Raw genomic sequence first — 57,671 nt, forward strand, 5'->3', positions numbered from 1 at the left:
TCCACCGAGCTGCTGTGGGCCCGGATGGTGGTGTTCGCCGCCGACAGCTCGCCCAGCGCCGAGCGCGTCTCGGTCAGCAGCCGGGCGGTGTCGATCGCCACCGCGGCGTGCGCGGCGAGCGAGACCAGCAGCGCCACCTCCTCCCGGACGAACGGCCGGGCCGAACGGTTGGCCGCGTAGAGCACGCCGATCGAGGTGGAGCCGAGCCGCAGCGGCACCCCGAGGATCGCCACCAGCCCCTCCTCCCCGACCCCGGCGTCGATCTCACCGGTGTGGTGGAAGCGCGCGTCCTCCCCGTAGTTCGCTGTGACGTACGGGGCCCCGGACTGGGCCACCAACCCGCCGAGGCCGGCACCCATCGGCAGGCGCAGCCGCTGGAAACGGGCCGAAACCGACCCGTCGGTCACCCGCATGTAGGTGTCGCCGCGCTCGTCGTCGTTGAGCGTCATGTAGGCCACGTCCGCGCCGAGCAGGTTGCGGGCCCGGTGCACGATCGCCCGCAACACGTCGTCCAGGTCGCGCAGCCCGGCCAGGTCACTGACCGTGTCGTACAGGCCGGACAGCTCGGTCTCGCGCCGGCGTCGGCGCTCCAGCAGCGCGCGGACCCGCAACGCCACCGACTTGGCCTGCTCCAGCTCGGCCAGCTTGTCGGGCGGCAGCCCGGCAGCGCGCGCGGCCACCAACGGTCCCTCGAACTCGACAGCGGCGGCCTCCCGCGCGAGCAGTTCCAGGAACTCCACCGGCGAAGACATGGTCGACATTGTGCTCGGGCCCACTAGTTGGCCGTCCAGCCCCCGTCGAGGGCGATCGACGCGCCGGTGATGAAGGCCGCCGGCGGCGAGCAGAGGTACGCCAGCAGTTCGGCCACCTCCTCCGGTTCGATCAGTCGCTTGATCGCGGCCCGGGCCAGCATGATCTTTTCGATCACCTCGGTCTCGTCGATGCCGTGGCTCGCCGCCTGGTCGGCGATCTGGCTTTCCACCAGCGCCGTGCGGACGTACGCCGGGTTGATGCAGTTGGCGGTCACCCCGTGCGCGGCGCCCTCCAGCGCGACCACCTTCGACAGCCCCTCCAGGGCGTGCTTGGCCGAGACGTAGGCCGCCTTGTACGGCGACGCGCGCAGCCCGTGCACGGAGGAGATGTTGACGATGCGACCCCAGCCCCGGGCGTACATGTGCGGCAGCGCCCGGCGGATCAGCAGGAACGGCGCCTCCACCATCACCCGCTGGATGTACTCGAAGCGCTCGACGGGAAAGTCCTGCACCGGCGCGACGTGCTGGAGCCCGGCGTTGTTGACCACGATGTCCACGTCCACGTCGAGGCGGTCCACCGCCGCGGCGTCGGACAGGTCCACGCCCTCGGCCCGGCCGCCAGCCTCGGCCGCGACCGCCTTGGCCGCCTCCAGGTTGCGGTCCACCACGAGCACCTTGGCACCGGCCGCGCCCAGCCGCAGGGCGCACGCCCGCCCGATGCCGCTGCCGCCCCCGGTGACCAGGGCGGTCCGACCAGCGAGGTCGACCTGTACGACGTGGGGGACCGCCACGGGTTCTGCCGTCATGGCGCAAGAAGTTACGAGCTGTGTGCTCCCCGGCACATGGGCCAGCGACACATACTCCGGCGCAAAGCTGTGTGGCCCCACCCGCCCCTGCCACCCGCTCCCGCCCCGTCCCGCCGCGCCGTGGGCACGGTGTTCGTCGTCAAGATCCGCGCAACATCAGGGATATTGCTCCCGTGCTCAGCCGGTGGAAGCAATCTGGCTGGTCAGCAGCTCGGCGAAGACTTCTTTGGGTTTCTTGTAGCCGAGGATACGGCGGGGTCGGTTGTTGAGTCGGTCGGCGATGGCGTTGAGGTGGTCGTGGTCGTTGGGGATGACGGTGCCGCGGGGTAGGTATTCGCGAATCCACCGGTTGGTGCTCTCGTTGGTGCCGCGTTGCCAGGGACTGTGGGGGTGGGCGAAGTAGACGTCGATACCGGCGGCGATGCTCAGGGCGGCGTGTTCGGCCATTTCGGTGCCGCAGTCCCAGGTCAGGGTGCGGCGCAGGGCGTCGGGCAGACCGGCGATGCCGGTGGCCACGGCGCTGGTGACGGTGGGGCTGTCTCTTCCTGATAGCGGGATCAGGATCAGGAACCGGGAGGTGCGTTCCACCAGCGTGGCGGTGGCGCTGGCGCCGTTCTTGCCGATGACCAGGTCGCCTTCCCAGTGCCCAGGTACCCGCCGGTCCTCGGCCTGGACGGGCCGCTGATCGATGAACGTCGGGTTCGGGATCTTCGGCGCCCGCGACGCCGGCGAACGCGCCGGGCGACGGTTCCTGCGGCCACTGCGCAACCGCAGGTGCTGCCGTGCCAACTCCCCGACCGGCAACGCATACATCCACGTGTAAATCGCCTCGTGCGACACCCGCATCGCCTCGTCCTCGGGATAGTCCACCCGCAACCGCCCAGCGACCTGATCCGGCGACCAACCCTCACCCAACAACGCCACCACCACCTCCCGCAGCCGCGCGTCCAACTCCAGCTTGCACGGCTTCGGCCGGCGCCGCGCCCGCTGCGCCTGCCGCTGCGAACGCCACGCCCGATAGAACCCCCGCCCACCACCCCGACAAATCTCCCGCGACACCACACTCGGATCCCGACCAATCCGCGCCGCAATCTGCTGACCCGAGAGCCCTTCAGCGATCCCCCGCGTGATCTCTTCCCGGTCCACCACCGTCAACGGCCTACGACCCGCCACGCCCCACCAGCCTCTCAGCGATCACCCCGCCGAAGAGACCAACGAACGACAAGATCGATTGCTACGACCACCTGAGCACGGGAACAACATCCGGGAAGTTGCGTAGATCTCGGCGAGGGGCGAGGGGCGAGGGGCGTGGGGCATGGGGCGTGGGGCGTGTCCCGTGGGGCCGCTGGGAGGGCGGGCAGTAGGGTGTCGAACACACGTACTGGTCACGGTTTTGGGGGAGGGGTCGCGTGCGGGTGCTGGGTGTGGACCCGGGGTTGACCCGGTGTGGGGTGGGCGTGGTCGAGGGTGTGCCGGGCCGGCCCTGCACTCTCATCGCCTACTACGTGGTCTACACCGACCCGGCCGACGACCTGTCGCTGCGCCTGCTGCACCTGGATCAGTCGCTGACCAAGCTGGTCGCCGAGCACCAGCCGGAGAGCGTCGCCGTCGAGCGGGTGTTCAGCCAGCACAACGTGCGCACGGTGATGGGCACCGCGCAGGCCAGCGGCATCGCCGTGCTGGCGGGGGCGCGTGCCGGGCTGCCGGTGCAGACGTACACGCCGAGCGAGGTGAAGGCGGCCGTGACCGGGTCCGGTCAGGCCGACAAGGCGCAGATGACCGCCATGGTGACCCGGCTGTTGCGGCTGGCCGAGCCACCGAAGCCGGCCGACGCCGCCGACGCGCTGGCCCTGGCCATCTGCCACGTGTGGCGCGGCGGCACCCGTTCCAAGCTGGCCGCGGCGGCCGACCGGGTACGACGAGGAGGAGCACGATGATCGCCAGCGTGCGCGGCACGGTGACCGCGACGGGTCCGGACCAGGCCGTGATCGAGGTCGGCGGTGTCGGTCTCGCCGTGCACTGCGCTCCCGGCACGCTCGCCGAGCTGCGGGTCGGTCAGGTCGCCCGCCTCGCGACCAGCCTGATCGTGCGGGAAGACTCGCTGACCCTCTACGGCTTCGCCGACGACGACGCCAAGTCGCTGTTCGAGCTGCTCCAGACCGCCAGCGGGGTGGGTCCGCGACTGGCCCAGGCGGTCCTGGCCGTGCACACCCCGGACGCGGTGCGTAAGGCGATCGCCAACGCCGACACGGCGGCGCTGACCCGGGTGCCCGGGATCGGCAAGAAGGGCGCCGAGCGCCTGGTGCTGGAGCTGCGCGACCGGATCGGCCCGGTGCCGATCGGCGCCGACGGCGTGGGCGGGGTGACCGCTGGTGCCTGGCCCGACCAGGTCCGGCAGGCGCTCGTCGGGCTGGGCTGGTCCGCCGGTCAGGCCGATCAGGCGGTGGCCGCCGTGGCGGAGACCATCGACGGCCCGACGCCGCCGGTGCCGGTCCTGCTCAAGCAGGCCATCCGCCTGCTGGGCCGCACCCGATGAGCGAGATCGACGGGCTTGTCTCGGCGTACGTGAGCGACGCGGAACGGGACGCGGAGGCCACGGTACGGCCGAAGCGGCTGGCCGAGTTCATCGCCCAGGACCGGGTGCGCGATCAGCTCGACCTGTTGTTGCAGGGCGCGATGCGGCGGGGGTCACCACCGGACCACATCCTGCTCTCCGGCCCACCGGGGCTGGGCAAGACGAGTCTGGCCAACATCGTCGCCGCCGAGCTGGGCGCGGGCATCCGGGTGACCAGCGGCCCGGCGATCGAGCGTTCCGGTGATCTGGCGGCCATCCTGACCAGCCTCGCCGAGGGCGATGTGCTCTTCATCGACGAGATCCACCGCATCGCGCGGCCGGCGGAGGAACTGCTCTACAGCGCGATGGAGGACTTCCGGGTCGACGTGGTGGTCGGCAAGGGTCCGGGGGCGACGGCGATCCCGCTGGACGTCGAGCCGTTCACCCTGGTGGGGGCGACGACGCGTTCGGGCCTGTTGACCGGGCCGATGCGGGACCGGTTCGGTTTCGTCGCGCACCTCGACTTCTACGCCCCGGCGGATCTGGAGACGCTGCTGCACCGCTCGGCGCGGATTCTCGGTGTGCCGATCACCCCCGAGGGCGCGACCGAGATCGCCGGTCGGTCCCGGGGCACGCCCCGGATCGCCAACCGGCTGCTGCGCCGGGTCCGCGACTACGCGGAGGTGCGGGCCGACGGGGTGGTCGATCTCGACACCGCCCGGGCGGCCCTGATCGTGTACGACGTGGACGCGCTCGGCCTGGACCGGCTGGACCGGGCGGTGCTGACCGCGCTGGTCGACTCGTTCCGGGGCGGCCCTGTGGGTCTGTCCACCCTCGCTGTGGCGGTGGGGGAGCAGCCGGACACTGTCGAGGAGGTCTGCGAGCCGTTCCTGGTCCGTGCCGGCCTGTTGGCCCGTACGCCCCGGGGCCGGGTGGCGACTGAGGGAGCTTGGCGGCATCTGGGACGTACCCCGCCGAATGGTACATTTGGTATGGATAGTCCGCCCGCGCCCGATCTGTTCTCCTTGGACACCGATCAGCCGTGATGTGAACGTGATCTGTGCCGCATTCGGCGTTCTCAGGTGCAGGGTTTAGACTTCGCCGCGGTCTGTACAGGACGTGAGAATCCGCCTCCGCTCCGGCACCCCGGTGCCGGGCAGGTGGCCAATGGGAAGGTCAGTAACCGTGTATTTGGCAGCAGCGGGTGGCGGGGCCGGCGGTTTGACGCCGATCCTGATGATCGCCCTGCTCTTCGGTGTCATGTACTTCATGATGATCCGGCCCCAGCAGAAGCGCCGCAAAGAGGCAGAGGCGATGCAGTCCAACCTCGGCGCCGGCGACGAGGTCGTGACCATCGGTGGGCTCTACGGCACGGTCACCGGCATCGAGGACGACACCGTCCTGATCGAGGTCGCTCCGGGCGTGCAGACCCGCTACGCCCGCCCGGCCATCGCCCGGGTGGTCACCCGCGCGGAGCTGCCGAGCGAGCCGGTCACCGAGGACGCGGACGTCGTCAAGGAGTGACCCTCGCTCCGGGGGTGGCGAGTCCGGCGTACGGCCGGTCGACCGGCTTCCGGGCCGCCGCGCCCGACGGGGCAGCGGACGAGACGTGAAAACTGGATAGTTGGGTCGACGCCGGGCGTCGGCACGTTCCCGTGACCGTCGGCGTCCCCACGCCGGCGTGACCGGTCCTCGTGTCGGCACCTCGTCGGCCCAGGGCCGACCCGTCGGCCGGGACCCCCGGCCCGACACCCGCCGCCGCTGCGCGCAGCGGCGCGACCGTACAGGGAGACAGGACAGCCGTGGCACCACCTCAGGGACAGATGCGCCCCGGGCGGCAGCTCGCCGTGCTCGGGTTCATCTTCGTCGTCCTCTACCTTTTGGTGTTCTTCTCGGGTGCCAGCGGCAGCCTGAAGGACCGGCTCGAGCCCCGGCTCGGTCTGGACCTCATCGGCGGGACCCGGGTGACGCTGGAGGCGACGAACAGCGTCGACGGCAAGCCTCCGACGGCGGAGAACCTCGAGGAGGCCCGCCAGATCATCGAGAGCCGCGTCAACGCGTTCGGCGTGGCCGAGGCCGAGGTGGTCACCGAGGGCAACCGCAACATCGTCATCTCCCTGCCCGGTGAGAACCGCAACCTCGACGACGTCGGCGAAGCGGCCGAGCTGCGCTTCCGCAAGGTCCTCAAGGCCGCCGACGGCAGCGGGACGGCCGCCGTGCCGCCGCCGGCCGCCACGCCGGCCCCGTCCGGCAGCGCCGTGCCGACCCCGTCCGGCAGCGCGATCCCGACCCCGTCGGGCAGTGGCGCGCCGAAGGCGACCTCCTCGCCCAGCGGCGGTCAGGGCGGGATGGCCCCGGCGTCGCCGAGCGTCGCCCCAACCCCGTCCTCGTCCGCCTCGCCGAGTGCCGCCGCCCCCACGGCGAGCGCCAGCACCGAGCCGGTGCCGGCCAGCATCGAGCAGCAGCGCAAGGCCGTCGAGCAGAAGGTCGGTGCGGCGTCCTGGCAGGCCGCCAACGGTCTGCAGGCCCCCGCCGACCTCGCATCCGACCCGTCGCTGGCCGACAAGCTCAAGCCGTTCGGCACCCTGTCGCCGCAAGAGGTCGCCGTGCTGCCGGCGCAGATGCAGTTCAACGTGCCGACGATCGGCTGCGCGCAGCTCGACGCGCGCCCGCCGGCGTCGATCTCCGATGAGAAGCAGCAGGTCGTCTCCTGCGAGGACGGCGCCTCGAAGTACCTGCTCGACCAGGCCAAGGTGCTGGGCACCGACGTGTCAGACGCCGACGCCGTGCTCGACCAGACCAACGCCTGGGTGGTCAGCCTCGACTTCACCGGCAACGGCCAGGGCAAGTGGACGGCGCTGACCCGTGAGGCGTTCAACAACGAGGGTCAGGCCTGCGACGCGACCGCGCTGGGTCAGGACGGCAAGTGCCGGGTGGCCGTCGTGCTGGACAACGAGATCGTCTCCTCCCCGGAGATCCAGGGCGTGCTGACCGGCAACTCCCAGATCACCGGCAACTTCAACCAGAAGGACGCCAGCACGCTGGCCGGTCAGCTGCGCTACGGCGCGCTGCCGGTGACCTTCGAGCAGCAGGAGGCGCAGAACGTCACCGCCACGCTGGGTGCCAGCCACCTGCGCGCCGGTCTGCTGGCGGCCGGCATCGGCATGCTGCTGGTCATCATCTACGCGTTCTTCTACTACCGGCTGCTCGGCTCGGTGATCTTCCTGAGCCTGATCCTCTCCGCGCTGCTCGTCTTCGGCGCGCTGGTGGTGCTCGGCCGGCAGATCGGCTTCACGCTCACCCTCGCCGGCATCGCCGGCATGATCGTGTCGTTGGGTGTGGCGGCGGACTCGTTCGTCATCTACTTCGAACGGTTGAAGGACGAGATCCGGGAGGGGCGCAGCCCGCGTAGCGCGGTGCCCCGTGCCTGGATCCGCGCCCGCCGGACGATCATCTCGGCCAACGCGATCACCCTGCTCTCCGCGGTGGTGCTCTACGTGGTCTCGGTCGGCACGGTCAAGGGCTTCGCGTTCGCCCTCGGCCTGGCCACGGTCCTGGACCTGGTCGTGGTCTTCCTCTTCCGCCACCCGATCATGACCATGTTCGCCCGGACCCGGGCGTTCCTGTCCCCGCGGGTCAGCGGTCTCGGCCGGGCGCTTCCGGCCCGCAACCAGCCGACTCAGCCCCGCAACCCGCGCGCCAAGGAGGCCTGAGATGGCTCAAAACGGTCTGGCGAGCCGCCTCTACAACGGCGAAGCCGGTCTCAACGTCGTCGGCAAGCGCAAGGTCTGGTTCGGCGTCGCCGGGGTCCTGATCCTGATCGCGCTCCTCAGCTTCGGGCTGCGTGGCTTCAGCCTCGGCATCGAGTTCGCCGGCGGCAACTCGTTCCAGGTGCCGGCCAGCGTCGGCACCCTGGAGGACGCCGAGCGGGAGGTCAACTCGGCCCTCGCCACGGAGAACACCGGCGTCACGGTGGCCACCGCACAGAAGGTCGGCGGCACCGGCGGCGACACCTATGAGCTGCGTACGGCACAGCTCGACGCCGACCAGACCACTGCGGTCAAGGCCCAGATCGCCGAGGACCTCGGCATCGACCCGGCTCAGATCAGCAGCAACCAGGTCAGCGAGGCGTGGGGCAGCCAGGTGACCGAGCGGGCCGTGCTCGGTCTGGTCATCTTCATCGCACTGGTCATGGTCTACCTGATCCTGCGCTTCGAGTGGCGGATGGCGGTCGCCGCGGTCGCCTCGCTGATCACGAACCTGATCCTCACCGCCGGCATCTACTCGCTGGTCGGCTTCGAGGTCACTCCGTCGACGATCATCGGCTTCCTCACGATCCTGGGCTTCGCGCTCTACGACGTGGTGGTGGTCTTCGACAAGGTGCAGGAGAACACGCGGGGCATCACCGCCAACAACAACCAGACGTACGGCGAGGCGGCCAACCTGGCCGTCAACCAGAGCCTGATGCGGTCGCTGAACACCTCGGTGGTCGCCCTGCTGCCGGTCGGTGGTCTGCTCTTCATCGGTGCCGGCCTGCTCGGCGCCGGCACGCTGAAGGACCTCGGCCTGGTGCTGTTCGTCGGTATGGCGGTGGCGTTCCTGACCTCCATCCTGGTGGCCACCCCGCTGCTGGCGCTGCTGAAGAACTACGACCCGCGGATCCAGGCGCACAACAAGCGCGTCCTGACCCGGCGGGGCGCCCTGGCCCGCGGCGAGGTCACCCCGAAGGGGGCCGCGAGCCCCGCCCTGGCCGACGCGACCGATGAGCCGCTCGACCCGGACGCCGCCGCGCTGGCGGGTGCCGCCCCCAAGGTGGGCGCCCGGCCGGCGGGCAAGCGGCCGACCGGTGCCCGGGGCGGTCGCCCGGGTGGCGGCGGCAACCGGCCGGGTGGCGCCAAGCGGCGCTGACCCGAACGGAAACACCCGAACGGCGTCCGGCATGCTGTGTGAGCAGCACTGCCGGACGCCGTCGTCGTTGAAGGAGAGCGGAACAGCCGTGACGGAGACCCACAGCACCGAGGCGCGCGGGGACAGCGGCCCGGAGGCCGCCCGACTGGTCGCCAGCCGGGTGCTGGACGTGCCCGACTTCCCCAAGCCCGGCGTCCTGTTCAAGGACCTGATGCCGTTGTTCGCCGACGGGAAGGTCTTCCGTGAGGTGATCGACGGGATCGTCGCGTACCACGGGCGGGACGCTTTCGACGTGGTGGTCGGCATCGAGGCGCGCGGCTTCGTCGTCGCGGCGGCCGTCGCCTACGCGGCCGGGGTGGGCGTGGTGCCGGTGCGCAAGGCCGGCAAGCTGCCCCGCCCGGCGCACTCGGTGTCCTACGCCCTGGAGTACGGCGAGGCCACCCTGGAGGTGCACGAGGATGCCTTCACCGCCGGGCACCGGGTCCTGGTCGTCGACGACGTGCTGGCCACGGGCGGCACCGCCGAGGCGACGCTGGACCTGGTCGAGCGGGCCGGCGGCACCGTCACCGGCTTCACGGTGCTGCTGGAGCTCGGGTTCCTGGGCGGGCGCGAGCGGTTGGCGCAGCGTCCGGTGCACGCCCTGCTGACCGTTTGAGCAGTTCGACACGCGGCTGACCGTTTGATCCCAGATCCGGCGGACACTGCCGGCGTCGACCGTCCGGCGGAGCGGCAGGGGGCCTTCGGTGCGGGTAGCATTGCCCTTTGCTGACGCCGGCCGCACACGTCCGGCGAGGCGAGACCAGGCCGGCCGATGTTCGGTCGGTGTGTTTCCGGCGAGCGGTGAGGAGGCCGGTGTCCCACGATGTCGTCCCTCCGGCGGAGGGCACGGTGCACCCGACAGGCGACGCTGACGGCTCGGTGACTGACCGGACAGGCGACGCGCCGGCCCGGGTGGCGGGCACCGGCAACGGCTCCGGCAAGGCTGCGGGCGAGACCACTGTCCGCCCGATCAGCGGCCCGCCGAGCGTCGAGGCCGCGCCCGGCGCCGACGGGGTTGTGGTGCCGTTCCCGACCGACGCGGGCATCGACCCGTCGCCGAGCGGTGGCTTCGGGCTGTCCAACGCGCCCACCGGCCGGCGGGTCCGGGCCCGGCTGGCCCGGTTCAACGCGCCCTGGCAGACCTCGCAGGTCAGCGAGGTGCTGGAGCCGCTCATTGCGAGCCACCGGGACAACCACCCCAAGGCCGACGCCCGGCTGCTCCAGCGCGCCTTCGACACGGCCGCGCGGTGGCACTCCGGGCAGTACCGCAAGTCCGGCGACCCGTACATCACCCACCCGCTCGCGGTGGCGACCATCCTCGGCAACCTGGGGATGGACACCACCACGCTGGTCGCCGCGCTGCTGCACGACACCATCGAGGACACTGAATACACCCTCGACCAGATGCGCGCCGACTTCGGTGGCGAGGTCGCCCTCCTGGTCGATGGCGTCACGAAGCTCGACAAGGTCAAGCTGGGTGACGCGGCCAAGGCCGAGACGATCCGCAAGATGGTCGTGGCGATGGCCAAGGACCCCCGGGTGCTGGTGATCAAGCTGGCCGACCGGCTGCACAACATGCGCACCCTGACCTTCCTGCCCCGCCCCAAGCAGGAGCAGAAGGCCAAGGAGACGCTGGAGATCCTGGCGCCTCTCGCGCACCGGCTCGGTATGAACACGATCAAGTGGGAGCTGGAGGACCTGTCCTTCGGCACGTTGTTCCCGAAGCGCTACGAGGAGATCAACCGGCTGATCGGGGAGCACCAGCCGCAGCGCGAGACGCTGCTGCGGCAGGTCACCCAGAAGGTCGGCACCGACCTGAAGGCCGCCAAGATCAAGGCGGAGACCACCGGGCGGCCGAAGCACCTCTACTCGATCTACCAGAAGATGATCGTGCGGGGTCGGGACTTCAACGACATCTACGACCTGGTCGGGGTGCGGATCCTGGTCGACACGGTTCGGGACTGCTACGCGGCGCTGGGTGTCATCCACGCCAACTGGCAGCCGGTGCCGGGCCGCTTCAAGGACTACATCGCGATGCCCAAGTTCAACATGTACCAGTCGCTGCACACGACTGTCATCGGGCCCACCGGCAAGCCGGTGGAGATGCAGATCCGCACGTACGCGATGCACCGCACCGCGGAGTTCGGCATCGCCGCGCACTGGAAGTACAAGGAGCACAAGGGCACCCAGATCGTCGGCCCGCCCGCGCACATCGACGAGATGACCTGGCTGCGGCAGCTGCTCGACTGGCAGCGTGAGGCGGCCGACCCGAGCGAGTTCCTGGACGCGCTGCGCTTCGACCTGTCCAGCCAGGAGGTGTACGTCTTCACCCCGAAGGGTGACGTCATCCCGCTGCCGACCGGGTCGACGCCTGTGGACTTCGCGTACGCGGTGCACACCGAGGTCGGGCACAAGTGCATCGGGGCGCGGGTCAACGGCAAGCTGGTGCCGTTGGAGTCGACGCTGTCCAACGGCGACGTGATCGAGATCTTCACGTCGAAGTCCGAGACGGCCGGCCCCACCCAGGACTGGCTGGGCTTCGTCAAGAGCCCTCGCGCCCGGACGAAGATCCGGCAGTACTTCAACAAGGAACGGCGCGAGGAGGCGATCGAGGCCGGCAAGGACGCGATCGTCAAGGCGATGCGCAAGCAGGGCATGCCGTTGCAGCGGATGCTCACCTCCGACGCGCTGATGTCGATCGCCCGGGACCTGCACCTCGCCGACGTGGCCTCGCTCTACGCGGCGGTCGGCGACAGCCAGGTCTCCGCGCAGTCGGTGGTGCAGAAGCTGATGGCCGCGTACGGCGGCGAGGAGGGCGCGGCGGAGGACATCGCCGAGACCGCCGTCGCCACCCGGCCCCCGCGCAGCCGGCAGAGCAGCAGCGACCCCGGTGTGGTGGTGCGGGGTGTCAGCGACGTCTGGATCAAGCTGGCCCGCTGCTGCACCCCGGTCCCACCGGACTCGGTGTTCGGCTTCGTCACCCGCTCCGGCGGGGTGAGCGTGCACCGCGACGACTGCGCCAACGCCGAGGACCTGCGGGCGCAGAGCGAGCGCGTGGTCGAGGTGAGTTGGAAGCTCACCTCCGCCTCGACGTTCCTGGTCGCGATCCAGGTCGAGGCACTGGACCGGCACAAGCTGCTGGCCGACGTCACCCGGGTGCTCTCCGACGAGCGGGTCAACATCCTCTCCGCGACCGTCACCACGACCCGCGACCGGGTGGCGGTGAGCCGGTTCAGCTTCGAGATGGCCGACCCGAAGCACCTGGGCCACCTGTTGGCCACGGTCCGCAAGGTCGATGGCGTCTTCGACGCGTACCGGGTCACCTCCGGCGCCTGACGCGTACCCCGGACACGACAGCGCCCGCCGGCTCAGCCGGCGGGCGCTTCGTCATGCGCGCGGGGGTCAGCCCTGCGGGTTGCTCATGGCGAGGTCCTTGATGACGACCTCCTTCTTCGGGTGGCCACCGCCGGCCTGCTGGGCGAAAGCCCCGTCGTCGCCGGCCTTGGCCACGTCCTTGACGATGTCCAGGCCACCGGTGATGGTGCCCAGCACCGTGTACGCCGGGTCCAGCGGCGAGTCGCCGTAGACGATGAAGAACTGGCTGCCGGTGCTGCCCGGCTGGCCGGAGTTGGCCATCGCGATGACACCCTCCGGGTACGGCGGGCGCTTGTCGGTGGGCAGGTTCTCCTCGGGCAGGCGGTAGCTCGGGCCACCCTGACCGTCGGTCTCCCGCCAGCCGTTGCCGGTGGCGCTGGGGTCACCGCACTGCAGCACCTTGATGCCCTCGGTCACCAGGCGGTGGCACTTGGTGTTGTCGAAGAAGTTCTTCTCCGCCAGGTAGGTGAAGCTGCCCGCCGTGCACGGCACCAGCGACCGGTCGACCTTGGCCGTGATCGGGCCGAGGTTGGTGTCGATCGTCATGGTCTGCACGCCCTTGGCGTACTGCTCGTTGCTCGGCACCCCGACGTCCTTGATCTGCGGGGGCCGCTGCTCGGCCGGCAGCGCGTTGAACACGCACTCGGACGCCCCGGCCGCGGGCGCGGCGGTGTCGTTCTTGTCGTCGTCGTCGCCGCCGAGGCTCATCGCCAGCCAGACGGTGCCGGCGACCACGAGCACCAGCGCGGCAGCCGCGCTGACGATCGCCTGCGTCTGCCGGCGCTTGCGGGCCTTGGCCGACCGCTCGGCCATCTCCTTCTCGAGCCGGGCGCGTGCCGCCGCGCGCTGCCGCTCTCTGGTGGACGTCACGCCTGGATCCTCCTGGGCTGTCTGCTGCTGAGTGCCGCTTGGGGTGGGTGGTGGCGCCCGGTCAGCCGGCGCTCGGGCTGCTGGCCGGGGCGCCGGAGGCCGAGGGTGCGGCGCCGGTGACCGGCTCACCGACCGTGAGGCTCTGGATCGTCACGTCGGTGCTGGGCTTGACCTTGGCCCCGGTCCCATTGTCCACGGTCGGGAGGGCGCCGATCTTCTCCACCACGTCCAGCCCGCCGGTCACCCTGCCGATCACCGGGTACTTCGGGTCGGCGGTGGTGAAGTCCTTGAAGAAGATCAGGAACTGGCTGCCGTTGCTGCCCGGCGGGTTGGAGACCATCGCCACGGTGCCCTTCGGGTACGTCGGCGGCTGGCCGGGGGCCGGGCTGGCCGACGGGGACGCCGACGGCACGGTCGGCACCTCCTCGTCGTAGAACGAGTAGGTGGGCCCACCGAGGCCGGTGCCACTGGGATCGCCGCAGTGCAGCGCGCCCTCGGTGGTGATCTCGTGGCACTTGGTGTTGTCGTAGAACGACCGGCTCGCGAGGTGGGCGATGCTCGCCGCCGCGCACGGGGAGTTGGTCAGGCTCAGCTCCGCGGTGATCGGCGCGCCCTGGTTGGTCGTCACCGTCATCGCCCGGGTGCCGTCGGTGGGCAGATCCTTGGTCGCCGGTGTGCCGACGTCCTTCAGGTTGGTGTTGGCCGTGGCGTCCTGCGGCGTCCAGAGGCAGGTGTCCTCCGCGGCCGTGTTCTGCTTCGAGTCGGAGTCGAACGCCCCGAGCGCCCAGGCCGAGCCGGCCACCACCAACACGAGGATCAGGGCGGCACCGACACCGGCCTGGATCTGCCGACGGCGCCGCGTCGCGGCAGCCCGGCGAGCCAACTGCCGGTCGAGCTTTTCCCGCGCCAGTTTGCGCTGCCGGTCCCTGCTGGAAGCCACCCGTGCTCCCCTTTCCTCTACCTGGTCGTCGCCGGCGACCGGGCGTCCCGGCCCGTCCGGGCGTCACGTGTGTCGCGCCACACGCCCGCCAGAGTGTACGGCTAGCGACTGGGAATGTGGTGTACGAGGTTCCACCCCATCCCGAGCAGCGCTTATCGGGCGTTGTCACTGTGCCGTACGGGGCGCGAGGGGCGGACGCGGCAAAGTCGCTCGGCACGCCCGTTAGGCTGCTGGCAGGACGACAGCTGCTCGACGGAAAGGACAGCGCCTGTGCTCGTGGCCGGCTTTCCCGCGGACGCCTTCGGCACCAACTGCTACGTGGTTGCCACCGCGCCGGGGGAGCAGTGCGTGGTGGTCGACCCCGGGATCGGGGTGCTCGACCAGCTCGACGCGCTGCTCGCCGAGCACCGCCTGCATCCGGCCGCCGTGCTGCTCACCCACGGCCACCTCGACCACACCTTCTCGGTCGCGCCGGTCTGTGGTGCGCGCGGCGTCACCGCGTACGTGCACCCGGGCGACCGGGAGATGCTGGCCGACCCGTCCAAGGGCCTCTCGGCCGACCTGACGTCGCTCTTCGGCGGTCGGTTGAGCTACACCGAGCCGGAGGACGTGGCGGAGCTGACCGACGGCGCCACCCTCACGCTCGCCGGCCTGGAGATCGCCGTCGACCATGCCCCGGGCCATACCGGCGGGTCGGTGCTGTTCCGGCTGCCCGGCGCGGGGTCGGACTGGGAGGCCGACGAGCTGTGCCTCTCCGGTGACGTCCTCTTCGCCGGGTCGATCGGCCGCACCGACCTGCCGGGCGGGAGCATGCCGGCCATGCTCACCAGCCTGCGCGACAAGATCCTTCCGCTGGCCGACGACACCGTCGTGCTGCCCGGCCACGGCCCCGCCACCACCATCGGCCGCGAGCGCGCCAGCAACCCGTACCTCATCGAGGTGGCGCAGGTCGGCGGCGGCCGACCGGCGCCCACCCGGGGCCTCTAGACCTTCTCCGCGCCGCGCGCGGACCCACGACACCACCGCGCCGCGGGCGCGGCACCGCAAGGAGTACGCCGATGAGCAAGCCCACGCCCATCTCCGGTTTCCCGGAGTGGACCCCCGGTCAGCGGATGATCGAGCAGTTCGTGCTCGACCGGATCCGGGCCACCTTCGAGCTGTACGGCTTCGCGCCGCTGGAGACCCGCGCGGTGGAGCCGTTGGACCAGCTGCTGCGCAAGGGCGAGACCTCGAAGGAGGTCTACGTGATCCGGCGGCTGCACGCCGACGCGGAGGGTTCCGGTGGTGACGACCAGCTCGGCCTGCACTTCGACCTGACCGTGCCGTTCGCCCGTTACGTGCTGGAGAACGCCGGCAAGCTGGCGTTCCCGTTCCGCCGCTACCAGATCCAGAAGGTGTGGCGGGGTGAGCGGCCGCAGGAGGGCCGTTACCGGGAGTTCGTGCAGGCCGACATCGACATCGTCGACCGGGACACCCTGGCCCCGCACCACGAGGCGGAGATGCCCCTCGTCATCGGCGACGCGCTGCGCTCGTTGCCGATCCCGCCGGTGACGATCCAGGTCAACAACCGCAAGATCTGCGAGGGCTTCTACCGGGGCATCGGGCTGACCGACCCGGAGGCGGCGCTGCGCGCGGTGGACAAGCTCGACAAGATCGGCCCGGCGAAGGTGGCCGACCTGCTGGCCCAGACCGCCGGGGCGAGCGAGGCGCAGGCCAAGGCGTGCCTGGCGCTGGCCGAGATCTCCGCCCCGGACGCCTCGTTCGCCGACGCCGTCCGCGCGCTCGGGGTGAGCGATCCGCTGCTCGACGAGGGCATCGACGAACTGGTCCGGGTGGTGGAGACCGCCGCCGAGCACTCGCCCGGCCTCTGCGTGGCGGACCTGCGCATCGCCCGTGGCCTGGATTACTACACCGGCACCGTCTACGAGACCCAGCTGCGCGGCTACGAGCGGTTCGGCTCGATCTGCTCCGGCGGCCGGTACGACAACCTGGCCACCGCCGGCGCCGTCTCGTACCCCGGGGTGGGGATCTCGATCGGGGTGACCCGGCTGCTCGGGTTGCTCTTCGGCGCGGGGGAGCTGTCGGTGTCCCGGGAGGTGCCGACCGCCGTGCTCGTCGCGGTGACCAGCGAGGAGCAGCGGACGGCCAGCAACCGGGTGGCCGAGGCGCTGCGGCGGCGCGCGGTGCCGACCGAGGTGTCGCCGAGCGCGGCGAAGTTCGGCAAGCAGATCCGCTACGCCGAGCGGCGCGGCATCCCGTACGTCTGGTTCCCCGGTGTCGACGGAGCGCCGGACGAGGTGAAGGACATCCGCTCGGGTGAGCAGGTCACGGCCGGTGCGCAGGAGTGGATGCCCCCTCTGGAGGACCTCAAGCCGTCTGTTGGGTGAGTCTCTCCACTGGCGCTGACGGCCGCAGGGACCTACGGTAGCGTAAGTTACGCCACCGTAGGGAGTTTCTTGTGACCGTCAGCACCACACTCAGTCAGACCGCTCTCCTCGTCGAGTTGGAGCCGGTGGTCGCACGCAACCTCGACCGCCACCTCACGCTCGCCAAGGAGTGGTTCCCGCACGAGTACGTGCCGTGGAGCGAAGGGCGGACCTTCGACGGGCCGCTCGGCGGCGAGGCGTGGTCGCCGACCGACTCGACCATCCCGGACGTGGCTCGCACCGCGCTGATCGTGAACCTGCTGACCGAGGACAACCTGCCCTCGTACCACCACGAGATCGCCACCCTGTTCGGCCGCGACGGCGCGTGGGGCACCTGGGTGCACCGGTGGACCGCCGAGGAGGGCCGGCACGGCGTCGCGATCCGCGACTACCTGACCGTCACCCGGGCCGTGGACCCGGTGGCGTTGGAGCGGGCCCGGATGACGCACATGTCCGAGGGCTACACCAACGCCCACGGCGACGAGGTGCTGCACTCGCTGGCGTACGTCTCGTTCCAGGAGCTGGCCACCCGGATCTCGCACCGCAACACCGGCAAGGCCACCGGCGACCCCGCCTGCGAGGCGCTGCTGGCCCGGGTGGCGGCCGACGAGAACCTGCACATGGTCTTCTACCGCAACCTGCTCGCCGCCGCGTTCGAGCTGGCCCCGAGTCAGGCCATGCGGGCCGTCGCCGACGTGGTGGCCGACTTCCAGATGCCGGGCAGCGGCATCGACGGTTTCGCCCGCAAGTCGGTGGCGATCGCCCTGGCCGGCATCTACGACCTGCGCCAGCACCGCGACGATGTGCTGCAGCCGGTGCTGCGCCAGTGGGACGTCTTCAACGTGACCGGCCTCAACGCCGACGGCGAAGCCGCCCGCGAGCAGCTCGCCGGCCAGCTGGACAACCTGGAGCGCGCCGCGAGCCGCTTCGAGGAGAAGCGCGACGCCCGAGCCGCCCGCCTGGCCCTCCGCTAAACCCCCACCCCGGCCCCCTGCCCCCACCCCACCGGGTTGATCAAGAGCTTTCGGTCACCGTGAGCCCGTTTCCTGACCGAAATCTCTTGATCAACTCAAGGGCAGGTGGGGCAGTTAGGGGAGGGGGAGGATCAGGCAGGTGCTGGTGGCGTGGGCTATCAGGCGGGCGTCCGCGTCGGTGATGCGGGCCTCTGCCAGGGCCGTACGCCGGCCACGTTGCAGCACAGTGCCCTCGCAGCGCAGCGTGCCGCTGTCGACAGTGACCGGGCGGAGGAACTTCACGTTCAGGTCCAGCGAGGTGTAGCCGACGCCAGCGGGCAGGGTGGTGTGCACTGCGCACCCGGCGGCGGTGTCCAGCAGCGTCGAGAGAACGCCACCGTGGACGGTGCCGAGCGGGTTGTAGTGGAACTCCTGCGGGGTCAACTCGACGCTGACCCGGCCCTCGTCGGCCTCCATCCGGCTCATGTCGAGTAGGTGCATCACCGGCGGCGCGGCCAGCTCGCCGGCGATCATCGCCCGCAGCATGTCGATGCCGCTGCGTCGGCCGATCTGGGCGGCGTTGGCCGCCGGGTCCGCCCAGCTGAAGGTCCGGCTGCGCGCCGGTTCCTGCGTCTGCGTCATGGACGCAGCCTGGCAGCAGGTTGCTGAGTCTGTCAATGAGACCTAGCCTGGTCGGATGCGACCCGCGGCACTGGACTGGTCGGTGGACAACTGCACCATCGCCCGCGCGATGGAGATCCTCGGTGAGCGGTGGACCCTGGTGGTGCTCCGCGAGGTGTTCACCGGCGTCCGCCGCTTCGACGACATGCGGGTGCGCACCGGCATCCCGCGTCAGGTGCTGACCAACCGGCTGGCCACTCTGGTCGAACAGGGCGTGCTGAGCCGTGAGCCGTACCGGGAGCCGGGCAGTCGGTCGCGCCACGAGTACCGGCTGACGGAGAAGGGCCTGGACCTGTGGCCGGTGCTGGTCGCCGTGCTCGGCTGGGGCGACCGGTACCTCGCCGGCCCGGAGGGTCCGCCGCTCAGCGTCGCTCACCGTGACTGTGGCGCTCCGGTTCGTGTGGACCTGCGCTGCGCCGAGGGGCACGACGTGGACCAGCCGCGCGATGTGGTGCCGCGCCCGGGCCCCGGCGCCCGCCGCCGTACGCCCTGACGCGCGGCGCCCCCACCCACCCGGCATCCGGTGCCCGGGAAGGCATCGACGATCGTGCGCGCGAAAAACCATGCGGGTGTGACGGTCGTTGTTCACCAGCGTGTCAGGGGTGTTGCGGCATTGTGGCCCGCCAAGATCGGCAAATCCGGGCGAAACCAGGCCTTGTCAATGATCTTAAGTATGTGAATACTTCAGTTCACTCGACCGGTTTTCGCAGATCGGCCGGGTTGCCCTCGGGTCAGCCGTTCCCCCCGGCGTGACCCGTCCCCCCGCCCAGGAGGTTTGTTACATGCGACCCACGAGGTCCTCGTTCCGCGTCGCGGCCACCGTCGCCGTGTCCGGATCCCTGGTCGTCGGCGCGCTCATCGGCGCACCCGCCCAGGCCGCTCCCGCCGCCTCGCCCGATGCCGCCGCGGCGCTCTCCGCGGCACTCGGTGACCGCTCCGCCGGCTCGTACATCGACGCCAGCGGCAAGTCCGTCGTCACGGTGACCGACGCCGCCGCCGCCAGCAAGGCGAGCAAGGCCGGCGCCGTCGTCCGCTACGTCACCCGTGGTGCCGGCGAGCTCAACCGGGCCACCGCGGACCTGGAGCGGTCCGCCAAGATCCCGGGCACCGCCTGGTGGAGTGACCCGGTCACCAACCAGGTCGTCGTCTCCGTGGACAGCACCGTCACCGGTGCCAAGCTGGAGCGGGTCAAGGCCGCCGCCGCGCGGGCCAACGGCGCGGTCCGGGTCGAGGCCGAGGCCGGCGTGCTGAGCACCCGGATCTCCGGCGGTCAGGCCATCTACGCCGGCGGAGGCGGGCGTTGCTCGCTCGGCTTCAACGTGCGCAGTGGCAGCACCTACTCGTTCGTGACGGCCGGGCACTGCACCAACATCGCGTCCAGCTGGTACTCGAACTCCTCCCAGAGCTCGCTGATCGGCACCCGTACCGGCACCAGCTTCCCGGGTAACGACTACGGCATCGTGCGGCACAGCAACTCGGCCAACGCGGCCGGCAACGTGTCGCTCTACAACGGCAGCTTCCGCGACATCACCGGCTCCGGCAACGCGTCGGTCGGCCAGTCGGTGCAGCGTTCCGGCAGCACCACCGGCCTGCGCAGCGGCTCGGTGAACGCGACCAACGCCACGGTGAACTACGCCGAGGGCTCGGTCTCCGGCCTGATCCGCACCAACGTCTGCGCCGAGCCGGGCGACAGCGGCGGCTCGCTGTTCGCCGGTGGCACCGCCCTGGGCATGACCTCCGGCGGCAGTGGCAACTGCCGCACCGGCGGCACGACCTACTTCCAGCCGGTCACCGAGGCGCTCAGCCGTTACGGCGTCAGCGTCTTCTGATCCAGTCACCGCCAGCGGGCCGCCGGATTTCTCCGGCGGCCCGTTCGCTGTCCTGGCTGCCCGCCGTCCACGGTGCGCTCGGCGTACCTCAGAAAAGAGCGGTGCCGAGCGGTCAGCCTGGCCGCCGCCCAAAGGCCAGCGCGGCGAGCACGGCGGCCAGCGGTACGACCGCCTCGGCGGCCGCCACCAGCCGCTCCGTCAACCCGATCCACGCGCCGTCGGTGAAGAACTCGACGGCGAACCAGCCGAGCAGTCCGAGGAGCGCCGCCGTCACCGCGAGCGCTGTCCAGCGGACGCGCGGTGCCGACCCGCCCGGTGGATCGCGCCGGGCTCGGCCGAGGGACGGCGCCGCTCGACGGGGCACCGCCAGGGCGGGCCAGACGGCCAACGCCACGAACGCCACGCCAGCGGCGACGACGTGCGTCGTCGAGCCGCCTCCCGGGTGTTGCGGGAACGCGACCAGCACCAGTGTGGCAAGGCCGCCCAGGGCGAGCAGCCCACGACCCGCCGGTGCCGCGACGACCAGGCCGAGTGCGGTTGCCAGGTGACAGATGCCCAGGCCAGCCAGCCCCACCGTCATGATCCAGCGTTGGTCGGCGTCGGCGGCGGCGAGCGCGCTGATGGTCTGCCGGACGGGGTCGAACTCGTCGGATTGGGCGGCCTGCGCCAGCGTCCAGCCCCCGATCAGAAACAACGGTGCACCAGCGGCCGACAGCAGGGCCCAGCGGGGAACGGCGGACATCGGGTGAGCGTAGCGGTGCGAACGGCCCCACTCCCGGGTCCGAGGCCTGGCATTCGGGCCGATACACCGTGACCTACGGCAGCCGATCAGGCCCTCGAGGAGCGGGCCCGATTGTGGGCCCGAGCGGATCCGGGGGTACGACGCCGCCGGTCGGCAACGTCGGACCGATGGCTGTCGCACCGCCGACGGCCCAGGCCAGGTGCGCCCGCCGGGCGGAGAGGATGGCCAGCAGTGGCCAGAGTGAGACCGCCACCGCCGTCACCCGTTCGGCCAGCCCGGTGCGGGACCCGCTGGTCACCTCGTACGCGCACCACCCGAAGAGCGCGAGCAGCACCACCGTGGTGCTCAGCCCCACCGCCCGACGGAACGCCCAGGGCGGGTCCGGCCTGCTCGGGTGCTCGGTGTCGTGCCCGCGCGGAAGCCACAGCGCCGAGCCGGCCGGCCAGAGCGCCAGGGCGAGCACCGCCACTGTCGCCGCGATGCCGTGGCTGAGCGAACCGCCGACAGTGGGGCGGGGGAACGCGACCAGCGCGATGGTCGCCACCCCGCCGACGGCGAGCAGGAACCGGCTGGGCAATCCGGCCGCGTGCAGCACGGCGGCGACGGCCAGGTAGCAGCACCCGAGCAGCACCAGCGCGGTGATCATGATCCAGGCGTCGACGGCCTCCTGCCCGGCCAACTCACTGATGGTGTCCCGGATCGGGTCGTAACCGGCGGGCTGCCGCGCCTCCGCGACCGTCCAGCCGGCCACCAGCAGTAGGGGTGCGGCAGCCGCCGTGGCGACGGCCCAGTTCGGTACGGCGCGCATTTCGCCACGTTAACCGGCATGGCCGCTGCCTGAGTCGGGTTCGCCGGGCTGCCCCACCTGCGAATCGCGTCGGCCTGCCGGGTGCCCCGGAGGCAGGGCGGCCACCCCTGACAGAATGCCGGTGAGGACTGTTCCACGATGAGGAGTTGCCAGCCGTGATCCGTACCCACAATGCCGGAAGCCTGCGCGCCGCGGACGCCGGCTCGACGGTGACGCTCGCCGGCTGGGTGGCCCGCCGGCGCGACCACGGCGGGGTCATCTTCGTCGACCTGCGCGACGGTTCCGGTGTTGTCCAGGTGGTGTTCCGTGAGGAAGATGCGCACGCGTTGCGCAACGAGTTCTGCGTGAAGGTCGTCGGTGAGGTGACCCGCCGACCGGCCGGCAACGAGAACCCGGAGCTGCCCACCGGTGAGGTCGAGGTGACCGTCACCGACCTGGAGGTGCTCTCCGAGGCGGCGCCGTTGCCGCTGCCGGTGGACGACCAGATCGAGGCTGGCGACGACATCCGGCTCAGGTACCGCTACCTGGACCTGCGCCGCAGCGGCCCGGCGAACGCGCTGCGGCTGCGCTCGCGTGCCAGCCACCTGGCCCGGGGCGTGCTGCACGAGCGTGACTTCCTGGAGATCGAGACGCCGACGCTGACCCGCTCGACGCCCGAGGGCGCCCGTGACTTCCTGGTCCCGGTGCGACTTCAGCCCGGCAGCTGGTACGCGCTGCCCCAGTCGCCGCAGCTGTTCAAGCAGCTGCTGATGGTCGGCGGCATGGAGCGGTACTACCAGATCGCCCGCTGCTACCGCGACGAGGACTTCCGCGCCGACCGGCAGCCCGAGTTCACCCAGCTCGACATCGAGATGTCGTTCGTCACCGAGGACGACGTGATCGACCTCGGCGAGGCGATCGTGTCGGCGCTCTGGAAGGACCTGGCCGGGCACGAGATCAGCCAGCCGATCCCGCGGATCACCTGGCACGACGCGATGGCCCGGTACGGCTCCGACAAGCCGGACCTGCGCTACGGGGTCGAGCTGACCGAGCTGACCGACTACCTGCGTGGCACCGAGTTCCGGGTCTTCGCCGGGGCGATCGACGCGGGCGGCTACGTCGGCGCGGTCGTGATGCCGGGTGGTGCGGCGCAGAGCCGCAAGGAGCTGGACGGCTGGCAGGACTGGGCCAAGGCGCGCGGCGCGCGCGGCCTGGCGTACGTGGTGCTGGACGCCGAGACCGGCGAGGCGCGTGGCCCGGTGGCGAAGAACCTCTCCGCCGAGCACCTGGGCGGGCTCGCCGACACGGTCGGCGCCAAGCCGGGCGACGCGATCTTCTTCGCCGCCAGCGCCACCACCCGGGAGGCGCAGGAGCTGCTGGGCGCGGCCCGCGTCGAGATCGCCAAGCGGACCGGGCTGATCGACGAGAGCGCCTGGGCGTTCTGCTGGGTGGTCGACGCGCCGATGTTCGAGCGCACGGACGAGGGCGGCTGGACGGCCGTGCACCACCCGTTCACGTCGCCGAACTCGGAGTGGGTCGACCGGTTCGAGGAGGCTCCGGACCGGGCCCTCGCCTACGCGTACGACATCGTCTGCAACGGCAACGAGATCGGCGGCGGGTCGATCCGTATCCACCGTGGTGACGTGCAGAAGCGGGTCTTCGACCTGCTCGGCATCACCCCCGAGGAGGCGCAGGACAAGTTCGGCTTCCTGTTGGAGGCGTTCAAGTACGGCGCCCCTCCGCACGGCGGCATCGCCTTCGGCTGGGACCGGGTGTGCATGCTGCTCGCCGGCGCCGACTCGATCCGCGAGGTCATCGCCTTCCCGAAGACCCGGGGTGGCTTCGACCCGCTGACCAGCGCTCCCACCCCGATCACCGCCCAGCAGCGTGCCGAGGCCGGCATCGACGCCAAGCCCAAGCCGCCCGCAACGGCCCACACGGGAACGGCCGGCCCCGCAGCCCCGGTAGCAGACCCGGTCTGACCCCCGCTCCTGCCTCTCGCCTCGTTGATCATGGGGTTGGCGGGCCCACGCGTCGGCGTGTCGCTCGTTAACCTCATGATCGACCTAGGTGGGGGAGTGGGCTGGGATGCGGGTGCTTGTTGTCGGGGGTAGTGGGTTACTCGGGCGGTCGGTTTGTCGACAGGGCGTCGGCGCCGGGTGGTCGGTTGTTGGGACATTTCACTCCGGTGAGATCGCCGTGCCGGGAGTTGCGGAGCGTCGGCTGGACGTAACCGACCGGGCCGCCGTGCGCGCGCTGGTCGCCGAGGTGCGGCCGGACGCCGTGGTCGGGACCCCCTATCGGTACGACGACTGGGCGGTCACCGCCGACGGTGCCGCGCACGTGGCGGTCGCCGCCGCCGAGGCGGGCGCCCGACTGGTGCACGTGTCCAGTGACGCGCTGCACGCCGGCCGACCCACGCCGTACGCCGACGACGACCCGCCCACGCCGGTGCACGCGTACGGCGCCGCGAAGGCCGCCGCCGAGACCGCCGTACGGGCGATCGACCCCGGCGCGGCCCTGGTGCGTACCTCGCTGATCCTGGGGGAGGGCAGCAAGCAGATCCAGCTCTGCCGGGAGGCGCTCGCCGGCCGGGCCGTCCTGTTCAGCGACGAGCTGCGCTGCCCGATCGACGTCACCGACCTCGCGGACGCCGTACTGGAACTGGTCGCCTCGACGTACGCCGGGGTGCTCAACGTGGCCGGCCCCGACGCGGTCAGCCGGGCCGAGCTGGGTCTGCTGGTCGCCGAGCGGTTCGGCCTCGACCCGGCCGGGCTCAAGACCACCACCGGGGCCGCCGTCGGCCTGTCCCGCCCCCTCGACGTACGCCTCGACTCCGCTCGCGCCGTCGGCCTGCTGCGCACGCGACTGCGTGGGGTACGCGAACTCCTGGCACCCTGATCGCCATTGCACACTTCCTATGCACAACTCTTGTGCATAGGAAGTGTGCAGAGATAGTGTGCAGTCATGGCGAACGACGAAGCGACCCCGCGGCCGGCGCCGCGTGAGGTACGGATCGACAAACGGCAGGTCCGGGTGCTGGCGCATCCGCTGCGAATGCGGCTGGTCGGGGCTCTGCGGGTGAAGGGCCCCGCCACCGCCACCACCCTGGCGGAGCTGCTCGGCACCAACACCGGCGCGACCAGCTACCACCTGCGCCAACTCGCCGAGGTCGGGCTGGTCGTCGAGGACCCCGACCGGGGCGGCGGGCGGCAGCGCTGGTGGCAGGCCGCACACGACGTCACCAGCTGGGATCCGAGCGACTTCGACGACGACCCCGACGCCCGGGCCGCGATCGAGTGGATCCAGGGTGACCAGGTGCGTCTGCTCGCCGACACCGCCGACCACTGGTTTGCCACCCAGCACGAGTGGTCGCCCGCGTGGCGGGACGGCTTCGGCATGAGCGACATCGTCATGACCATCCCGCCGGCCCGGCTGGAGGAACTCAAGACGGAGATGTGGCGGCTGCTGGAGCGCTACCACCGCGACGCCGAGGCGGTCGACCCCACCGACCCGGATGCTCAGCCGGTGCAGGTCTTCCTGGCCGCCTACCCGCTGCGCGAGGGGCTGTGATGAGCGCGCTGACCGTACGCCAGGTCCGGCGTCGCTACCTCACGCTCTACGGCCTGCGCTGGCTGCCCACGGGTCTGATGATCCCGGTCATGATCCTGCTGATGCAGGAGCGTGGCCTGTCGCTGCCGCAGATCGGCCTGGTCGGCACCGCGCAGGGCCTGCTGGTGCTGGCGCTGGAGTTGCCCACCGGCGGGCTCGCCGACGCCCTCGGTCGCCGGCCGGTGCTGCTCGCCGCCGGAGCGATCAACCTCGCCTCGTTGGCGCTGTTCGCGGTGGCCGACTCGTTCGTGCTGTTCTTCGTGGTCTGGGCCCTGCAGGGGGTCTACCGGGCGTTGGACAGCGGCCCGCTGGAGTCCTGGTACGTCGACGCCACCCTGGCCGCGGACCCGGAGGCCGAGTACGAGCGCGGCCTCGGGTACGCCGGCACCGTCATCGGCGGTGCGATCGGTGGTGGCGCGCTGCTCAGCGGCGGACTCATCGCGCTCGGCCCGATCGGGCCAGTCAGCGCGCTCACGGTGCCCGTGTTGGCCGCCATCGTCGCGCAGGCGGCGGCGCTCGTCGCGCTGGTCGTGCTGCTTGTCGAAGAGCGGCCGGCCACCGGGTTCGCAGCGCTGCGGGCCTCGGTGGTCCAGGCGCCCCGGATGATCGGCCAGGCCGTCGGGCTCTTGCGTCGCTCCCGGGTGCTGCTGGCGTTGGTGGCCGTCGAGCTGTTCTGGGGCTTCGGCATGGTCACCTTCGAGTCGCTGCTGCCGGTCCGGCTCGCCGAGGTGATCGGTGATCCGGAACGCGCGGCGGCGTTGCTCGGGCCGGCGAACTCGGCCGCCTGGCTCGCCTCGGCGGCCGGTGCGGCACTGACCCCACTGCTGCTGCGCTGGTTCGGCGCCGCGCCGGGTGCGGCCCTGCTGCGCATCCTCCAGGGCGTGACGGTGGTCGGGATGGGCTTGTTCGCCGGGCCGGTCGGCGTGCTGGTGGCGTACCTGGCCTGCTACGCCGTGCACGGCGCGTCCAACCCGCTGCACAGTGGGCTGCTGCACCGGCAGGTCGACGGCCCGTACCGGACCAGCGTGCTCTCGCTGAACTCGATGATGGCGCAGCCGGCCGCCGCCCTCGGTGGGGTGGTGCTCACCGCGCTCGCCGCCGCCACCAGCGTCGGCACCGCGATGGTGGTCGGCGCGGTGGTGCTCGCCGTCGCCGCCCCGCTCTACCTGCCCGCCTGGCTGGCCGGGCGCCGCGCCCCCGCCGCCGAGCCGACGGCGGTTCCCGTACCGGCCGACCGGTGAGGACGAGGTGCCCCCTGTCACGGCAAGGGGCACCTCGCGTCTCACCCGAGGCGGACCGAGCTGAGCGGGAGGGTGTTGGTGAAGCCCAGTCGACGGTAGAGACGTGCGGCCCCGACGTTGTCCGTGTAGACGCCCAGCGCAACGGTGTCGTGGCGGGCCAGCAACGCCCGGGTCATGCCGGCGGTCAGGGCGGCACCCAGGCCCCGACCCCGTTGGTCCGGGGCAACGGTCAGGCCGGCGAGGAAGCCCACGTCGCTCTGACTGCGGTCCGCGCCGCAGGCCACCAGACGGTCGCCGGCCCGGACGCCGTACCAGGCCACCACCCGTGGGTCGCCGGGGCGGGAGGTGCTGCTCGGGAACGCCTCGTCGATCAGCGCCTCCAGCGCGGGACGGTCCGCCTCGGCGAGTCGCACCACCCGGTGCTCGTCGGCCTGTGCCGGCGGTGCCGTGTCGGTCCAGTGGAAGTCCCAGTCGCGGTGCTCGGTCACCGTCAGCCGGTCGGCCAGCAGACCGCGATCGTGGCGGGGCAGGTGTAGCCGCTGCCCCGGTTGCAGCAGCCCGTCGGCCGCCAGCGCGGCACAGGTCTCGATCGCCGCACCGGCCGGGCCGATCCCGCAGCTGGCCGGCCCGTGCTCGGGCGACACCTTCCACACCACGGCGCCGTTGCGCCGGTAACCGCGAGCCGGTGTGCCCGGTCCGAGCGCGTGCCGGGCGAACGGGTGGTGGCCGACGGCGGCCAGGATGGCACGGGTGTCCTGGAGCACCGGGTCGTCGATGATCATGCTCACCAGCCTAGGAGCCGGCGGTGCGACGCCCGCGCCGGGCAGCGGCGACGCAACCAGATCCACGGTGGAGATTGACGAGTGGACCGATTGGGTACATCACGCGCCGACCTACTGGGAACCCCCACCGGAGGACCGACATGCTCGCCATTCTCGCGGCCATCGTCTTTGGCTTTGCCCTGCTGCTCGATCTGCTCAACACCGACTTCGGCGCACCTGACCTGTTCAACTGGAACACCCTCGTGCTCATCGGGCTGCTCCTGCTCTCGCTCTACCTGGCCGGCGTGGGCAGCGGCCCGCGCAGCGGTGGCGGCGGTGGCGGCGGCCGCTGGTACCGGGGCCGTCGCCCCGGTCGCGGCTGACCGGAACCGATCACCGGTGGCGGGCCCACGGCGCGATTCCGGCGTCGTGGGCCCGGCCCGGTACTGTCTTCGTGATGGAGTCCGACGCCCTCTTCTCCCTCGGTGAACCCGCCGGGTCGCGCAGCGCGCCCGACGGCCCCGCCGGTGTCGACGGCTTCACCGCGGTGGCCGACGACTCGCCCCTGCCCGTCCGGATGCGCCCGGTGACCCTCGATGAGCTGATCGGTCAGGACCACCTGCTCGCCCCCGGCGCCCCACTACGGCAGCTGGTCTCCGGCGGCGCCCCGCTGTCGGTGATCCTCTGGGGCCCGCCGGGCAGCGGCAAGACCACCATCGCCCACCTGGTGGCCGGGGCGACCGACCGCCGATTCGTCGCCATGTCGGCGCTCTCCGCCGGCGTCAAGGACGTGCGGGCGGTGATCGAGGCGGCCCGCCGCCAGCGCCGCTCGGGCGGCCCGCAGACCGTGCTCTTCATCGACGAGGTGCACCGGTTCAGCAAGACCCAGCAGGATTCGCTGCTCGCCGCCGTCGAGGACCGTACTGTCACGTTGCTGGCTGCGACCACCGAAAACCCGTACTTCTCAGTCATCTCGCCGCTGCTGTCGCGGTGCGTGCTGCTCACCCTGCAACCGTTGGACGACGCGGCGGTGCGGGGCCTGCTGCGCCGCGCTGTCACCGACAAGCGCGGGCTGGACGGCGCCCTGACCCTGACCTCGGAGGCCGAGGACCACCTGGTCCGGCTGGCCGCCGGTGACGTCCGCAAGGCACTCACCGCACTGGAAGCGGCGGCGGCCTCCGCCACGGCGCTCGGTGCCGGGCGGATCGACCTCGCCACCGCCGAGCAGGCCGTCGACGTGGCGGCGGTGCGCTACGACCGCGACGGCGACGCCCACTACGACGTGGTCAGCGCCTTCATCAAGAGCATGCGCGGTTCGGACGTGGACGCCGCGGTGCACTGGCTGGCCCGCATGCTGGTCGCCGGCGAGGACGCCCGGTTCATCGCCCGCCGCCTGGTCATCTTCGCCAGCGAGGACGTGGGCATGGCCGACCCTGGTGCCCTGAGCGTGGCCACCGCCGCCGCGCACGCCGTCGAGTACGTCGGGCTGCCCGAAGCGCAGCTCAACCTGGCCCAGGCGGTGATCCACCTGGCGACGGCACCCAAGTCGAACTCCGCCACCACCGCCATCGGTGCCGCGATCGCCGACGTGCGGGCCGGTCGCGGCGGTCCGGTGCCGCGAGGGCTGCGTGACGCGCACTACGCCGGAGCCCGGGGGTTGGGCCACGGCACCGGCTACCGCTACCCGCACGACGACCAACGCGGTGTGGTCACCCAGCAGTACGTCCCGGACGACCTGGTGGGCACCGACTACTACCAGCCCAGCCCGCACGGCGCCGAACGGTCGGTGGCCACCCGGCTGCCGCTGCTGCGCCGGATCGTGCGGGGTCTGCCGGCCCCGCCCGCCCGTCCGGACACTCCGACGGCCGAGCCACCTGTAACGGCACAGGCCGCGTCGGCGCTACCTGGCGAGACCGGTCGCCCGGCGACCGGCACGGGCGCACCCGGCACGATGCAGGACAGCGGCACTGACGCCGCAGGAGAGGGTCAACAGTGAGATCGCGTGGTGGGGACCGCCCGGACGAGGGCCCGGACGAGGGGCGCGATCCCCGCGCCAAGACGCGTCGCTGGGGTCGGGGGCGGGCCGCCGAGCCCGAGCCCGAGGAGCCGGTCGCCGGCGAGGAGTTCGGCTGGATCGACGACCTGCGCTCTGCCAAGCAGCAACGCACCGAGTTGGGCCCGGACGGCGCCCCGGCGGAGCCGGGCCGTCCCGCTGTGGGTGCGCCGGCCGCACCGGCGGGGCCGCGTACGAGTGCGCCGGCAGCGCCGGCCGGTGGACGCGGCGGTGCTCCGGTGCCGCCGGAGGCCCCGGCTCCACCCGCGCCGCGCCAGACCGACCTGAGTGCCGGCCCGCGTCGACCGGTCGACGGTCCCTGGCCGGGGGAGGCGCCGCCCGCCGGCCGCCGCCCGGATGAGCGGCCACCCGCGGCCAGCCCCGGTGCACCCGCCCCGGGCCAGCCGGCGCGCCGAGGAGTGCAGCCGGCACCCGCTGCGCGTGCCGCCGTACCACCAGCGCCACCCACCGCCCGACCAGTTGGCGGCGACCCGGCCGGCCCACCGGGGCCTCGCCCCGACGCGCCCGGCGGCCCGGTCCGCTCCCGCCCCGCGGCGGTTCCGCCCGGCCCACCCGTGGGCCCTCCGACCTCCGGCGCCCCGACCGGTCGCCGTCCGGATGCCGCCGGTCCGACCGGTCGCCGTCCGGACACCGCCACGCCCGGGGGTAACCCGGACGCCATGCCACCGTTGCGCCGACCGGACGCCGGAGCGCCCGGCCGCCGACCGGGCCCCGAGCCCGTCGAGCCCGGCCGCGCGGTGCCGCCTGCCGACGGCACGCCCGCCGGCCGCCGGTCCGCCGGTCCAGCACCCGATCCAGCGCGGGGCACCGGGCCGTCCCCCGCCGCAGCGCGGTACGACGGCACGCCGGCCGGCGCCGTCCCGCCGATCGCGGATGGCCTGCGACCCGACCCCGCCATCGACCGTGACCCGCGTACCGCCCGGCGCCGGCCAGGCCCGGTCGACCCCGGCGCGCCGGAGCCCACCGGCCCCCGTGCCGCCGAGCGCTCCCGCCCGGCAGCCGGCGGCCACCGCCGCGCCGCCGGACCCGACGAGCCGATGGTGCCCCGCTCGGGCAACGCGCCGCCGGTGCCCGCAGCGTCCGGCGGTCACAGCGGCGCGACGCCCACCATCGCCCCCACCGACGGCACAGGTCGCCGCCGGGCCACCTCCGACGAGCCGGAGCGGCGTACGCCGGCCGGCGGCGAACCTCGACCGGACCGCCCGGAGCGGCCCGCCGACTGGCTGCGCCAGGCCGGTCGCCTGCCGCACACCGACCCGGGCCTGCCGGTGGTCAACCGCCGAGGTGGGCCCCCGCCGGCCGAGGGCCGGCGTCCCGTACCGCCCGCCAGCGCCGGTGACATCGTCGACCCGACGGCCGGTCGGCTCGGCGTACCCGATCCGGCCGCGGAGCGCTCCGCTGGCCGCCGGCCCGCCGGGCCGCCGACCGACCCGGGCTCGGAGGGACCCACCGGTCGTCGTGCCGTACGCCCCGACGCGTCGGGTTCCACCGGAGAACAGGCGACCCCCTATCCGCCGGCGACCGGCGACCGTCCCGGCCGGGGCCGGGGCGCCGCAGCGCCTGCTCCGGATCCCACAATGCGGCGTGGTCGTGGGGCTGCTGGTGCTGGCCCGGACGGGATGCCCGCTCCGGATCCGGCCGGTCGGCGACGTCCGCCCGTCGAGGGTGGCCCGGGTCGACAGGGCCCGGCGAGCGACCGTGGCGACGACCCTTATGCCGCTGGGCGACCCGCGCCCGGTGCCGGCCCCGCCGCACCGGCTCGGGGTGCCGCCCGTTCCACTCCGCCCGGTCGGGCCCGGCCCGTTGCGGGTGAGGCACCGGGTGCCGGCCCCCGCGACGCCGTCCGTTCGGAGGGCCCGGCTCGTGCCGCAGTGCCTCCGGGTGGAGACGGGCCGCCACGTCCGCGTCCGGATGGTCCGGCCCGCGCCGCCGTCCGCCCACCCGGTGGCATGCAACCGCCCGCCGCCGACGAACGGGCGAGCGGCGCGCCGGGCGGCGGACCGGGTTCTCCCGCGCCGGCCCGTGGTGGTGCGCAGGTCGGTCGACCTGTGCCACCTGACCGTGCCGCCGGCCGTGCCCTGCCTCCGAATCGGGAGCCCGGCCGAGCCGAGCCGAGCGGTGTCGCGCCGGTGCCGCCACCCGGCCGCCCCGGCGATCCCGTCGGTGTGGCCCGCGCCGCCGCCGTGGTGCCGTCCCCGTCCGGCCCGGTGGACCGCCCGGCACCGGATCCGTCCGGCGGGCCGGCCCTGCGCCCGGCAGATCAGGACTCGCCGGACGACGGCGCCGCAGCGGGTGCCCGGGCCGAGGCGCACCGCGAGTCGCGTGAACGACGCCGGCTGCGTGCGGCGGTGCTGGCGCTGGTCAGCATCGTGCTGCTCGGTGCGGTGCCGCTCTTCTTCGGCATCCGGACGTTGAGCCGTGACCCGGTCTTCGACAACCTGGACAAGCTCGACGTGCCTGGCTGGGCTGCCGCGAAGACCGTCGACGACGTCAGCGGCAGCCGGTGGTGTCTGCTCGACTGCCGGCTGCGTGAGCGCACCGTCACCTCGGAGAAGACGCCGGACGAGACGGCGAAGGCCTACGAGAACGCGTTGCGTCAGGACGGTTGGCAGCCGTGGAAGGTGAGCCGCTGCCCGGAGCAGGAGACCAAGGGCAGCTACACCTGTTGGCGGCGCGACGAGTTGACGCTCGACCTGTGGGTCCGCGAGCCGACCTGTGTGCCGCCGCCGGTCGACGGCGAGCCGGCCGTCGTGCCGTCGACCGATCCGTCGGCCGCTGCGACAGGGTGCACCGGCTCGTTGGTGTCGGTGAAGGTACGCAACGCGATCGACGACGAGCGGACCAGGCCGCAGCCGACCACCGACCCGTCACTGACCGGAGAGGATCCGTTCCCGACGGTCAGCGGTGATCCGCTGGGGGAGCTGACACCCTCACCGTCCTGAGCCGGCCTCCATCACGGACGGTAGGGTCTGGGGCTGGCGGGCATGCCCGCTACCGGTGAGCGTCGACGACTCGACGACCGGTACGGGTGCCATCGTTGTGCGTTCCGAGGACGTCGGGTCCTGCGGAACTCTGCTTGAGGAGGACAGGCGTGGGCGACATTGGAGCCATCGCGGCGCTGATCGCGGCGTGCGCGTTCGCGGTGCTGGTGCTCATTCTGACGCTGCCCATCCTGCGGCTGCGGCACACGGTTGACGCCACCACCCGCATGATCAACGACCTCAACGACCGGACAGCGCCGCTGCTCGGTGACGTGAACACCACGGTGAAGAACGTCAACACGGCGCTGGAGCAGGTGCAGACCTCGCTCGACGGCGTCAACCTGCAGCTGGCGAAGGTCGACACGATGACCAGCCACGCGCAGAACGTCACCGCCAACGTCGCCAACCTGGCCACCGTCGTCTCCGCGGCGGCTGCCAACCCGCTGGTCAAGGTGGCCGCGTTCGGCTACAGCGTGCGCAAGGCCGCCGCCGGCCGTCGGCACGCCGAGACCGAGCGTGAGGTCCGCGACACCATCAAGCAGCAGCGGCGGGCCGCGCGGCGCGGCAACCGCTGACCGGCCGGCGCACCAGGAGGTAACGAGACATGAGGCGTCTGTTCTGGCTCGGTATCGGAGTGGCCGTCGGTGTGATCGTGGTCCGCAAGGCGACCCGGACCGCCCAGGCGTACACACCGGCCGGCATCGCCAGCACGTTGACGGAATCCGCTGGCGGCCTGGTCGAGTCGCTGCGTAGCTTCGTGGAGGACGTGCGGGTCGGCATGGCCGAGCGCGAGCAGGAGATCCACCAGGCGTTCGCCCAGGGCGAGGCGTTCGACGATCAGTTCGCCGAGCTGCGGGAAGACCCGCGGATCGGCGATCGGGAAATCTTTCCGGAGGAACACCAGCGATGAAGACGGCGGAGATCAAGCGACGGTACCTCGCGCACTTCGAGGCGAATGGCCACACCGTGGTGCCGTCCGCTCCGCTGCCCGCTATCAGCGACCCGAACCTGTTGTTCGTCAACGCCGGCATGGTGCAGTTCGTGCCGTACTTCCTGGGGCAGCAGACCCCCCCGTACCAGCGGGCGGTCAGTGTGCAGAAGTGCCTGCGCACCCCGGACATCGACGAGGTCGGCAAGACCAGCCGGCACGGCACGTTCTTCCAGATGAACGGCAACTTCTCCTTCGGTGACTACTTCAAGGCCGGCGCGATCCCGCTGGCCTGGGAGCTGTCCACGAAGCCGATCGCCGAGGGTGGCTACGGCTTGGACCCCGAGCGGATCTGGCCGACGATCTACCTCGACGACGACGAGGCGTACGAGATCTGGCGGTCGGTGGGTGTGCCGGCCGACCGGATCGTCCGCCGGGGCAAGGCGGACAACTTCTGGTCGATGGGCATTCCCGGGCCGTGCGGCCCGTCGTCGGAGCTGTTCTACGACCGGGGCCCGGAGTACGGCCGGGAGGGCGGCCCGGCGGTCGACGAGGACCGGTACATGGAGTACTGGAATCTCGTGTTCATGCAGTTCGAGCGGGGTCCGGGCACCACCAAGGAGGACTACCCGATCCTGGGTGACCTGCCGGCGAAGAACATCGACACCGGCATGGGCCTGGAGCGGATGGCCTCGATCCTGCAGGGCGTCGACAACCTGTACGAGATCGACGAGGTTCGGCCGATCCTGGCGCGGGCGGCGGAGCTGACCGGTAAGCGGTACGGCGCGCACTCCGGGCACGTGGCCAGCGAGTCGCACCCGGACGACGTCCGGCTGCGGGTGATCGCCGACCACGTGCGCACGGCGCTGATGCTGATCGGCGACGGCGTGACCCCGTCCAACGAGGGGCGCGGCTACGTGCTGCGCCGGATCATGCGCCGGGCGATCCGGTCGATCCGGCTGCTCGGCTGGCAGGATCGCGCGCTGCCCGAGCTGCTGCCGGTGGCCCGGGACTGCATGGCCCCGTCGTACCCGGAGCTGGCGACCGACTTCGACCGGATCGCGGACTACGCGTACGCGGAGGAGGAGGCGTTCCTGTCCACCCTGCGTGCCGGCACGACGATCCTGGACACCGCGATCGCCGAGACCCGCACGGCGGGAGGCACCTCGCTGTCCGGGGCGAAGGCGTTCCAGCTGCACGACACGTACGGCTTCCCGATCGACCTGACCCTGGAGATCGCCGCCGAGCAGGGCCTCCAGGTGGACGACGAGGGGTTCCGGCGGCTGATGGCCGACCAGCGGACCCGGGCGAAGGCGGACGCGCAGGCCCGCAAGACCGGTCACACCGACCTGTCGGCGTACCGGTCGGTGCTCGACTCGGGTGGCCCGGTGACGTTCACCGGCTACAGCGAGGTGGCCCGCGAGTCGACGGTCCGTGCGCTGCTCGGTGCCGACGGCCCGCGCCAGGCGGCGACCGAGGGCGACACCATCGAGCTGGTTCTCGACACGACGCCGTTCTACGCCGAGGGCGGTGGTCAGCAGCCCGACCAGGGCATGATCACCGTCGGCGGTGGGCAGGTCGAGGTGCTCGACGTGCAGCAGCCGGTGCCCGGCCTGATCGTGCACCGCGCCCGGGTGATCCGGGGTGAGGTGCGCGCCGGTGAGGCCGGCTACGCCGAGATCGACACGACCCGGCGGCGGGCGATCTCCCGGTCGCACACCGCCACGCACCTGGTGCACCAGACCATGCGCAACTTCCTCGGTGAGTCGGCGACCCAGGCTGGGTCGCTGAACGCGCCCGGTCGGCTCCGGTTCGACTTCAACACCCCGACCGGGGTGTCGCCGACCGTCCTGCGGGACGTGGAGCAGCAGGTCAACGAGGTGCTCCTGGCCGACCTGGAGGTGCACGCCTTCATCACCTCGCTGGACGAGGCGCGGCGGATCGGGGCGATGGCGCTCTTCGGCGAGAAGTACGGCGAGGAGGTGCGGGTCGTCGAGGTGGGTGACTACGCCCGGGAGCTGTGCGGCGGCACGCACGTGGCGCGCTCGGCCCAGCTCGGCCTCGTGAAGATCCTCTCCGAGTCGTCCATCGGTTCCGGCGTCCGCCGGGTCGAGGCGCTGGTCGGCATGGACGCCTTCGGCTTCCTGGCCCGTGAGCACCTGCTGGTCTCCCGGTTGGCGGAGCTGTACAGGGTGCCCAACGACCAGGTCGCCGACCGGGTGGAGCAGACCGTCACCCAGCTCCGGGACGCGGAGAAGGAGCTGGAGAAGCTGCGTGCCCAGCTGGTGCTGGGTGGTGCGGCGGCGCTCGCCGCGCAGGCCAAGGACGTGCGCGGGGTCGCGTACGTGGGCACCGAGGCGCCGGAGGGCGCGGCCGGTAACGACGTGCGGACCCTGGCCCAGGAGATTCGCGGCAAGATCGACCCGGCGCGGCCGGCGGTGGTCGCGGTGGCGGCCCGGTCGAACGGCAAGGCATCCCTGGTGGTGGCGGTCAACGCGGCCGCGCGCAGCCGTGGCCTGGCCGCGTCGGAGCTGGTGAAGGCGGCGTTCTCCGGGCGCGGCGGTGGCAGCCCTGACCTGGCTCAGGGTGGCGGACTGCCGGCGACCGAGGCTCCGAACCTGCTGCTCACCGTCGAGAAGGCGATCACCGAGGCGTGATGGGCGATCACTCTCAGCCAGGGCGGGCCATCTGGTCCGCCCTGGTTCGTACCCACCGGGCGGTGACAGTCGGTGGTTGAGTTCAAGCGCGGTGTGCGGATCGGTGTGGATGTCGGTCAGGTGCGGGTGGGGGTCTCCCGCTCGGATCCGGACGGGATTCTGGCAACGCCGCTGGTCACGCTGGCCCGTGATCTGACGGCGGCGCCGGACGCGGTGCCGAGCGACCTCGCCGAGTTGGCCGCGCTGGTGGCCGAACATGAGGCCGTTGTGGTTGTCGTCGGCCTTCCGGTCAATCTCGCGGGTAAGCACGGCCCTGCGGCCGTCCATGTGAAGGCGTACGCTGACCGACTGGTCGATGTGATAGCGCCCGTCCCGGTAACGCTCACTGACGAGAGGATGTCGACCGTGGTCGCTTCTCGTAGGCTTGCCGAGCGTGGCGTCCGAGGTAAACGTCAACGTGCGGTTGTCGACCAGGCGGCCGCGGTGGAGATCCTGCAGAGCTGGCTGGATGCGCAGCGGAGGCGGACGTAATGATCGACGATCTGGACCTTGGGTTCGACGAGCCGGAGCGGGGGGAGAAGGGCCGGCATCGGCGCGGCTTCCGCAAGCGCAACGGTAAGTCCGGTGGCGGCGGCCGGGGTAAGACGTTCCTGGCTCTGCTGATGGCCCTGGTCCTGCTGGGCGCCATCGGTGGTGGCGCGTTCTACGGCTTCGACCGCATCCAGAACTACTTCGTCACCCCCGACTACGACGGCGCCGGGTCCGGTGAGATCACCGTCGAGATCAAGAACGGGGCGCTGATCGCCGACATGGCGGACGCCCTCGTCGCGGCCGACGTGGTGAAGAGCCAGAAGGCGTTCATCGAGGCGGCCGAGGCCAACTCCCGCAGCAAGAACATCCAGCCGGGCACGTACAAGCTGCGCAAGCAGATGAGCGGCGAGAGTGCCGTCACCGCGATGCTCGACCTGAAGAACAAGATCGTCAACGGGCTCACCATCCCCGAGGGCCGCACCGCCAAGAACATCTACAAGCTGCTCTCCGACAAGACCAAGATCCCGGTCAAGGAGTTCGAGGCCGCCTCGAAGGACCCGGAGGCGCTCGGCGTTCCGGACTGGTGGTTCACCCGCGAGGACGGCAAGAAGGTCGTCAAGTCCGTCGAGGGCTTCCTCTACCCGGACACGTACGAGATCCCGCCGAAGGCCACCGCGGAGAGCATCCTCAAGCTGATGGTGGACAACTTCCTCACCGTGACCCAGGAGATGAAGTTCGCCGACCGGGTGCAGAAGGAACGCAAGGTCAGCCCCTACGAGGCGCTGATCGTCTCGTCCCTGGCCCAGGCCGAGGCGGGTAACAAGGACGACCTCGGCAAGGTCGCCCGGGTGGCCTACAACCGGGTGTACGGCGAGTTCCCCTGCAACTGCCTGGAGATGGACGTCACTGTCAACTACTACCTGGAGTTGATCGGTAAGCCGACCAAGTCCTCCAAGCAGATGACAGAGGCCGAGCTCAACGACTCGAAGAACCCCTACAACCGCAAGTTGCGGGGGATGATCCCCACGCCGATCAACAACCCGGGTAAGCAGGCCTTGGAAGGGGCGATGGCTCCGCCGCCGGGCAAGTGGTTCTTCTTCGTGGCGATCGACAAGGAGGGCCACTCCGAGTTCGCCGAGACGCCCGAGCAGCACGAACGCAACAAGGACAAGGCCCGGGAGGCCGGCATCATCTGACCGGCCGCGCAGCAGACCAGAAAGGCTCCCTTGCCGACGGTGACCGAAATTGCGGTCTCGTCGGGAAGAGAGCTTTTTTGAGTCAACGCTGACGCATCTATCGCGGCATTGTCAGTGACTCGTTCCGGTCCACGAACCGGTGCGCGTTCAGGAACGTCCACACGCCGTTGCTGTTCTGCTTTCGCAGCGCGAATGTGCCGCCGTAACCGGTGTCCCGGTTGACGACGCCGTACGCCTCGCGCCAGGTAAGAGCTGGTGGTTGTCCGACCAGCTGCCCTCTGCGGCGTCCGCACGGGGGTGCGGCGATCATCAGCGAAAGACTGAGGACCGCGGTAGTCGCGACAAGGGCACGAAGAATGCCTTTGAAGGTTCCCCCCATTTTTCGGTCGGCCGTAACGCCGTAAGAATGCATCGCCGTCAAGCGATTGTCGGGCCGTCGAGCATTGTCCGCGGTCCCGTTCTCTGGTGGCGTGGCCTGCGTGCTGGGTAGGGTCGATCCGAACATCGCGGAGGGCGGAAATTGATGCGGAACACGGCAGGGGTCCCGGGCGATACGACCCGTAGGGCTGCGGTGCTGGGCAAACCGATCGCACACTCCCTCTCCCCGGTGATCCACACCGCCGGGTACGCCGCCGCCGGGCTGACCGGGTGGTCGTACACCCGGATCGAGTGCGCGGCGGCGGAGCTGCCGGATCTGGTCGCCGGCCTGGGCCCGGAGTGGGCCGGGTTGTCGGTGACCATGCCGGGCAAGGAGGCGGCGCTCGCGGTGGCCGCGCAGGCCTCGCCGGTCGCCGCCGCCGTCGGCGCGGCCAACACGTTGGTACGCCGTCCGGACGGCTCCTGGTATGCCGACAACACCGACGTCGCCGGCATGGTGCAGGTGCTCACCGCCGCCGGGGTGAGCGCGGATGCCGCCGTGACGGTGCTCGGCGCCGGTGGCACGGCCCGCGCCGCGCTGGCCGCCGCCGCCCAGCTGGGCTGCCCGTCGGTGACGGTGGTCGCCCGCCGACCGGAGGCGATCGACGACCTGCGTCCGGTGGCCGATGCCCTGGGCGTCGCGCTGACCCCCGCCGGCTGGGCCGACGCGCCCGGGTGCCTCTCCTCCGCTGACCTGGTCGTCTCCACAGTGCCGAAGGGGGTCGCCGACCCGTTGGCCGGCGAGGTGGCGTGGCGGCCGGAGAGGGTGCTCTTCGACGCGATCTACGACCCGTGGCCGACGCCGCTGGCCGCCGCCGCCGCTGCGGCCGGCCTTCGTCTGGTGTCCGGTCTGGACCTTCTGTTGGCGCAGGCGGTCGGTCAGTTCGAGCAGTTCACCGGCGTGGTCGCCCCCGTCGGGGCGATGCGGAAAGCGCTGGGGGAGGCGACGTCAGCCGACTTTCTTAGCTGACGATTAAGACGCGCTTACGGGAAACTGTCGTCCCGGCGACAAGTCCTGGTCATCGATACGCTGCTCACCGTTACGGACGCAGACACAGGGAGTTTCCTTGACCAGGCACGGACTGCACCGCATCACCCGGTTCCGCTCCGGACCCCGGCGCAAGGCCATCGCCATCAGCGTGGTCGGCGGATCGGTGGTGGCAGGCATCGTGGCGACCATGATGCCGCTGCTGGCCAGCGACGACCTGTCGATCCGGGCGGTGGCGGACACCACCGCGACGGCGGTGACGCAGGACGGGGACAACGCCGCCAAGACGACGCTGGCCACCTGCCCGACGCGCTGCGACGGCAACCCGCGTGGTGGCCGGGAGGCGGTCATCGAGTTCGCGGTGACCACAGTGCCGGCCGCTGCGGTCAACGTCCGGGCGACGCTGCGGGTGCACGCCTGGCAGCAGTTCGCCGCCACGGTGACGGCGCACGCCTCGCCGCTGAGCGCCCGCGAGGCCCGGCCGGGTCTGGCAGCGACCGGCGACGCGCTGGACAGCGTGACCGGTGTGGCCAAGGGCTTCAACGAGTGGGACGTCTCGAAGCTGGTCACCGGCAACGGCACCTGGACGGTCTCGCTGGCCCAGACGGGCCCGGAGAGCCGGATCTACTGGGCGTCGGTCGAGAACCGCAGTCCGGATCTGCGCCCGAGCCTGCTGATCAGCTATGACCTCGGGTCCCGGCCGTCGCCGGTGACGACCACCCGGCCCGCGCCGCCGCCGGCACCGAGCGCCTCGCCGACCACCGCCTCGCCGAAGCCCTCGCCGACCGTCGCCCCGAGCCGGACGGCGACCCCGAGCGCGAGCGGCACCCTTCCCTCCGGCCAGTGCGGGTCCGTGTCGGCCAAGCTCGTTCCCTCCTGCGGCGCGTGGTGGGGCATGTACTCGCCCGCCGGATCCGCCGGCGGCTGGGACCACGGCAAGGCCGTCACCGACGTGGAGGCGCAGGTCGGCCGCAAGTTCGACATCGTGCACCGCTACCACGACTTCTCCAACGCCGGCAGCAACGGCGCCTTCCCGGACGCGTACGAGCAGCAGCAGATGCGCGAGGGTCGGCTGATGTTCTTCGCCTGGGAGTCCCGCAACTTCTCGGCTGGCACCACGCTGAAGTGGTCCGACGTCTACAACGGCAAGCAGGACGAGACCATCGACGCGGTCGCCGGCCGTATCCGCGCCGCCAAGGTGCCGGTCTTCATGGGCTTCGACCACGAGCCCGAGGACGAGCCGAACAAGGGCAGCGACGCCGACTTCGTCCGCGCCTGGCGCTACGTCCACGAGCGGTTCGCCCGGGCCGGCGCGACCAACGCGGTCTGGGTCTGGACGATGATGGGCTGGTCCGGCCACTACTCCCGGTACGCCGGCCTGTACCCCGGTGACCAGTACGTCGACTGGGTGGCCTACGACCCGTACAACTTCCACGTCTGCAACGGCAGCACCGTGTGGAAGAGCCCGAGCACGACGGTGAGCGGTTTCTACCGCTGGTTGGACGACAACGGCATCGGCGCCGGCAAGCCCCGGATGCTCGCCGAGTTCGGCACCAACTTCGACGCCGCCGACCCGGGCGCCAAGCAGCGCTGGTTCCAGGAGTTCCCGGCGGCGCTGAAGGCGCACCCCAAGATCAAGGCCGCCATCTACTTCAACTCGGCCGGCATGACCAGCCGGACGTCGACCTGCGACATGACGATGAACCACAATGCCGCGGCAGTGGCCGGCTTCGCGAAGGCCGGTCAGGACCCGTACCTGCGGCAGCCGACCGGGGGGAGCCGCTGACGACCATGACGCGCTGACGGGACGCCGTTCGCCGGGGTCGGGCATCCGACCTCCGGCGTTCTGTCGGCTTGCAGATTCATGCACCGCCCAATCGGCGGATTTTGTTTACCAGGCTGGACGAGGCACGCTACCTCGGGTTCTCATCCATCTTGGAGGCGAAGCGTGCCCAAACTCTCGCACTTGTGGCGTTCTGCAGGACGACGTCGTGCTCGGGCGGGGGTGGTCGCGTTGGCGATCGTCGCCGCAGTTCTGGGCGTGCCCACGCCCACGTCGGCTGCGGTGGTTCCGGTCCCGGAGACGGCAACCCTGGTGTCGGCGAACCCCGCCGACGTGACTCCGCACGCGCGAGACGGTGAGACCCGTGCCTTCGCGCAGGTGGGCAACACCGTCTTCGTCGGCGGCAGCTTCACCCAGCTCCGGCAGACCGCGGGCTCCGCGTGGGTCACCCAGCGCTACCTCTTCGCGTACGACCGGACCACCGGCACCATGTCCACCACGTTCCTTCCGGTGCTCGACGGGGCGGTCAACACGCTCGTCGCCGGCCCGGGCGGCACGCTGATCGTCGGCGGCACCTTCAAGAACGTCAACGGCGTCTCGCGCAAGAACCTGGTCGCGCTCAACCCGTCGACCGGCGCGATCATCGACAGCTGGGTCGGGCGCTCCGACGGCGGCACCGTCCGTGACCTGGTGTTGCACGGCAACTGGTTGTACGTGGCCGGCGCGTTCAACTGGCTCAACGGCACCGCGCACGCCGGTCTCGGCCGGCTCAACGCGACCACCGGCGCGATCGACCCGAGCTTCGTCATCGACGCCACCGTCGGGCGGCACAGCACCACGTCGTACGTCTGGACCATCGACGTCACCCCGGACGGCAACACGCTGGCCGTCGGCGGCAACTTCACGCTCGTCAACGGCCTGGCGCGCAACCAGATGGCGCTGGTGGACGTCTCCGCGACGCCCACGCTGATCGACTGGAGCACCGACAAGTTCATCGCGCCGTGCGCGGCGCCGGCGACCTTCGTGCACTACGTGCAGGACGTGAAGTTCGGCGCCGACAGCAGCTGGTTCGTGGTCGGCACCAACGGCGGCAGCGGCTGGCCGGCCGCGTACTGCGACGCCCTGGTCCGCTTCGAGACCGCCGCGCGGGGCAGTGGCCAGCTCGCCACCTGGGCCGACTACACCGGCAACGACACCATCACCTCGGTCGAGGTCGCGGACAACGTGATCTACCTGGGTGGGCACTTCCGCTGGCTCAACAACCCGAACGCCAGCGACAACGCGGGCGCGGGCGCTGTCGACCGGCTCGGCATCGCCGCCGTCACCCCGGCGACCGGTATGCCGGTGAACTGGAACCCGCGCCGCAGCGGCAGCGCCTCGATGCCCTCGGGCACCAGCACGTGGGGTTCGTCGGTGCCGGTGCTCTGGCGAGGCTCGGACGGCCTGTACTTCGGGCACAACTCCGATGGCATGGGCGAGGAATACCACGGCCGCCTCGGCATGTTCCCGCTCGCCGGAGGTCGTACCTTCACCCCGAAGAACCCGCCCGCCGCCACCACCGGCAACCTCTACCTGAACACCGCTCCGGGCACCGTGGCGAAGGTGCCGTTCGACGGTGTCGCCCTGGGCACCCCGGCCACGGTCAGCCAGCCCGCGTACACGGCGGCTGGCGCGACCTGGCGGGTGGACGACCGGATCTACTGGTCGCACACGGTGGCCGGCACGCCGACCGGCAGCCGGATCGACGTGTCGCTGTTCAACGGCGGGGCGATCGGCTCTCCGTGGGAGGCGTCCGGCTACAACGACTGGTACAACCCGGCGTTGCTGACCGGCGCCTTCTTCCTCGACGGTCGGCTCTACTACACCCGTACCGGTGCCAACGGTCTCTATTACCGCTACTTCGAGATCGACGGCAACTACCTCGGTGCCACCGAGTTCACCCTGCCGACCACTGGCGTGACCTGGTCGACGGTGCGTGGCATGGCCTGGGTGGGTGGCCGGATCGTCTACGGTGCCACTGACGGCGCTCTGCGCAGCGTGCCGTTCGACCCGACGGCCGGGCCGAGCGCGGCGGTCGATGGTGCCACGGCGACTGTGATCAGCACGGCGACGCCCGAGTTGTCCTGGTCCACCCCATCGACATTCTTCTCCGTACAGTAACGGTCAACCGTTCGTAACGGAGCATCGGTAGATTGTTCACGTTGGGCCGGTGGCGGTGGTTCATCCGCCGCCGGCCCCGCGATGTGGGGGAGGGTCGTTGCTCGGCGCCGCTGGCATCCGTACGAGACGCGCGGTGCGTCTGCTCTTCGCGGTCAAACGCGGCTGGTATCGGCTCCGCTATCGGCGACTGACACTCGGCCGGGACGTGGAGATCCGTGGTCGGATCCGGCTGCGCCGCGGCGTGCGGGTGACCATCGGTGACCGCACCAGGTTGAACAAACTCGTCCGCTTCGCGGGCCCCGGCGAGGTGCGCGTCGGCGCCGACTGTCTGCTCAACGCGACCTGGATCGGCACCTGGACGTCGGTGACAGTGGGGGACCGGTGCCTCCTGTCGGACTGCGAGCTGCTCGACAACGACTTCCACAACCTGCCGCCCGCGCAGCGGCACGCGCCGCCCGGCCCCGCCACCCGCGCCCCGATCGTCCTCGAGGACAACGTGTGGGTCGGCGCGCACGCCCTGGTCATGAAGGGCGTGCGCATCGGCCGGGACAGCGTCGTGGGCGCGGCCACTGTGGTCCGGACGGACGTCGCACCCGGCGTCGTGGTCGTCGGCAATCCTCAACAGACGGTGAAGAAGTTCCATGACTGATGCAGCTCCCGGCACCTGGTCCACCGACGCCCCGTCCTCCGGGACCTCCGGCGCGGTGACACTGACCGACCTGCTGCGGGTGCCGATGCACCGGCTGCGGTTGGTGGCGGCGGTGGCGATGGTCGGTCTGCTCGCCGCGCTCGGCTACGTGCTGCTGGTGCCTGCGGCGATGAGCGCGAGCGCCGTGGTGGCGGTCCGGCCGGTGGTGACCGACGCGTTCACCCCCAGCGGCGCGGGCGCCGACCGCGCGGTCAACATGAACGTGGAGAGCGGCATCGCCACCGGCACCGAGGTGGTGCAGCGGCTCGCCGACTCCGCCGGCGGCGACCCGCGCGACATCCGCAACGCGCTCGAGGTCGAGGTGCCCACCGGTGGGCAGATCCTGCGCTTCACCTACCAGGCGGGCGAAGCGCAGCGGGCGGTGCAGAGCGCCAACATGGCCGCCCAGGCCTACCTGGACGTGCGACGCACGATGTACGAGCAGCAGCGCGCCGAGATGCTGCGTTCCTACGACGAGAGCATCACGAAGGTCGTCGCCCAGCAGACCGCGCTGCAGAAGCGGGCGAACACCGCCAAGGACACCGCCGCCGGGGATGCGCTGGTGGCCGAGCTGGCCGGGATCAACAACCAGCTCACGCAACTCAACGCCGCCCGTACCGAGATCGCCGCGGTGGACGTCAACCCGGGGTGGGTCACCCAGAGCGCCGAGAAGGCGCTGGTCACCTCCGCCGGGCACCGACCGCTCTATCTGGTCGCCGGGCTGCTCGGTGGGGCGCTGATCGGCATCGTGCTGGCGTACGCCTGGGAGTCGACCGACCGGCGCGTCCGTTCGGTCGCCGACGGGCGGGACGCCACCGGTCTGCCGCTGCTCGGCACTGTGCGCCGCCCGTCGTTGCGGGGCAGCGCCCGGGCGGTCGACGCCGACATCCGGTACGTGGCGATGGCCGTCGCCGAACGGGTCCGTCAGCCCGCCCGGGTGGCCCTGGTTACCGCCCGGGAGGACGCCACCGCGCTCACCGCGGGGCTCGCTGTGGCGCTCGCCGCCGACGGTCGTGAGGTCTTCGTCGCCGACGACAGCGGGCGCACCGAGCGGCTGCGCGCCACAGTGCTCGCCGACCGGGGGCGGCTGCCCATCGACCCGTCCCGGCCGATCGTGCCCAAGCCCCGCCCGGCCGGCAGCACCACGGTCGTCGCTGGCGGCGCGGACAGCACGGCCCCCCGCCGGCCCTCGCCGCACCCGCCCGGCGCCCGCCCGTCCACCGACCCGGACGCCACGCTGACACTGCCCCGGGTGTCGTCCGGCCGCCCGGACCATGGCCGGGTCGTCGACCCGGAGGAGGTGGCCGTGGGCGTGGGCAGCGTCCGGTTCGGCACCTGGCGGCAGGGTGCGGACCACGGCCTGGTGCTGTTCAACGCCCCGCCTGCGGAGTCCGACGAGCGCGGCGTCGCGGTGGCCCGGCAGGGCAGCGCGGTGGTGGTCGTCGAGCGGGACCGCACCCGGCAGAGCGACCTGCGCCGTCTCGTGGAGCGGCTGCGCGCGGCCGGCGTCACCCCGCTGGGCTTCGTGCTCACGCGCAACGGCCGGGCCTGACGGTGTCGGTCACCCGCGCCCCGGCGACCGAACCGCCGCCCGGAGGCGCTCCGGCCGCCGTCGCCCCGGTGCCGCGGCCCGCGCCGCCCCGACTGCCGCTCTGGCCGCTGTCGCTGATGTTCGGCCTGGTGCCGCTCTGGTGGCTGCTCGGCGCGTTCTACCTCGGCTGGCCCCTGCTGGGTGCGCTGCTGTTCGCGTTGCTGCTCACCCGGGGGCGGGTGCCGCTGCCGCCGGCGGTGGGCATCTGGCTGCTGTTCCTGGCCATCGTGGTGGTCAGTGCCACCCAGCTCACGTCGCCCGCCTCGCTGCTGACGTTCGCGCTGCGCCTGGCCTTCTACCTGACCGCGCTGGTGGTCGGGGTCTACGTCTACGCCGCCGCGCGGGAACGCGCCAGCCTGATGGCGGTGCTCACCCCGCTCTGCGCGTTCTGGTTCGGGCTGGTGGCGCTGGGCTGGCTCGGGGTGCTGGTGCCCCGGTTGGCGATGACCACCCCGATGGAGGTGCTGCTGCCTTCAGGGGTGGCCGGCACCCCGTTCATCCAGGACATGGTGCACCTGACCACTGCGGAATACAGCGCCCGGTCGCTGAACCCGATCTACCGACCGGCCGCGCCGTTCGCGTACACGAACAACTACGGCAGCGCGTACGCCATGACCCTGCCGTGCATGGTCGCGTACGCGATGCTGCGTCGGCGGGGGGTGCTGCGCTGGGCGTTGCTGGCGTCGCTGCCGTTGTCGCTCGCGCCGGCGTTCCTCACCCTCAACCGGGCGATGTTCCTGAGCCTCGGCGCCGGGCTGGCGGTGCTCGGGGTGCGGGCCAGCCTGCGCGGCAACGTCCGGGTCGCCGCCTCCATCGTCGGGGTGGTGGTGATCGGCGCGTTGGCCACGCTGTTCATTCCGATCACCGACCTGATCAGCCAACGGGTCGACTCCAGCGACACCAACACCGACCGGCTCTCGCTCTACACGGAGGTGATCCGCCGGGTGCAGGAGTCGCCGTGGTTGGGCTACGGCGCGCCGGTGAACGTCGACACCGTTTCGGCGGCCGCGCCGATCGGCACCCAGGGTCAGCTGTGGATGGTGCTGTTCAGCCACGGCGTGCCCGCGCTCATCTGTTTCCTGGCCTGGTTCGTCGCCGCCGCGGTGATCTGCGCGCGGGCGACCTCGGCGGCCGGGCAGTGGTTGGCGGTGGTGCCGGTGGTCTGCCTGGTCCAGGTCCCGTTCTACGGCATGGCCAATCAGAACCTGGCGGTCGCGTTCTTCGCTGTCGCCTTCGCGATGGCGCTCAGCGAACGTGAACGGCTGACCGGCTTGGCGGTGCCGCGACCGCCCGCCACGCGGGACCCGGTGGTGCTCGCATGACCGCCGCCACCCGACCTCCGGTCGGCCCGAAGCCGGTCGGCCCGGACGAGCCGGTGGCTCCGGCCGCCGCCGTGGCGGCGGACGCGGGCTCGGCCGAGACCCGCCGCAGCGCCCGCAGCGGCGTGGCCGGGCTGCTCGGCGCGGCCACCAGCGGCCTGTTCGGCTTCGTGCTGGCCGTGGTGATCACCCGGGGGTACGGCACGGCCGGCGCGGGCGCGTTCTTCGCCGCGATCGGGGTGGTCACCGTGGCCACCGCGGTGTGCACGCTCGGCGCGGAGACTGGCCTGATGTGGGCGCTGCCCCGCCGTACGGCCGGGGTGCGCGGGGACGCGGCGCGGCTGCTCCCGGTGGCGCTGATCCCGCCGCTGCTGGCCGGGCTCCTGGTCGCCGGGGTCGGCGTGCTGGTCGCCGACGCGCTCGCTCCCCGGCTGCTGGGCGGTTCCGGTGCGAGCGGCGACGCGTTGCTCACCGTCACGTTCGCCGCGGTGCCGGTGGTGGTCGCCATGACCCTGTTGCTGGCCGCTCTGCGCTGCGTGCGACCCATCCGGGCGTACGTCGGGGTGCAGTTCCTCCTGCTGCCGGTGGCCCGCCCGGTGCTGGTCGGCGCCGCCGCGCTCGCCGGTGGCGGCCTGCTCGCCGGCATGACCGGCTGGTTGGTGCCGGCGGCGTTGGCGCTGCTGGCCTGCCTCACCCTGGTCGCCGGCCCGCTCGGGTTGGGCCGGGGCGCGACGTTGCGCCCGGTTCGCTCCGACTGGTCGACGTTCTGGCGCTTCGCGCTGCCCCGGGCCGCCTCGGCGGCCATCGACGCGGGCAGCATGTGGGTGGGTGTGCTGCTCACCTCGGTGCTGGCCGGCCCGGCGGACGCGGGCGTGTTCGGCGCGGTCGGCCGGTACGTGCTGGCCGGCCAACTGGCCATGCAGGGCCTGCGGGTGGCGGTGTCGCCGCAGTTGTCCCGGCTGCTCGGGCGTGGCGAGCGGGCGGCGGCGGCGGCCGTGCACCGGCAGTTGACCATCTGGGGGCTGGTGCTGTCCTGGCCGGTGTACCTGCTGCTGGCGGTGTTCGCGCTGGCCTTCCTCCAGCTGTTCGGGCCGGAGTTCACCGCTGGCGTGCCGGCGATGACGGTGCTCGCGCTGGCGATGCTGGTCAACACCGGGGTGGGCAACGTGCAGAGCCTGCTGCTGATGGGTGGGCGCAGCGGGCTGCACCTGGTGGCCACGGTCGCCGGGTTGACGGTGACCGTCTCGCTGGGCCTCTGGCTGATCCCCAGCCACGGCGCCACTGGCGCGGCGGTGGCCTGGGCCGCGGGCATCGCCACCGAGAACCTCACCGCCGCCGGGTTTGCCCGGTCGGTGGTTCGGGAGCCGCTGTTCGACGCCGCGATGGTGCGCGCCGCGGCGGTCACGGTCGCCGGTGTGGGATTGGCGGCCGGCGCCGGCGTGCTGGCGGGCGGTCGCGGCCTGCCCGGCCTGTTGGTGGCGCTGGTGGTGCTGCTGGCCGGCTGCGTCGGCATGTTGACGTTGCCCCGGGTGCGCGCCGGCATCCGGGGGACCATGAGGCAGATCCGTGCAGGGGACAACGCGGCCACGGCCGCCGAGCCCACTCCGGCATCGACGAGAGGCAGGTGAGGTCCGTCGTGGCGTCCATCCGTGACCGGGTCAAGCAGTTGGTCCCGACCCAGGTGACCACCCGGGTGAAGGAGTCGCTGGTCGACTACGGGGTACGCACCAGTGATCGCCGGCCGCTGCCGGACTTCCTGATCATCGGCACCAAGCGGGGTGGCACCACCTCCCTGTGGAACTACCTCATCCAGCACCCGCTGGTGCCGCGCCTCTTTCCCGCGTGGAACACCAAGTCGGCGCACTATTTCGAGGAGCACTGGGCTCGCGGCGAGTCCTGGTACCGCTCGCACTTCCCGACCGAGCGGCACCGGGACGCGCTGGCCAAGCGGCACGGCGGCCCGGTCCGGGTCGGTGAGGCAGCCCCGCTGTACATGTTCCACCCCCTCGCCGCGCAGCGGGTCGCCGCGCTGATGCCGACGGTGAAGCTGATCGTCCTGCTGCGGGACCCGGTGGAGCGGGCGTACTCGCACTGGAAGGAACGCCGCACCCACGGCATCGAGCCGTTGGACTTCCCCGACGCGCTGGCCGCCGAGCCGGAGCGCACGGCGGGGGAGCGGGAGCGGCTGATCGCCGAGCCGGAGTCGTTCAGCGAGGCGTACGACTGGTACACGTACCGGGCCCGGGGGCGCTACCTGGAACACCTGGAGCCGTGGTTGGAGCGCTTCGACCGGCAGCAGATCCTCTTCCTGCCCAGCGAGGACCTCTACCGTGACTCCCGCGCGACCTATCGGCGCACGCTCGACTTCCTCGGGCTGCCGGCGTACGACCTGCCCAACTTCAAGGTCTACAACGACCGGCGCTCGTCGCCGTTGGAGCCGGCGGTGCGCGCGGAGCTGACCGACTACTACCGGCCGTACAACGACGCGTTGCGTCAGCGGCTCGGGCTGGACCTCGACTGGTCGGACCGTCCGGCGTGACGACGAGGGTGGGCCCGACCACGGACCCGCGCTCGCGGGTGGACGGTCTGGGCTGGGTGAGCCGCGCGGTCTTCCCGGACGACCGGGTCGGCCTGACCGTGGGCGGTGCCCTGCCGGCCGGTCACCAGGCGGTGGCCCGGTACGCGGTCGTGCCGTCGGTCGCCCGGGCGAGGTTCCTGGTGCCGCTGGGCTCATCCCGGGCCGGAGCGGCGTCGCTGCTGGCGTACAACGCCCTCCGGCCACCGAAGGTGCGCGCGCTACGGGCGGTGCTGGGCGGCCTGGCACGGTTCGGTCAGGTGGGCCTCGCGCCCTTTCCGACGCTGACCGTCTCGGTGCCCGCCGGAGCGTCGGCGGCCGAGCTGCTGCTGACCGAGCGGCTCGCCGCGGATCTGGGCGGCGCGCCGCTGCTGGCAGCCTGCGGGGTGCGGCCACCCGACCCGAACGCCAAGCCGACCCTGCAACTCTTCACCGCCGATGGTCGTCCGCGCGGGTACGCGAAGATCGGTTGGAACGACGCGACCCGCGCGCTGGTCACCGCGGAGGCGGCGGCGCTGCGGGCGTTGCGCGCGGTGACCGGCGTGCCGGATCACCCGACGCCGCCAGGGCTGCTCACCGAGACGGCGTGGGCGGGTCAGGTGGTCGCGGTGATCGAGCCGTTGCCACCAGGCGTACGCGGTGTGCCGGTCGACGACCCGCCACGGATCGCGGCGCTGCTCGCGGTCGCCCGACGCGGCGGCCCGGCGGGTACGCCCCGACCACTGGCCGGCTCCACCTTCCTGACCCGGTTGGGCGGGCTGGCCGATCGGGCCGCCGCGGTCGAGCCGGCCGGTGCGCGGGCGGTAGCCGCGGTTTCCGCGCTGGGCCGCCGGCATGGCGACACCCGTGTCGAGTTCGGCCACTGGCATGGTGACTGGGTGCCATGGAACCTGGGCTGGCATGCCGGCCAGTTGGTCGCCTGGGACTGGGAGCACAGCGGTCCGGACGTGCCGGTCGGGTTCGACCTGGCGCACGACGCGTTCCAACGGGCGCTGGTGCTGCGGGGGGAGTCGGCCGACGCGGCGGCCTCGGCCGTCGACGGGCACCTGGGCCGGCACGGCGACCGACTCGGCCTCGACGCGGCGCAGCGCCGCCTGGTCGCGGACGCGTACCTGGTGGAGATGTGGTTGCGCACCTGGCGGCTGGCCGACGCGGGCGCCGGCTGGAACGCCGCGCTGCATCCCGCACTGCTGGACGTCATAGAGAAAAGACATAGCGGCTGATCCGGGGAATCGCGGCGTCGAGGATGCGGCGCAGAGTGACGACAAAATCGCAGGTGGTGATGACGGTCGATGGGTCCTCGGGCGATCGGTGCGCCGGACAGCCCGATGTGGAGATCGACATCTCGTCCGGTCGCGCTATTCAAGGACCGGGGAACGTGTGATCTGCTTCTGCGTGGCGTGAACTGAAATTCCAAGCGAACTTGTGGGGAGTCGCGTGGACACGAAGAACGACGACGGTACGGCGCCGGTGCTGCTGCTGGTCGGATCCAGCGGCGGACACCTGGCCCAACTACTCGCCCTGCGGCCCTGGTACGAACAGTGGCAGCGCTGCTGGGTCACCTTTGACACCCCGGAGGCGCTGTCCCTGCTCAACGGTGAGGATCTGGTGCCCGCGCACCACCCGACCACCCGCAACGTGCCGAACCTGCTGCGCAACGCGCTGCTGGCCTGGCGGGTCCTGCGGGCCCGGCGGGTCGCCGCGGTGGTCACCACCGGTGCCGGCGTGGCGGTGCCGTTCGTGGTGCTGGCCCGGCTGCGGCGCATCCCGACCGTCTACATCGAGGTGTACGACCGGATCGACACCCCGACGCTGACCGCCCGGCTCTGCCGCCCGTTCCTGTCCGCGATGCTCGTGCAGTGGGACGAGCAGCGCCGGCAGTACCCCGAGGCGACCGTCGTCGGGACGCTGCTGTGACCGGGGAGACGGGCACCGCCCGGCGTCCGCAGCCGCAGCCGACAGTGGAGTCGTCCCGCCTGCCGCGCCAGCGCGACAGCGCGTCGACGGCCCAGCTCAAACTGCTGGTGGCAGTCGGCACCGACAAGCACCCCTTCGACCGGCTCGTCGACTGGCTGGCGCAGTGGCACGCGCAGGTCACCGCCCCGGTCGGACTGACCGTGCAGCACGGGCACACGAACGCGCCGTCGCTGCCCGGCGCGGTGCCGTTCCTCGGCCACGACGAGCTGCAGCAGGCGATGGTCCACGCCGACCTGGTGGTCTGCCACGGCGGCCCGGCGACCATCCTGGAGGCCCGCCGGCACGGCCACCTGCCCATCGTGGTCCCCCGGGACCCGACGCGCGGTGAGCACGTCGACGACCACCAACTCCTCTTCGCCCGCCGCCTCGGCGCGGCCGGGCTGGTGGCGCTCTGCGAGACCCGGGAGGCACTGCACGACGCGTTGACGACCGGGCTGGCCGACCCCTCCCGGTACGCGGTGGCCGCCGACCCCGACGCACACGAGGCGCGACGGGCGGCGGTGGCCCGGGTCGGGCGGATCGTCGACGACCTCGTTGCCGGTTCGACCCCGCGCCCATCCCGGTGGCGGGTCCGGTCCCGGCCACGTCCGGGCACGAAGGAGACCCGATGACCCAGCAGCCCAGCGTCAGCGTCGTGGTGCCCACCCGGGACCGTCCCGAGCTGCTGCGGGCAGCGGTGCGCGCGATCCTGGCCCAGGAATACCCAGGCTCGATCGAGGCCGTGGTGGTGTTCGACCAGTCCGCGTCGGACGAGTCGCTGACCGAGCTGGCGACCGGCCCGGACCGCGCGGTGCGGGTGATCCACAACTCCCGTACGCCGGGGTTGGCCGGTGCGCGCAACAGCGGGACCGTCGCGTCCGGCGGTGAGCTGGTCGCGTTCTGCGACGACGACGACGAGTGGCTGCCCGGCAAGCTGGCCGCCCAGGTCGACGCGCTGGCCGCCCACCCGGAATCCGAGTTCGTCTGTTGCGGCATCCGCGTCAGCTACGACGGGCACACCGTCGACCGGGTGCTCGACAAGGACCGGATCACCCTGGACGACCTGCTGCGCGACCGGATGACGGAGCTGCACCCGTCGACCTTCCTGATCCGCGCCAGCGCGCTGCGCGACGGCTTCGGTCTGGTGGACGAGGAGATCCCGGGCAGCTACGCGGAGGACTACGAGTTCCTGCTCCGGGCCGCGCGCAGCGGGCCGCTGATCAACCTGCGTACGCCGTCGGTGCTGGTCCGCTGGCACAAGCGCTCGTACTTCGCGCAGCGGTGGGACACCATCTCCGAGGCGTTGCAGTGGTTGCTGGAGCGCTACCCGGAGTTCGCCACCCAACCGGCCGGTGCGGCCCGCGTCGCCGGGCAGATCGCGTTCGCGCAGGCCGCCTCCGGTGACCGCCGGGGCGCGTTGCGCTGGGCGCGACGCACCCTGCGCAGCAATCCGCGCGAGCCGCGCGCCTACCTGGCCCTTGCCGTCGCCGGTCGGGTGGTCCGGGCCGACGCGGTGCTGCGCACCCTGCACAAGCGCGGTCGGGGGATCTGAGCCGCCGCCGGCACCCGGTCACCGACCGGGTGCCGGCGTCCGCAGGGCGGGACGCGCCGGGCAGCACGGCGGGGCGGCCATCGGCCGTGACAGACTGACCGACGTGTTGCGCTGGCTGACTGCAGGTGAATCGCACGGTCCCGCCCTCGTCGCGATGATGGAGGGGGTGCCGGCCGGCATCGAGGTGACCACCACCGTGATCGCCGACGAGCTGGCCCGCCGGCGGCTGGGCTACGGCCGTGGCGCCCGGATGTCGTTCGAACGCGACGAGGTCGAGCTGCTCGGCGGCCTTCGGCACGGCGTCACCCTGGGCAGCCCGGTGGCCATCCGGGTCGGCAACTCCGAGTGGCCGAAGTGGCAGACCGTGATGGCCGCCGACCCGGTCGACCCCGACGAGCTGGCCCGGCAGGCCCGCAACGCCCCGCTGACCCGCCCCCGGCCGGGCCACGCCGACCTGGCCGGCATGCAGAAGTACGGCCACACCGACGCCCGGCCGATCCTGGAACGCGCCAGCGCCCGGGAGACCGCCGCCCGGGTCGCCGTCGGCGCGGTCGCCAAGGCCCTGATCCGTCAGGCGCTCGGCATCGAGATCGTCTCGCACGTCGTCGAGCTGGGCCCGGTGGCCGCGAAGCCCGGTCTGCGCCCCACCCCGTCCGACGCCGCCCGCATCGACGCCGACCCGCTGCGCTGCCTCGACGCGGAGGCCAGCGCCCTGATGGTCGCCGAGGTCGATGCCGCGAAGAAGGCCGCCGACACCCTCGGTGGCGTGGTCGAGGTCCTGGCGTACGGGGTGCCACCGGGGTTGGGCAGCCACGTGCAGTGGGACCGCAAGCTCGACGCCCGACTGGCCACCGCGCTCATGTCCATCCAGGCGATCAAGGGCGTGGAGATCGGTGACGGCTGGCAGCAGGCCCGGTCCCGTGGCTCACAGGCGCACGACGAGATCATTCCGTCGGCCACCGGCGTCCGCCGGGTCACCGACCGGGCCGGCGGGCTGGAGGGCGGCATCACCACCGGTGAGCCGCTGCGGGTCCGCGCCGCGATGAAGCCGATCTCGTCGCTCAACCGGGCGCTGGCCACCGTGGACGTCACGACCGGCGAGCCGGCCACCGCGATCAACCAGCGGTCCGACGTGTGCGCGGTGCCCGCCGCGGCGGTCGTCGCCGAGGCGATGGTGGCGCTGGTGCTCGCCGAGGCGGCCACCGAGAAGTTCGGTGGGGACTCGATCGCCGAGATCCGCCGCAACCTGGCCGGATACCTCGACGCGCTGGTCATCCGCTGATGGCCCCGCTCGTCGTGCTGGTCGGCGCGCCCGGCTGCGGCAAGACCACCGTCGGGCGGGCGCTCGCCGACGCCCTCGGGGTGGAGTTCCGCGACACCGACACCGACATCGAGCAGATGGCCGGTAAGCCGATCCCGGAGATCTTCATCGACGAGGGTGAGGCGCACTTCCGTACCCTGGAGCGGGCCGCGGTGGCCGCGGCGCTGGCTGCCGGCACGGGCGTGCTTGCCCTCGGCGGCGGCGCGGTGCTGGCCGAGGAGACCCGGGCCGCCCTGGTGGGGCACCGGGTGGTGCACCTCTCGGTCGAGTTGCCCGACGCGGTGAAGCGCGTCGGGCTCGGCACCGGCCGGCCGCTGTTGGCGCTCAACCCGCGGGCCACCCTCAAGCACCTGATGGACCAGCGCCGGCCGCTCTACGCCGAGGTCGCCACCGCGACGGTGACCACCGACGGGCGGGCCCCAGCGGCGATCGTCGACGAGATCACCGCCCTGCTGCCCCGCTGACGTCGGCCCGGCCGGTGAGCTACCGGCCGGGCGACGGGTGCCCTTCCCGGGGCCGCGCTCAGCCTCGGGCCGCGGCGTCGAGCACGTCGGCCAGGGCCTTCGGCTCGCTGAGCATCGGCCAGTGCCCGGTGGGCAGTGCGAACAGCTGACCACCGGCCAACCCGGTGAAGTACGGGTGGCCCTCGCTGATCATCTGCTCCACCACCGCCAGCGGAAAGGTGCAGGCGACCAGCGCGGTCGGCACCGGACGCCCGCCGGTGCGCCGCACCGGGTCGGTGGCGGCCCGCAGCGGCTGCGGGGTGGCCCGGGCGCGGAGCATTGCCAGCGTCGGCTCGTCCAGGCCGGCCAGGTTGGTCGGGTCGGCGGCCGGGTCCCAGGCCGGCGGCGGCAGCAGGTGCCCGTCACCGGTCGCGGCCCGCAGGTGCTGCTGCTCTTCGGGGGGAAGGGTGTCGAACTGCGCGGTGCCATCGGGCAGCGGACCACTCTCCACGTAGACCACCCGGGCGATGCGGTCCGGGATGCGGTCCGCCGCCTGGGCGACCGGCATGCCGCCGCCGGAGTGCCCGACCAGCAGCACGTCGCGCAGATCCTCAACCTCGATCAGCCGGACGATGTCGCGGGTGTGGGTCTCCAGGCTCACCTCCGGCCCGGCCAGGTGGTCGCGCTCGGCCAACCCGGTCAGCGTCATCGGGTGCACGTCGTGACCCTGCGCGCGCAGGGTCGCGGTCACCTCCCGCCACGCCCAGGCCCCCAACCAGAAGCCCGGCACCAGTACGAACGTCGCCATCTGTCGCTCCTTCTCTCGGTTACCGACAGACCGTACGATCGAATCCGGACAGGATCCGCCCGGTTTGGAGGAGTGGCCCGTGTCGCATCCCGCCGGTCGGGTGCTGGCTCTGCTGGAGTTGCTCCAGGCCCGGCACCGCGCGACCGCCACCGAGTTGGCCGCGCGGCTCGGCGTCGACGAGCGGACCGTGCGCCGGTACGCGGCCACCCTGGTCGAGCTGGGCATCCCGGTCACCGCCGACCGAGGCCGCCACGGCGGCTACCGGCTGCACCCCGGCTACAAGCTGCCACCACTGATGCTCACCGACGACGAGGCGGTGGCGGTGCTGCTCGGCCTGGTCGTCGCCGAGCGGGTCGGGCTGGCCACCGAGCAGCCCGCCACGGCCACGGCAGTCGCGAAGATCCGTCGGGTGCTGCCGGCGGCGCTCGCCGACCGACTCGCGGCCGTGCAGGAGCACCTCGGTTTCACCCTGCGACGCCCCGAACCGGAGCTGCGGCCGGCGTCGGGCACCCTGCTCGCCCTGGCCTCGGCCGCCCGGCACCGGCAGCGGGTGGCGCTGGACTACCGCTCCTGGCGCGGTGAGCAGTCGCACCGGGAGCTCGACCCGTACGGTCTGGTCTTCCACTCCGGCCGGTGGTACGTCACCGGCCACGACCACCGGCGCGGCGAGGTCCGCACGTTCCGGTTGGACCGCATCGGCACCGTGACGCCGGGCGGGGCGACGTTCACCGTCCCGGAGGGCTTCGACCCGGTGGCGCGGGTGACCCGGTCACTGGCCGGTGTGCCGTACACGCACGAGGTCGAGGTGCTGCTGGAGACCGACCTGGTCACCGCCCGTCGCCGCATCCCGCCCAGCGTGGCCGAGCTGACCGCCGCCACCGACGGGGTGCTGCTGCGGGCCCGGGCGGAGAGCCTGCCGGGTATGGCCGTGCTGCTCGCCGGTCTGGGCTGCCCGTTCACGGTGCGACACCCGGACGCGCTGCGCGCCGAGGTGGCCGAGCACGCCCGACTGCTCGCCGACTGGGCGGCCCGGCCAGCAGGTGGGCAGCCGCCCGCACCACGTCGTCCGCTCGACTAGGCTGCCGGCGATGGACGAGGTGACCCGGATTCCGGTCGGCGGCGAGCGGCCGTACGACGTGTTGGTGGGGCGTGACCTGCTGGGCGCGCTGCCCGGCCTGCTGCCCGGCGCGAGCCGTGCGGCGGTGCTGCACGCGCCCCCGCTCAAGGCCCTGGCGGACGCGCTCGGCGAGCGGCTGCGCGCCGCCGGCATCGAGCCGCTGCCGATCGAGGTGCCCGACGCCGAGTCGGGCAAGCAGATCGACGTGGCCGCCTCCTGCTGGGACCGGCTCGGGGCGGCCGGCTTCACCCGTACCGACGCTGTCGTCGGGGTGGGAGGCGGCGCGGTGACCGATCTGGCCGGGTTCGTCGCGGCCTGCTGGTTGCGCGGGGTGCGCTGGGTTCCGGTGGCGACCTCGCTGCTGGGCATGGTCGACGCCGCCGTCGGCGGCAAGACGGGCATCAACACGGCCGCCGGCAAGAACCTGGTGGGCGCGTTCCACCCGCCGGTCGGTGTGCTGGCCGACCTGGCCACCCTGGACAGTCTGCCCGCTGTCGACCTGGCGGCCGGGCTCGCCGAGGTGGTCAAGTGCGGGTTCATCGCCGACCCGGCGATCCTGGACCTCGTCGAGCGCGACCCGGAGGCGGCCACCGACGCACGCGGGCCGGTGACGCGGGAGCTGATCGAGCGGGCGATCCGGGTCAAGGCCGACGTGGTCGCCGGTGACCTGCGCGAGTCGGGCGTGCGGGAGGTGCTCAACTACGGTCACACCCTCGCCCACGCGATCGAGCAGAACGAGGGCTACCGCTGGCGGCACGGTCACGCCGTCGCCGTCGGTCTGGTGTACGCCGCCGCGCTGGCCCGGCACGCCGGCCGGCTCGACGCCCCGACCGCCGACCGGCACCGGGTCACCCTGACCGCGCTCGGTCTGCCGGTGAGCTACCCGACCGACGCCTGGCCGCAGCTGCTGGCCGCGATGCGGGTCGACAAGAAGGCCCGGGGCAGTCGGCTGCGCTTCGTGGTGCTGGACGGGCTGGCCCGCCCGGCGATGCTGGAGGGCCCGGACGACGCGCTGCTGGAGGCCGCCTACCGGGAGGTGGCAACGCCGTGAAGGTCTATGTCCTGAACGGGCCGAATCTGGGCCGGTTGGGCACCCGCGAGCCCGAGGTGTACGGCGAGACCACCTACGCCGACCTGGTGGCGCTCTGCGAGCGCACCGGAGAGCAACTGGGGTTGGACGTGACGGTCCGGCAGACCGACGCCGAGCACGAACTGCTCGGTTGGCTGCACAACGCGGCTGACGAGGCTGCGGCGGTGGTGCTCAACCCGGCCGCCTGGTCGCACTACTCGTACGCGGTGCGGGACGCCTG

General features: G+C 72.1%; 53 protein-coding genes (2 of these 53 only partly in view). 42 read left to right on the forward strand and 11 right to left on the reverse strand.

All coding sequences use genetic code 11. From position 1 onward, the window contains the following. The 3 genes from FBZ33_RS09905 to FBZ33_RS09915 form a co-directional block, all read right to left on the reverse strand. Window positions 1-761 carry the 5' portion of a helix-turn-helix domain-containing protein gene (locus FBZ33_RS09905; RefSeq protein WP_088947408.1) on the reverse strand. The gene continues 1,159 nt to the left of window position 1, outside the view, so 761 of the gene's 1,920 nt are visible here — the first part of the coding sequence; its start codon is at window positions 759-761; its stop codon lies beyond the left edge, outside the window. Window positions 762-775: 14 nt separating this feature from the next. After that, window positions 776-1,558 carry a 3-hydroxybutyrate dehydrogenase gene (locus FBZ33_RS09910; RefSeq protein ID WP_088947409.1) on the reverse strand — a complete coding sequence of 261 codons (783 nt, stop codon included), beginning with the start codon at window positions 1,556-1,558 and terminating at the stop codon, window positions 776-778. A 177-nt stretch (window positions 1,559-1,735) separates the two neighbouring features. Continuing rightward, a complete protein-coding gene (locus FBZ33_RS09915) occupies window positions 1,736-2,731 on the reverse strand; it encodes an IS30 family transposase (protein ID WP_141908230.1) in 996 nt (331 codons plus the stop codon). Between the two features lie 236 nt (window positions 2,732-2,967). Between FBZ33_RS09915 and ruvC the strand changes: the two genes are divergently transcribed. From ruvC to FBZ33_RS09955, 8 genes are all read left to right on the forward strand, one after another. Next, complete coding sequence (gene ruvC, locus FBZ33_RS09920) at window positions 2,968-3,495, forward strand: crossover junction endodeoxyribonuclease RuvC (protein ID WP_088947410.1); 528 nt, start codon at window positions 2,968-2,970, stop codon at window positions 3,493-3,495. Then, window positions 3,492-4,094: a Holliday junction branch migration protein RuvA gene (gene ruvA / locus FBZ33_RS09925; protein WP_141908816.1), complete on the forward strand. Its 603-nt coding sequence runs from the start codon at window positions 3,492-3,494 to the stop codon at window positions 4,092-4,094. The genes ruvC and ruvA overlap by 4 nt, the downstream gene beginning before the upstream one ends. Beyond that, a complete protein-coding gene (gene ruvB / locus FBZ33_RS09930; protein ID WP_141908817.1) occupies window positions 4,091-5,158 on the forward strand; it encodes a Holliday junction branch migration DNA helicase RuvB in 1,068 nt (355 codons plus the stop codon). Before ruvA ends, ruvB begins: the two co-directional genes overlap by 4 nt. 121 nt (window positions 5,159-5,279) lie before the next feature. Continuing rightward, a complete protein-coding gene (yajC, locus tag FBZ33_RS09935; RefSeq protein ID WP_221629447.1) occupies window positions 5,280-5,636 on the forward strand; it encodes a preprotein translocase subunit YajC in 357 nt (118 codons plus the stop codon). A 278-nt stretch (window positions 5,637-5,914) separates the two neighbouring features. Further along, entirely contained in the window at window positions 5,915-7,825 is a 1,911-nt protein-coding gene (secD, locus tag FBZ33_RS09940) for a protein translocase subunit SecD (RefSeq protein ID WP_185755263.1), read from the forward strand. 1 nt (window position 7,826) lies between these two features. After that, window positions 7,827-9,020 (forward strand): protein translocase subunit SecF, encoded by a 1,194-nt coding sequence (gene secF, locus FBZ33_RS09945; RefSeq protein WP_141908818.1) that lies wholly within the window; start codon window positions 7,827-7,829, stop codon window positions 9,018-9,020. 88 nt (window positions 9,021-9,108) lie between these two features. Then, on the forward strand, window positions 9,109-9,675 hold the full coding sequence (locus FBZ33_RS09950) for an adenine phosphoribosyltransferase (protein ID WP_088951624.1): 567 nt from the start codon (window positions 9,109-9,111) through the stop codon (window positions 9,673-9,675). A 197-nt stretch (window positions 9,676-9,872) separates the two neighbouring features. Next, complete coding sequence (locus FBZ33_RS09955) at window positions 9,873-12,395, forward strand: bifunctional (p)ppGpp synthetase/guanosine-3',5'-bis(diphosphate) 3'-pyrophosphohydrolase (protein WP_099852219.1); 2,523 nt, start codon at window positions 9,873-9,875, stop codon at window positions 12,393-12,395. Between the two features lie 66 nt (window positions 12,396-12,461). Here FBZ33_RS09955 and FBZ33_RS09960 read toward each other — a convergent pair whose 3' ends face one another. Together FBZ33_RS09960 and FBZ33_RS09965 are read right to left on the reverse strand one after the other, a co-directional pair. Beyond that, the gene (locus FBZ33_RS09960) at window positions 12,462-13,304 is read right to left on the reverse strand and encodes a peptidylprolyl isomerase (RefSeq protein WP_141908819.1); all 843 of its coding nucleotides are present in this window, start codon (window positions 13,302-13,304) and stop codon (window positions 12,462-12,464) included. A 61-nt stretch (window positions 13,305-13,365) separates the two neighbouring features. Then, complete coding sequence (locus FBZ33_RS09965; protein ID WP_099852223.1) at window positions 13,366-14,244, reverse strand: peptidylprolyl isomerase; 879 nt, start codon at window positions 14,242-14,244, stop codon at window positions 13,366-13,368. Window positions 14,245-14,514: 270 nt separating this feature from the next. Here FBZ33_RS09965 and FBZ33_RS09970 point away from each other — a divergent pair, with 270 nt between their 5' ends. The 3 genes from FBZ33_RS09970 (at window position 14,515) to FBZ33_RS09980 (ending at window position 17,644) form a co-directional block, all read left to right on the forward strand. After that, window positions 14,515-15,231 (forward strand): MBL fold metallo-hydrolase, encoded by a 717-nt coding sequence (locus tag FBZ33_RS09970; protein WP_088947419.1) that lies wholly within the window; start codon window positions 14,515-14,517, stop codon window positions 15,229-15,231. A 71-nt stretch (window positions 15,232-15,302) separates the two neighbouring features. After that, window positions 15,303-16,631, forward strand: a complete 1,329-nt coding sequence (gene hisS, locus FBZ33_RS09975) for a histidine--tRNA ligase (protein ID WP_141908820.1) — start codon at window positions 15,303-15,305, stop codon at window positions 16,629-16,631. Window positions 16,632-16,702: 71 nt separating this feature from the next. Then, window positions 16,703-17,644 carry an acyl-ACP desaturase gene (locus FBZ33_RS09980; protein WP_088947421.1) on the forward strand — a complete coding sequence of 314 codons (942 nt, stop codon included), beginning with the start codon at window positions 16,703-16,705 and terminating at the stop codon, window positions 17,642-17,644. A 114-nt stretch (window positions 17,645-17,758) separates the two neighbouring features. Here FBZ33_RS09980 and FBZ33_RS09985 read toward each other — a convergent pair whose 3' ends face one another. Beyond that, complete coding sequence (locus tag FBZ33_RS09985; protein WP_088947422.1) at window positions 17,759-18,265, reverse strand: PaaI family thioesterase; 507 nt, start codon at window positions 18,263-18,265, stop codon at window positions 17,759-17,761. Between the two features lie 55 nt (window positions 18,266-18,320). Here FBZ33_RS09985 and FBZ33_RS09990 point away from each other — a divergent pair, with 55 nt between their 5' ends. Continuing rightward, window positions 18,321-18,797 (forward strand): helix-turn-helix domain-containing protein, encoded by a 477-nt coding sequence (locus tag FBZ33_RS09990; RefSeq protein ID WP_141908821.1) that lies wholly within the window; start codon window positions 18,321-18,323, stop codon window positions 18,795-18,797. 289 nt (window positions 18,798-19,086) lie between these two features. Next, window positions 19,087-20,133, forward strand: coding sequence for a S1 family peptidase (locus tag FBZ33_RS09995; RefSeq protein WP_088947424.1), 1,047 nt, complete (start codon window positions 19,087-19,089; stop codon window positions 20,131-20,133). Window positions 20,134-20,245: 112 nt separating this feature from the next. On the opposite strand, the gene FBZ33_RS10000 is transcribed toward FBZ33_RS09995, so the two are convergent. Both FBZ33_RS10000 and FBZ33_RS10005 read right to left on the reverse strand, forming a co-directional pair. Further along, on the reverse strand, window positions 20,246-20,875 hold the full coding sequence (locus tag FBZ33_RS10000) for a DUF998 domain-containing protein (RefSeq protein WP_141908822.1): 630 nt from the start codon (window positions 20,873-20,875) through the stop codon (window positions 20,246-20,248). Window positions 20,876-20,948: 73 nt separating this feature from the next. Then, window positions 20,949-21,683 carry a DUF998 domain-containing protein gene (locus FBZ33_RS10005; protein ID WP_141908823.1) on the reverse strand — a complete coding sequence of 245 codons (735 nt, stop codon included), beginning with the start codon at window positions 21,681-21,683 and terminating at the stop codon, window positions 20,949-20,951. Between the two features lie 155 nt (window positions 21,684-21,838). On the opposite strand from FBZ33_RS10005, the gene aspS reads away from it, so the two are divergent. The 4 genes from aspS (at window position 21,839) to FBZ33_RS10025 (ending at window position 26,515) form a co-directional block, all read left to right on the forward strand. Continuing rightward, window positions 21,839-23,644: an aspartate--tRNA ligase gene (aspS, locus tag FBZ33_RS10010; RefSeq protein ID WP_141908824.1), complete on the forward strand. Its 1,806-nt coding sequence runs from the start codon at window positions 21,839-21,841 to the stop codon at window positions 23,642-23,644. Between the two features lie 106 nt (window positions 23,645-23,750). After that, window positions 23,751-24,563, forward strand: a complete 813-nt coding sequence (locus tag FBZ33_RS10015; RefSeq protein WP_141908825.1) for a sugar nucleotide-binding protein — start codon at window positions 23,751-23,753, stop codon at window positions 24,561-24,563. Window positions 24,564-24,629: 66 nt separating this feature from the next. Beyond that, window positions 24,630-25,235, forward strand: coding sequence for a transcriptional regulator (locus tag FBZ33_RS10020; RefSeq protein ID WP_141908826.1), 606 nt, complete (start codon window positions 24,630-24,632; stop codon window positions 25,233-25,235). Then, on the forward strand, window positions 25,235-26,515 hold the full coding sequence (locus FBZ33_RS10025; protein ID WP_099852235.1) for an MFS transporter: 1,281 nt from the start codon (window positions 25,235-25,237) through the stop codon (window positions 26,513-26,515). The genes FBZ33_RS10020 and FBZ33_RS10025 overlap by 1 nt, the downstream gene beginning before the upstream one ends. 41 nt (window positions 26,516-26,556) lie before the next feature. On the opposite strand, the gene FBZ33_RS10030 is transcribed toward FBZ33_RS10025, so the two are convergent. After that, complete coding sequence (locus tag FBZ33_RS10030; protein WP_141908827.1) at window positions 26,557-27,297, reverse strand: GNAT family N-acetyltransferase; 741 nt, start codon at window positions 27,295-27,297, stop codon at window positions 26,557-26,559. Between the two features lie 140 nt (window positions 27,298-27,437). On the opposite strand from FBZ33_RS10030, the gene FBZ33_RS10035 reads away from it, so the two are divergent. From FBZ33_RS10035 to mltG, 8 genes are all read left to right on the forward strand, one after another. After that, entirely contained in the window at window positions 27,438-27,659 is a 222-nt protein-coding gene (locus FBZ33_RS10035; RefSeq protein WP_088947432.1) for a hypothetical protein, read from the forward strand. Between the two features lie 74 nt (window positions 27,660-27,733). Further along, complete coding sequence (locus FBZ33_RS10040) at window positions 27,734-29,272, forward strand: replication-associated recombination protein A (protein ID WP_141908828.1); 1,539 nt, start codon at window positions 27,734-27,736, stop codon at window positions 29,270-29,272. Window positions 29,273-31,596: 2,324 nt separating this feature from the next. Continuing rightward, window positions 31,597-32,292 carry a hypothetical protein gene (locus tag FBZ33_RS10045; protein ID WP_141912553.1) on the forward strand — a complete coding sequence of 232 codons (696 nt, stop codon included), beginning with the start codon at window positions 31,597-31,599 and terminating at the stop codon, window positions 32,290-32,292. Between the two features lie 149 nt (window positions 32,293-32,441). Beyond that, complete coding sequence (locus FBZ33_RS10050) at window positions 32,442-32,906, forward strand: DUF948 domain-containing protein (RefSeq protein ID WP_088947435.1); 465 nt, start codon at window positions 32,442-32,444, stop codon at window positions 32,904-32,906. Between the two features lie 29 nt (window positions 32,907-32,935). Beyond that, window positions 32,936-33,241 (forward strand): hypothetical protein, encoded by a 306-nt coding sequence (locus FBZ33_RS10055; RefSeq protein ID WP_088947436.1) that lies wholly within the window; start codon window positions 32,936-32,938, stop codon window positions 33,239-33,241. Beyond that, on the forward strand, window positions 33,238-35,916 hold the full coding sequence (alaS, locus tag FBZ33_RS10060) for an alanine--tRNA ligase (protein WP_141908829.1): 2,679 nt from the start codon (window positions 33,238-33,240) through the stop codon (window positions 35,914-35,916). Before FBZ33_RS10055 ends, alaS begins: the two co-directional genes overlap by 4 nt. A gap of 72 nt (window positions 35,917-35,988) precedes the next feature. Further along, window positions 35,989-36,447, forward strand: a complete 459-nt coding sequence (ruvX, locus tag FBZ33_RS10065; RefSeq protein ID WP_088947438.1) for a Holliday junction resolvase RuvX — start codon at window positions 35,989-35,991, stop codon at window positions 36,445-36,447. Next, window positions 36,447-37,643, forward strand: coding sequence for an endolytic transglycosylase MltG (mltG, locus tag FBZ33_RS10070; protein ID WP_141908830.1), 1,197 nt, complete (start codon window positions 36,447-36,449; stop codon window positions 37,641-37,643). Before ruvX ends, mltG begins: the two co-directional genes overlap by 1 nt. 97 nt (window positions 37,644-37,740) lie before the next feature. On the opposite strand, the gene FBZ33_RS10075 is transcribed toward mltG, so the two are convergent. Then, entirely contained in the window at window positions 37,741-37,953 is a 213-nt protein-coding gene (locus FBZ33_RS10075; protein ID WP_141908831.1) for a hypothetical protein, read from the reverse strand. Between the two features lie 213 nt (window positions 37,954-38,166). Here FBZ33_RS10075 and FBZ33_RS10080 point away from each other — a divergent pair, with 213 nt between their 5' ends. From FBZ33_RS10080 to FBZ33_RS10145, 14 genes are all read left to right on the forward strand, one after another. Beyond that, entirely contained in the window at window positions 38,167-39,030 is an 864-nt protein-coding gene (locus FBZ33_RS10080; RefSeq protein WP_141908832.1) for a shikimate dehydrogenase, read from the forward strand. A 97-nt stretch (window positions 39,031-39,127) separates the two neighbouring features. Continuing rightward, a complete protein-coding gene (locus FBZ33_RS10085; RefSeq protein WP_141908833.1) occupies window positions 39,128-40,834 on the forward strand; it encodes a glycoside hydrolase in 1,707 nt (568 codons plus the stop codon). A gap of 219 nt (window positions 40,835-41,053) precedes the next feature. Further along, window positions 41,054-42,991 (forward strand): hypothetical protein, encoded by a 1,938-nt coding sequence (locus tag FBZ33_RS10090; protein ID WP_255509117.1) that lies wholly within the window; start codon window positions 41,054-41,056, stop codon window positions 42,989-42,991. A 133-nt stretch (window positions 42,992-43,124) separates the two neighbouring features. Then, entirely contained in the window at window positions 43,125-43,640 is a 516-nt protein-coding gene (locus FBZ33_RS10095) for a DapH/DapD/GlmU-related protein (protein WP_231927317.1), read from the forward strand. Beyond that, the gene (locus tag FBZ33_RS10100) at window positions 43,633-45,231 is read left to right on the forward strand and encodes a lipopolysaccharide biosynthesis protein (protein WP_141908835.1); all 1,599 of its coding nucleotides are present in this window, start codon (window positions 43,633-43,635) and stop codon (window positions 45,229-45,231) included. Before FBZ33_RS10095 ends, FBZ33_RS10100 begins: the two co-directional genes overlap by 8 nt. 68 nt (window positions 45,232-45,299) lie before the next feature. Then, window positions 45,300-46,592, forward strand: coding sequence for an O-antigen ligase (locus FBZ33_RS10105; RefSeq protein WP_255509118.1), 1,293 nt, complete (start codon window positions 45,300-45,302; stop codon window positions 46,590-46,592). After that, window positions 46,589-48,217, forward strand: coding sequence for a lipopolysaccharide biosynthesis protein (locus tag FBZ33_RS10110; RefSeq protein WP_255508786.1), 1,629 nt, complete (start codon window positions 46,589-46,591; stop codon window positions 48,215-48,217). Before FBZ33_RS10105 ends, FBZ33_RS10110 begins: the two co-directional genes overlap by 4 nt. Before the next feature lie 8 nt (window positions 48,218-48,225). Then, a complete protein-coding gene (locus FBZ33_RS10115; RefSeq protein WP_099857290.1) occupies window positions 48,226-49,128 on the forward strand; it encodes a sulfotransferase domain-containing protein in 903 nt (300 codons plus the stop codon). Continuing rightward, entirely contained in the window at window positions 49,125-50,387 is a 1,263-nt protein-coding gene (locus FBZ33_RS10120) for a hypothetical protein (RefSeq protein WP_141908837.1), read from the forward strand. Before FBZ33_RS10115 ends, FBZ33_RS10120 begins: the two co-directional genes overlap by 4 nt. A 214-nt stretch (window positions 50,388-50,601) precedes the next feature. Continuing rightward, entirely contained in the window at window positions 50,602-51,081 is a 480-nt protein-coding gene (locus FBZ33_RS10125; protein WP_088947445.1) for a UDP-N-acetylglucosamine--LPS N-acetylglucosamine transferase, read from the forward strand. Then, window positions 51,078-51,752, forward strand: a complete 675-nt coding sequence (locus FBZ33_RS10130; RefSeq protein ID WP_141908838.1) for a glycosyltransferase — start codon at window positions 51,078-51,080, stop codon at window positions 51,750-51,752. Before FBZ33_RS10125 ends, FBZ33_RS10130 begins: the two co-directional genes overlap by 4 nt. Next, window positions 51,749-52,672 (forward strand): glycosyltransferase family A protein, encoded by a 924-nt coding sequence (locus FBZ33_RS10135; RefSeq protein WP_141908839.1) that lies wholly within the window; start codon window positions 51,749-51,751, stop codon window positions 52,670-52,672. The genes FBZ33_RS10130 and FBZ33_RS10135 overlap by 4 nt, the downstream gene beginning before the upstream one ends. A 103-nt stretch (window positions 52,673-52,775) precedes the next feature. Then, window positions 52,776-53,954, forward strand: coding sequence for a chorismate synthase (gene aroC / locus FBZ33_RS10140; RefSeq protein ID WP_099852256.1), 1,179 nt, complete (start codon window positions 52,776-52,778; stop codon window positions 53,952-53,954). Beyond that, window positions 53,954-54,457 carry a shikimate kinase gene (locus tag FBZ33_RS10145; RefSeq protein ID WP_099852257.1) on the forward strand — a complete coding sequence of 168 codons (504 nt, stop codon included), beginning with the start codon at window positions 53,954-53,956 and terminating at the stop codon, window positions 54,455-54,457. The genes aroC and FBZ33_RS10145 overlap by 1 nt, the downstream gene beginning before the upstream one ends. A gap of 58 nt (window positions 54,458-54,515) precedes the next feature. Here the strand turns inward: FBZ33_RS10145 and FBZ33_RS10150 are convergent, their stop codons facing one another. Beyond that, the gene (locus FBZ33_RS10150) at window positions 54,516-55,244 is read right to left on the reverse strand and encodes an alpha/beta fold hydrolase (protein ID WP_141908840.1); all 729 of its coding nucleotides are present in this window, start codon (window positions 55,242-55,244) and stop codon (window positions 54,516-54,518) included. A 79-nt stretch (window positions 55,245-55,323) separates the two neighbouring features. On the opposite strand from FBZ33_RS10150, the gene FBZ33_RS10155 reads away from it, so the two are divergent. The 3 genes in view from FBZ33_RS10155 to aroQ are tightly spaced (at most 10 nt apart) and all read left to right on the forward strand, a layout consistent with a single transcriptional unit that may run on beyond the window. Beyond that, window positions 55,324-56,322 carry a YafY family protein gene (locus tag FBZ33_RS10155; protein WP_141908841.1) on the forward strand — a complete coding sequence of 333 codons (999 nt, stop codon included), beginning with the start codon at window positions 55,324-55,326 and terminating at the stop codon, window positions 56,320-56,322. 10 nt (window positions 56,323-56,332) lie between these two features. Continuing rightward, window positions 56,333-57,412, forward strand: a complete 1,080-nt coding sequence (gene aroB, locus FBZ33_RS10160) for a 3-dehydroquinate synthase (protein WP_141908842.1) — start codon at window positions 56,333-56,335, stop codon at window positions 57,410-57,412. Then, window positions 57,409-57,671: the 5' portion of a type II 3-dehydroquinate dehydratase gene (gene aroQ / locus FBZ33_RS10165; protein WP_141908843.1), read on the forward strand. Its footprint extends 169 nt past the window's final position; the window shows 263 of its 432 coding nt (coding positions 1-263); the start codon lies at window positions 57,409-57,411; its stop codon lies off the right edge, out of view. The genes aroB and aroQ overlap by 4 nt, the downstream gene beginning before the upstream one ends.

This window comes from Micromonospora sp. A202 (assembly GCF_006715105.1).
GTDB lineage: Bacteria > Actinomycetota > Actinomycetes > Mycobacteriales > Micromonosporaceae > Micromonospora > Micromonospora zamorensis.

Coding starts and splice junctions, on each gene's coding strand:
- FBZ33_RS09910 (WP_088947409.1), bottom strand. CDS start 1,558: ATGACGGCAGAACCCGTGGCGGTCCCCCACGTCGTACAGGTCGACCTC.
- ruvA (WP_141908816.1), top strand. CDS start 3,492: ATGATCGCCAGCGTGCGCGGCACGGTGACCGCGACGGGTCCGGACCAG.
- ruvB (WP_141908817.1), top strand. CDS start 4,091: ATGAGCGAGATCGACGGGCTTGTCTCGGCGTACGTGAGCGACGCGGAA.
- yajC (WP_221629447.1), top strand. CDS start 5,280: ATGGGAAGGTCAGTAACCGTGTATTTGGCAGCAGCGGGTGGCGGGGCC.
- secF (WP_141908818.1), top strand. CDS start 7,827: ATGGCTCAAAACGGTCTGGCGAGCCGCCTCTACAACGGCGAAGCCGGT.
- hisS (WP_141908820.1), top strand. CDS start 15,303: ATGAGCAAGCCCACGCCCATCTCCGGTTTCCCGGAGTGGACCCCCGGT.
- FBZ33_RS09985 (WP_088947422.1), bottom strand. CDS start 18,265: ATGACGCAGACGCAGGAACCGGCGCGCAGCCGGACCTTCAGCTGGGCG.
- FBZ33_RS09990 (WP_141908821.1), top strand. CDS start 18,321: ATGCGACCCGCGGCACTGGACTGGTCGGTGGACAACTGCACCATCGCC.
- FBZ33_RS09995 (WP_088947424.1), top strand. CDS start 19,087: ATGCGACCCACGAGGTCCTCGTTCCGCGTCGCGGCCACCGTCGCCGTG.
- FBZ33_RS10000 (WP_141908822.1), bottom strand. CDS start 20,875: ATGTCCGCCGTTCCCCGCTGGGCCCTGCTGTCGGCCGCTGGTGCACCG.
- FBZ33_RS10005 (WP_141908823.1), bottom strand. CDS start 21,683: ATGCGCGCCGTACCGAACTGGGCCGTCGCCACGGCGGCTGCCGCACCC.
- FBZ33_RS10015 (WP_141908825.1), top strand. CDS start 23,751: ATGCGGGTGCTTGTTGTCGGGGGTAGTGGGTTACTCGGGCGGTCGGTT.
- FBZ33_RS10020 (WP_141908826.1), top strand. CDS start 24,630: ATGGCGAACGACGAAGCGACCCCGCGGCCGGCGCCGCGTGAGGTACGG.
- FBZ33_RS10025 (WP_099852235.1), top strand. CDS start 25,235: ATGAGCGCGCTGACCGTACGCCAGGTCCGGCGTCGCTACCTCACGCTC.
- FBZ33_RS10030 (WP_141908827.1), bottom strand. CDS start 27,297: ATGATCATCGACGACCCGGTGCTCCAGGACACCCGTGCCATCCTGGCC.
- FBZ33_RS10035 (WP_088947432.1), top strand. CDS start 27,438: ATGCTCGCCATTCTCGCGGCCATCGTCTTTGGCTTTGCCCTGCTGCTC.
- FBZ33_RS10040 (WP_141908828.1), top strand. CDS start 27,734: ATGGAGTCCGACGCCCTCTTCTCCCTCGGTGAACCCGCCGGGTCGCGC.
- FBZ33_RS10055 (WP_088947436.1), top strand. CDS start 32,936: ATGAGGCGTCTGTTCTGGCTCGGTATCGGAGTGGCCGTCGGTGTGATC.
- alaS (WP_141908829.1), top strand. CDS start 33,238: ATGAAGACGGCGGAGATCAAGCGACGGTACCTCGCGCACTTCGAGGCG.
- mltG (WP_141908830.1), top strand. CDS start 36,447: ATGATCGACGATCTGGACCTTGGGTTCGACGAGCCGGAGCGGGGGGAG.
- FBZ33_RS10075 (WP_141908831.1), bottom strand. CDS start 37,953: ATGATCGCCGCACCCCCGTGCGGACGCCGCAGAGGGCAGCTGGTCGGA.
- FBZ33_RS10080 (WP_141908832.1), top strand. CDS start 38,167: ATGCGGAACACGGCAGGGGTCCCGGGCGATACGACCCGTAGGGCTGCG.
- FBZ33_RS10100 (WP_141908835.1), top strand. CDS start 43,633: ATGACTGATGCAGCTCCCGGCACCTGGTCCACCGACGCCCCGTCCTCC.
- FBZ33_RS10110 (WP_255508786.1), top strand. CDS start 46,589: ATGACCGCCGCCACCCGACCTCCGGTCGGCCCGAAGCCGGTCGGCCCG.
- FBZ33_RS10135 (WP_141908839.1), top strand. CDS start 51,749: ATGACCCAGCAGCCCAGCGTCAGCGTCGTGGTGCCCACCCGGGACCGT.
- FBZ33_RS10145 (WP_099852257.1), top strand. CDS start 53,954: ATGGCCCCGCTCGTCGTGCTGGTCGGCGCGCCCGGCTGCGGCAAGACC.
- FBZ33_RS10150 (WP_141908840.1), bottom strand. CDS start 55,244: ATGGCGACGTTCGTACTGGTGCCGGGCTTCTGGTTGGGGGCCTGGGCG.
- aroB (WP_141908842.1), top strand. CDS start 56,333: ATGGACGAGGTGACCCGGATTCCGGTCGGCGGCGAGCGGCCGTACGAC.